Origin of the sequence: Pseudomonas sp. SWRI50, from assembly GCF_014269095.1 — a bacterium.
Taxonomy (GTDB): Bacteria; Pseudomonadota; Gammaproteobacteria; order Pseudomonadales; family Pseudomonadaceae; genus Aquipseudomonas; species Aquipseudomonas kermanshahensis.
On the sequence record NZ_JABWRW010000010.1, the window covers coordinates 113,748 to 171,418 of the forward strand.

At 63.7% G+C, this 57,671-nt stretch carries 49 protein-coding genes (2 of these 49 cut by a window edge); 23 read left to right on the forward strand and 26 right to left on the reverse strand.

What is annotated here, in order from left to right; genetic code table 11:
* The 4 genes in view from HU750_RS13210 to HU750_RS13225 are tightly spaced (at most 42 nt apart) and all read right to left on the reverse strand, a layout consistent with a single transcriptional unit that may run on beyond the window.
* Positions 1–238, reverse strand: the 5' portion of a protein-coding gene (locus tag HU750_RS13210; protein ID WP_186680251.1) for a sugar phosphate isomerase/epimerase family protein. The gene continues 569 nt to the left of window position 1, outside the view; the window shows 238 of its 807 coding nt (coding positions 1–238); it begins with the start codon at positions 236–238; its stop codon lies beyond the left edge, outside the window.
* Entirely contained in the window at positions 235–975 is a 741-nt protein-coding gene (locus HU750_RS13215; protein WP_186680254.1) for an SDR family NAD(P)-dependent oxidoreductase, read from the reverse strand. The genes HU750_RS13210 and HU750_RS13215 overlap by 4 nt, the downstream gene beginning before the upstream one ends.
* Positions 972–2,321 (reverse strand): MFS transporter, encoded by a 1,350-nt coding sequence (locus HU750_RS13220; RefSeq protein ID WP_186680256.1) that lies wholly within the window; start codon positions 2,319–2,321, stop codon positions 972–974. Before HU750_RS13220 ends, HU750_RS13215 begins: the two co-directional genes overlap by 4 nt.
* A gap of 42 nt (positions 2,322–2,363) precedes the next feature.
* A complete protein-coding gene (locus tag HU750_RS13225) occupies positions 2,364–3,191 on the reverse strand; it encodes an amidohydrolase family protein (protein ID WP_027593585.1) in 828 nt (275 codons plus the stop codon).
* A 147-nt stretch (positions 3,192–3,338) separates the two neighbouring features.
* Between HU750_RS13225 and HU750_RS13230 the strand changes: the two genes are divergently transcribed.
* A complete protein-coding gene (locus HU750_RS13230; protein ID WP_186680259.1) occupies positions 3,339–4,037 on the forward strand; it encodes a LysR family transcriptional regulator in 699 nt (232 codons plus the stop codon).
* 126 nt (positions 4,038–4,163) lie between these two features.
* Here HU750_RS13230 and pgm read toward each other — a convergent pair whose 3' ends face one another.
* Positions 4,164–5,801: a phosphoglucomutase (alpha-D-glucose-1,6-bisphosphate-dependent) gene (pgm, locus tag HU750_RS13235; protein ID WP_186680262.1), complete on the reverse strand. Its 1,638-nt coding sequence runs from the start codon at positions 5,799–5,801 to the stop codon at positions 4,164–4,166.
* 148 nt (positions 5,802–5,949) lie between these two features.
* Here pgm and HU750_RS13240 point away from each other — a divergent pair, with 148 nt between their 5' ends.
* Entirely contained in the window at positions 5,950–6,597 is a 648-nt protein-coding gene (locus tag HU750_RS13240) for a DUF1345 domain-containing protein (RefSeq protein ID WP_186680265.1), read from the forward strand.
* A gap of 252 nt (positions 6,598–6,849) precedes the next feature.
* Positions 6,850–7,110 carry a DUF1652 domain-containing protein gene (locus HU750_RS13245; RefSeq protein ID WP_027593589.1) on the forward strand — a complete coding sequence of 87 codons (261 nt, stop codon included), beginning with the start codon at positions 6,850–6,852 and terminating at the stop codon, positions 7,108–7,110.
* Here HU750_RS13245 and HU750_RS13250 read toward each other — a convergent pair.
* The 9 genes from HU750_RS13250 to HU750_RS13290 form a co-directional block, all read right to left on the reverse strand.
* Positions 7,107–9,194 carry a putative bifunctional diguanylate cyclase/phosphodiesterase gene (locus tag HU750_RS13250; RefSeq protein WP_186680268.1) on the reverse strand — a complete coding sequence of 696 codons (2,088 nt, stop codon included), beginning with the start codon at positions 9,192–9,194 and terminating at the stop codon, positions 7,107–7,109. The genes HU750_RS13245 and HU750_RS13250 overlap by 4 nt on opposite strands.
* Before the next feature lie 464 nt (positions 9,195–9,658).
* Positions 9,659–11,146, reverse strand: a complete 1,488-nt coding sequence (locus HU750_RS13255; RefSeq protein ID WP_027593591.1) for an efflux transporter outer membrane subunit — start codon at positions 11,144–11,146, stop codon at positions 9,659–9,661.
* Positions 11,143–14,250, reverse strand: coding sequence for an efflux RND transporter permease subunit (locus HU750_RS13260; protein WP_027593592.1), 3,108 nt, complete (start codon positions 14,248–14,250; stop codon positions 11,143–11,145). The genes HU750_RS13255 and HU750_RS13260 overlap by 4 nt, the downstream gene beginning before the upstream one ends.
* Complete coding sequence (locus HU750_RS13265; RefSeq protein ID WP_027593593.1) at positions 14,247–17,345, reverse strand: MdtB/MuxB family multidrug efflux RND transporter permease subunit; 3,099 nt, start codon at positions 17,343–17,345, stop codon at positions 14,247–14,249. The genes HU750_RS13260 and HU750_RS13265 overlap by 4 nt, the downstream gene beginning before the upstream one ends.
* Positions 17,342–18,613 (reverse strand): MdtA/MuxA family multidrug efflux RND transporter periplasmic adaptor subunit, encoded by a 1,272-nt coding sequence (locus HU750_RS13270; RefSeq protein ID WP_027593594.1) that lies wholly within the window; start codon positions 18,611–18,613, stop codon positions 17,342–17,344. The genes HU750_RS13265 and HU750_RS13270 overlap by 4 nt, the downstream gene beginning before the upstream one ends.
* Before the next feature lie 202 nt (positions 18,614–18,815).
* The gene (gene tpx, locus HU750_RS13275) at positions 18,816–19,316 is read right to left on the reverse strand and encodes a thiol peroxidase (RefSeq protein ID WP_027593595.1); all 501 of its coding nucleotides are present in this window, start codon (positions 19,314–19,316) and stop codon (positions 18,816–18,818) included.
* Positions 19,317–19,484: 168 nt separating this feature from the next.
* Positions 19,485–20,765, reverse strand: coding sequence for a serine/threonine transporter (locus HU750_RS13280; RefSeq protein WP_027593596.1), 1,281 nt, complete (start codon positions 20,763–20,765; stop codon positions 19,485–19,487).
* 240 nt (positions 20,766–21,005) lie between these two features.
* Entirely contained in the window at positions 21,006–22,202 is a 1,197-nt protein-coding gene (locus HU750_RS13285; RefSeq protein ID WP_027593597.1) for an amino acid aminotransferase, read from the reverse strand.
* Between the two features lie 209 nt (positions 22,203–22,411).
* Positions 22,412–23,437 (reverse strand): Ldh family oxidoreductase, encoded by a 1,026-nt coding sequence (locus tag HU750_RS13290; protein WP_186680271.1) that lies wholly within the window; start codon positions 23,435–23,437, stop codon positions 22,412–22,414.
* A 143-nt stretch (positions 23,438–23,580) separates the two neighbouring features.
* Between HU750_RS13290 and HU750_RS13295 the strand changes: the two genes are divergently transcribed.
* The 11 genes from HU750_RS13295 (at position 23,581) to HU750_RS13345 (ending at position 36,242) form a co-directional block, all read left to right on the forward strand.
* Positions 23,581–24,453, forward strand: coding sequence for a MurR/RpiR family transcriptional regulator (locus HU750_RS13295; protein ID WP_027593599.1), 873 nt, complete (start codon positions 23,581–23,583; stop codon positions 24,451–24,453).
* Positions 24,454–24,474: 21 nt separating this feature from the next.
* Positions 24,475–25,227: a transporter substrate-binding domain-containing protein gene (locus HU750_RS13300; RefSeq protein WP_099429094.1), complete on the forward strand. Its 753-nt coding sequence runs from the start codon at positions 24,475–24,477 to the stop codon at positions 25,225–25,227.
* A 171-nt stretch (positions 25,228–25,398) separates the two neighbouring features.
* A complete protein-coding gene (locus HU750_RS13305) occupies positions 25,399–26,118 on the forward strand; it encodes an ABC transporter permease (RefSeq protein WP_027593601.1) in 720 nt (239 codons plus the stop codon).
* Complete coding sequence (locus HU750_RS13310) at positions 26,115–26,825, forward strand: ABC transporter permease (protein WP_085274374.1); 711 nt, start codon at positions 26,115–26,117, stop codon at positions 26,823–26,825. The genes HU750_RS13305 and HU750_RS13310 overlap by 4 nt, the downstream gene beginning before the upstream one ends.
* A gap of 16 nt (positions 26,826–26,841) precedes the next feature.
* Complete coding sequence (locus HU750_RS13315) at positions 26,842–28,086, forward strand: NAD(P)/FAD-dependent oxidoreductase (protein WP_186680274.1); 1,245 nt, start codon at positions 26,842–26,844, stop codon at positions 28,084–28,086.
* A gap of 20 nt (positions 28,087–28,106) precedes the next feature.
* A complete protein-coding gene (locus tag HU750_RS13320) occupies positions 28,107–28,889 on the forward strand; it encodes an amino acid ABC transporter ATP-binding protein (RefSeq protein ID WP_027593604.1) in 783 nt (260 codons plus the stop codon).
* 427 nt (positions 28,890–29,316) lie between these two features.
* Positions 29,317–30,126, forward strand: a complete 810-nt coding sequence (locus tag HU750_RS13325) for a gamma-glutamyl-gamma-aminobutyrate hydrolase family protein (RefSeq protein ID WP_099429091.1) — start codon at positions 29,317–29,319, stop codon at positions 30,124–30,126.
* Positions 30,127–30,574: 448 nt separating this feature from the next.
* Positions 30,575–31,486 (forward strand): 5-dehydro-4-deoxyglucarate dehydratase, encoded by a 912-nt coding sequence (gene kdgD / locus HU750_RS13330; protein ID WP_186680277.1) that lies wholly within the window; start codon positions 30,575–30,577, stop codon positions 31,484–31,486.
* Positions 31,487–31,590: 104 nt separating this feature from the next.
* Entirely contained in the window at positions 31,591–32,952 is a 1,362-nt protein-coding gene (locus HU750_RS13335; RefSeq protein WP_099454424.1) for an MFS transporter, read from the forward strand.
* Between the two features lie 78 nt (positions 32,953–33,030).
* Positions 33,031–34,584, forward strand: a complete 1,554-nt coding sequence (gene garD / locus HU750_RS13340; protein ID WP_186680280.1) for a galactarate dehydratase — start codon at positions 33,031–33,033, stop codon at positions 34,582–34,584.
* A gap of 77 nt (positions 34,585–34,661) precedes the next feature.
* Complete coding sequence (locus HU750_RS13345; RefSeq protein WP_085274371.1) at positions 34,662–36,242, forward strand: aldehyde dehydrogenase (NADP(+)); 1,581 nt, start codon at positions 34,662–34,664, stop codon at positions 36,240–36,242.
* Between the two features lie 368 nt (positions 36,243–36,610).
* Here HU750_RS13345 and HU750_RS13350 read toward each other — a convergent pair whose 3' ends face one another.
* Positions 36,611–37,360: a FadR/GntR family transcriptional regulator gene (locus tag HU750_RS13350; RefSeq protein WP_027593610.1), complete on the reverse strand. Its 750-nt coding sequence runs from the start codon at positions 37,358–37,360 to the stop codon at positions 36,611–36,613.
* Positions 37,361–37,557: 197 nt separating this feature from the next.
* Here HU750_RS13350 and HU750_RS13355 point away from each other — a divergent pair, with 197 nt between their 5' ends.
* On the forward strand, positions 37,558–38,208 hold the full coding sequence (locus tag HU750_RS13355; protein WP_186680282.1) for a DUF998 domain-containing protein: 651 nt from the start codon (positions 37,558–37,560) through the stop codon (positions 38,206–38,208).
* 74 nt (positions 38,209–38,282) lie between these two features.
* Positions 38,283–38,612: a hypothetical protein gene (locus HU750_RS13360; RefSeq protein ID WP_186680285.1), complete on the forward strand. Its 330-nt coding sequence runs from the start codon at positions 38,283–38,285 to the stop codon at positions 38,610–38,612.
* A 122-nt stretch (positions 38,613–38,734) separates the two neighbouring features.
* Here the strand turns inward: HU750_RS13360 and HU750_RS13365 are convergent, their stop codons facing one another.
* Both HU750_RS13365 and HU750_RS13370 read right to left on the reverse strand, forming a co-directional pair.
* Positions 38,735–39,670: a LysR family transcriptional regulator gene (locus HU750_RS13365; protein WP_186680287.1), complete on the reverse strand. Its 936-nt coding sequence runs from the start codon at positions 39,668–39,670 to the stop codon at positions 38,735–38,737.
* A 27-nt stretch (positions 39,671–39,697) separates the two neighbouring features.
* On the reverse strand, positions 39,698–40,672 hold the full coding sequence (locus HU750_RS13370; RefSeq protein ID WP_186680289.1) for a quinone oxidoreductase family protein: 975 nt from the start codon (positions 40,670–40,672) through the stop codon (positions 39,698–39,700).
* Positions 40,673–40,866: 194 nt separating this feature from the next.
* Between HU750_RS13370 and HU750_RS13375 the strand changes: the two genes are divergently transcribed.
* The gene (locus HU750_RS13375) at positions 40,867–41,775 is read left to right on the forward strand and encodes a LysR family transcriptional regulator (RefSeq protein ID WP_186680291.1); all 909 of its coding nucleotides are present in this window, start codon (positions 40,867–40,869) and stop codon (positions 41,773–41,775) included.
* On the opposite strand, the gene HU750_RS13380 is transcribed toward HU750_RS13375, so the two are convergent.
* The 4 genes from HU750_RS13380 to HU750_RS13395 form a co-directional block, all read right to left on the reverse strand.
* Positions 41,776–42,291 carry a DMT family transporter gene (locus HU750_RS13380; RefSeq protein WP_085274367.1) on the reverse strand — a complete coding sequence of 172 codons (516 nt, stop codon included), beginning with the start codon at positions 42,289–42,291 and terminating at the stop codon, positions 41,776–41,778. It lies immediately after the preceding gene.
* A 123-nt stretch (positions 42,292–42,414) separates the two neighbouring features.
* Complete coding sequence (locus tag HU750_RS13385; RefSeq protein ID WP_186680293.1) at positions 42,415–42,993, reverse strand: hypothetical protein; 579 nt, start codon at positions 42,991–42,993, stop codon at positions 42,415–42,417.
* 68 nt (positions 42,994–43,061) lie between these two features.
* Positions 43,062–44,354, reverse strand: a complete 1,293-nt coding sequence (locus HU750_RS13390; RefSeq protein WP_186680296.1) for a PQQ-dependent sugar dehydrogenase — start codon at positions 44,352–44,354, stop codon at positions 43,062–43,064.
* Positions 44,351–44,725, reverse strand: coding sequence for a DUF2231 domain-containing protein (locus tag HU750_RS13395; protein ID WP_186680347.1), 375 nt, complete (start codon positions 44,723–44,725; stop codon positions 44,351–44,353). Before HU750_RS13395 ends, HU750_RS13390 begins: the two co-directional genes overlap by 4 nt.
* 246 nt (positions 44,726–44,971) lie before the next feature.
* Here HU750_RS13395 and HU750_RS13400 point away from each other — a divergent pair, with 246 nt between their 5' ends.
* Positions 44,972–45,271 (forward strand): hypothetical protein, encoded by a 300-nt coding sequence (locus tag HU750_RS13400; protein ID WP_085274366.1) that lies wholly within the window; start codon positions 44,972–44,974, stop codon positions 45,269–45,271.
* 17 nt (positions 45,272–45,288) lie between these two features.
* On the opposite strand, the gene HU750_RS13405 is transcribed toward HU750_RS13400, so the two are convergent.
* Together HU750_RS13405 and HU750_RS13410 are read right to left on the reverse strand one after the other, a co-directional pair.
* The gene (locus HU750_RS13405; protein WP_186680299.1) at positions 45,289–46,101 is read right to left on the reverse strand and encodes a class I SAM-dependent methyltransferase; all 813 of its coding nucleotides are present in this window, start codon (positions 46,099–46,101) and stop codon (positions 45,289–45,291) included.
* Positions 46,102–46,494: 393 nt separating this feature from the next.
* Complete coding sequence (locus HU750_RS13410) at positions 46,495–48,681, reverse strand: OsmC domain/YcaO domain-containing protein (RefSeq protein WP_186680302.1); 2,187 nt, start codon at positions 48,679–48,681, stop codon at positions 46,495–46,497.
* 253 nt (positions 48,682–48,934) lie between these two features.
* Here HU750_RS13410 and HU750_RS13415 point away from each other — a divergent pair, with 253 nt between their 5' ends.
* The 5 genes from HU750_RS13415 to HU750_RS13435 all read left to right on the forward strand — a co-directional run bounded on the left by HU750_RS13415 (position 48,935) and on the right by HU750_RS13435 (position 54,753).
* Positions 48,935–49,393, forward strand: coding sequence for a (2Fe-2S)-binding protein (locus HU750_RS13415; protein ID WP_027593623.1), 459 nt, complete (start codon positions 48,935–48,937; stop codon positions 49,391–49,393).
* Positions 49,393–51,651: a xanthine dehydrogenase family protein molybdopterin-binding subunit gene (locus tag HU750_RS13420; RefSeq protein WP_186680305.1), complete on the forward strand. Its 2,259-nt coding sequence runs from the start codon at positions 49,393–49,395 to the stop codon at positions 51,649–51,651. The genes HU750_RS13415 and HU750_RS13420 overlap by 1 nt, the downstream gene beginning before the upstream one ends.
* A 17-nt stretch (positions 51,652–51,668) precedes the next feature.
* The gene (locus HU750_RS13425; RefSeq protein ID WP_186680308.1) at positions 51,669–53,015 is read left to right on the forward strand and encodes a c-type cytochrome; all 1,347 of its coding nucleotides are present in this window, start codon (positions 51,669–51,671) and stop codon (positions 53,013–53,015) included.
* A 143-nt stretch (positions 53,016–53,158) separates the two neighbouring features.
* Positions 53,159–54,187 (forward strand): XdhC family protein, encoded by a 1,029-nt coding sequence (locus HU750_RS13430; RefSeq protein WP_186680310.1) that lies wholly within the window; start codon positions 53,159–53,161, stop codon positions 54,185–54,187.
* Positions 54,169–54,753: a nucleotidyltransferase family protein gene (locus HU750_RS13435; RefSeq protein ID WP_238348902.1), complete on the forward strand. Its 585-nt coding sequence runs from the start codon at positions 54,169–54,171 to the stop codon at positions 54,751–54,753. The genes HU750_RS13430 and HU750_RS13435 overlap by 19 nt, the downstream gene beginning before the upstream one ends.
* A gap of 3 nt (positions 54,754–54,756) precedes the next feature.
* Here the strand turns inward: HU750_RS13435 and HU750_RS13440 are convergent, their stop codons facing one another.
* The 3 genes from HU750_RS13440 to HU750_RS13450 all read right to left on the reverse strand — a co-directional run.
* Complete coding sequence (locus tag HU750_RS13440; protein ID WP_186680312.1) at positions 54,757–55,575, reverse strand: substrate-binding periplasmic protein; 819 nt, start codon at positions 55,573–55,575, stop codon at positions 54,757–54,759.
* A 139-nt stretch (positions 55,576–55,714) separates the two neighbouring features.
* Positions 55,715–56,677 carry an alpha/beta hydrolase fold domain-containing protein gene (locus HU750_RS13445; RefSeq protein ID WP_186680314.1) on the reverse strand — a complete coding sequence of 321 codons (963 nt, stop codon included), beginning with the start codon at positions 56,675–56,677 and terminating at the stop codon, positions 55,715–55,717.
* Positions 56,678–56,763: 86 nt separating this feature from the next.
* Positions 56,764–57,671, reverse strand: the 3' portion of a protein-coding gene (locus HU750_RS13450; protein WP_186680316.1) for an OprD family porin. 373 nt of this gene lie beyond the right edge of the window; the window shows 908 of its 1,281 coding nt (coding positions 374–1,281); the start codon falls outside the window, past its right edge; it ends in the stop codon at positions 56,764–56,766.

A 57,671-nucleotide genomic window follows, 5' to 3' on the forward strand; every position in this document is an offset into this window, starting at 1 on the left:
CCTCGGGCGTCAATGACACGAACTCGATATCAGCGACCCGTACGCCCTCACCCACCATCACCGCCTTGAGCTCACGCAGCGCCAGGCTGCCCGCCGTTACAGGGTAGGCCAGCGCACCCGGCATCACTGGATGCAGGCGCAGCCCCACCGTGCTGAAGCCGGCACGGCTCGCCTCGCGCACCAGCACGGCTGGCGCCAGGTCCAGTGCCGTCAGGTGAGCGACGCCCAGGCCCCTCAATAGGTCGCCCTCCCGCCACTGAGGTCGAACACGAAGCCGGTGGTGAAACTGCACTCTGGCCCGGCGATCCAGCTCACCATGTTGGCGATTTCCTCGACCTTCAGGAAGCGCCCCATGGGGATCTTGGCCTTGCTCGCTGCGATGTGCTCCGGGGTCATTTCGGCCATCAGCGGCGTTTCTACCATCGCCGGCGCCACGCAGTTGAGCAGCACGCCATCCTGCGCCAGCTCCTTGGCTGCGGCCTTGGTGAAGGCGATCACGCCTGCTTTGGCCGCCGAGTACGCCGAGATGTACTGCACGCCATCCTTGCCCGCCATCGAGGCGACGTTGACGATGCGTCCGTAGCCGCGTTCGCGCATGTGCGGGATGGCGGTGCGGCAGCAATAGAACACTCCGTTCAGGTCAATGGCGATGACCTTGTCCCAGGCCGCTGGCGGGTATTCCCAGGCGGGTACCACTGGGCCATTGATACCGGCGTTGTTGACCAGGATCTCGACCTGCCCGACGTGTGCAAGCACGTCGGCAAATGCCGCTTCCACCGACGCCAGTGATGCAACATCGACAGACTGGCGCAGCACCGGCTCAAAGCCGTTTTCGGCTGTGTCCCAGCCATCGACCGCCAAGTCCCAGATCACCACGTGGGCACCTGCGGCGTGCAGCCGCTGTGCAATCCCCAGGCCGATGCCACGCATGCCGCCGGTGACGATTGCAGTCTGCCCTTGCAGGTATTGGCTCATTGCTTTGCTCCATTTTCGAGGTTAGGTATGTCTGGCAGACGACGCAGGTCGCTCACCATGAACAGGTAACACAGGGCACCGAGGACGGTGATCGACGACACGAAGGCCAAGGCCCAGACGAACGACCCGGTCATCGAAACGATGATGCCGATGGTCAACGAGGTGACGATGCCCGCCGCGTTGGCGAACAGGTTGAACAGGCCACCGCTCAAGCCCAGCAGGCCCTTTGGCGCGATGTCGGAAACGATCATCCAGGCCAGCGCCGACATGCCTTGGGCGAAGTAGGCGATGCAGAGAATGGCGATTACCAGCGCGTCGGACTCGACATAGTTAGCCAGCACGATCACCGACGCGGTGAGCAGGCCGGCAATCACTGGCAGCTTGCGCGCCACGTTCAGGGAGTAGCCGCGGCGCAGCAAGGCATCGGACAACCAGCCACCGACCAGGGTGCCCAGCGAGGCGGCGATGAACGGCAGCACCGCGACCCAGCCAACCTTCAGCCACGGCATGTGCCGCTCGGTGACCAGGTAGGTCGGGAACCAGGTCAGGAAGAACACGTTGGTCGAGTTGCAGGCAAACTGCCCCAGGCAGATGCCCAGCATGTTGCGGTGTTTGAGCAGAGCCGGGATCTGCGACCAGCGGAATACCGTGGCTTTCTGGCCACCGTCGACCACGCCACCGCCAGCTGCGATGTAGTCGAGTTCGGCCTTGTTCGCCGTGGTGGACTGGTGCGGTTCATGGTACTTGCGCCACCAGACCAGGCCATAAAGGATGCCCATCAGCCCGACCGCCATCAGCAGAAAACGCCAGCCGTACGCGTGCAGTACCCAGAACAGCAGCGGCGTGAGAAACGCAAGCCCCGTGTATTCGGCAAATGTGTAGATGCCGGTCGCCCTGGCCCGCTCACTCTGTGGGAACCAGGTCGCCACCACGCGGCTGTTGGTGGGGAAGCACGGCGCTTCGGTCACCCCTACCAGAAAACGCATGCCCAACAGCGACAAAAAGCCCTGGGCCAACCCTTGCAGGCCAGTGAACAGCGACCACAGCGTCAAGGCCAGCCAGTACGTGAACTTGGTGCCCAGCCGGTCGATGAGGATCCCGCCGGGGATCTGGGCCGCCGCGTAGGTCCAGGAAAACGCCGAGAAGATCACGCCCATCATCGCGGCGTTAAGGCCCAGGTCGGCACTGATGCTAGGCGCCGCAATGCCCATCACGCTGCGGTCAAGGTAGTTGATCATCGTGCCGCCGGAGATCAGCGCCAGGATCATGAAGCGGGTGCGGGTGCGTTGTTGCAGGCGTGCAGGCGTGTCGAACGCCCCCACGCCGAGGTTCTGTTCAGTGTTCATGACGGTTGCTCTCTTGTTATTGGAATGGCAAAGGGCGGTGCGCTAGGCAAACCCGAACAGACGTCGCGGTGTGTCCCACATGACGGTGCGGCGCAGTTGCGCATCCGGCATCAGTTGCTCGGCCAGTTTCAGCAGCGGCCCGTAGTCCACCCGCGAGCGCTGACGAATGAACGGCCAATCGGAGCCCCACACGCAGGCCTGTGGGCCAAACGCTTCGAGCAGGGCATGAACGTAGGCACTGCTCTGCGCCTGCAGCGCATCGGCCGAGGCGAACTTCTGCATGCCGGACAGCTTGACGCTGGCCCGGCCGCTTGCGGCCAACCGCAGCAAGGCCTGGAAACCCGGTTGGTGAATACCGGCGCTCACCTCCGGGCGGCCGCAATGGTCGATCAACACGCGCGCCGACGTGCGCTCAAGCAGCCCGCGCAGCGCCAGCAACTGGTCTTCGCACACCTGAATCTGCGCAAACAGGTCGAGCTCGGCGAGCTTGCCGAACAACCCGTCGGCTGCATCCAGGCTCGCCACACCGTACAACGCCGGGTTGAAGGCCACCCCGACCACCCCTTGCGCCTGCAACGTAGCCAGCGCATCCAGGGTGATGTCAGGGCTAACCACTGCCACCCCCTTGAAACGCCCCTGCCCAGTGGCGAGCGCGCTCAGCAGGCAGCTATTGTCGGTGTGGTAGCCGCTGTTCGGCCCCACCAGCAAGGCATGCTGCACGCCATAGGCGTCCATCACCCGGTTGAATTGCTCGAGGGTGGCGACCTCCTGCCCGGACGGGGCGTAAGGCGCGTCGGGGTGATAGGGAAAGCGCGCAGGGTCAAACAAATGGTTATGGCAATCGATCTTGGGTTCATCGAAGATGTTCACGCAACACTCCCGTCAAGCGCCGCTGCGCTTGCCTGCAGATCTTGTTATTGTGCGCCGCGAAGGCGACTCGGCAGGCTTCAAGATACTGCGTGCCCGGCGTCTGCGCTCATACCCAGATGGCGAAGACCATAACCAAAGGTAATGCTCATGCCCCTCGACCATGACGGCCCGGAAGCCCGCAACCTGGTGTTCAAACTGCGGCACATGGAAGTGTTTCGTGCGGTGATGTTGACGGGCTCGATCAGCGCGGCGGCGAAGATGCTCTATGTGTCGCAGCCGGCCGTGAGCAAATTGATCCAGTACATCGAGGGGCGGCTGGCGTACCGCTTGTTCGAGCGTATCAACAACCGCCTGGTGCCGACCCACGAAGCGCAGATTCTGTACCGCGAAGTCGAGCGGGTGTATCAGGCCGCGCTGGAGGTCAATGAATGTGCGTTGTCACTGGGCAGTGGCGGCCACCGTAACCTGCGCATCTCGTGCAGCGCCTCGCTGTCGACCGTGGTCATCCCGATTGCGCTGGCCCAACTCAAGCGTGAGTCACCCTCGCTGAACATCGAGTGGCAGACCTCGTTGATGGGTGAAATGCCGAACCAGATCCTGTCGAAGAAGGTCGACCTGTCGATTGCCGCCTTGCCGGTGATCCACGATCACCTGCATTCACGCGCGTTCATGCGCGGGCGCATGGTGGTGGTCCCCCTGGCCGACGAAATCCACTTCGACATCAGTTTCGTCTATTCGCGCTTCGAGCCACCTTCGCACTCGGCGCTGCACCTGATGCAGGTGCTGCATGCCCAGGCCCTGAAGCTGGGGCGGGGGATCGAGGGGTTCGCGTTGCCAACCCCTTGATGAACCGGGGCCGCCCGGCGGCCCATCGCCGGCTCCCACAGGTAACTGCGCAGGCTCAGACCTTGCGAAAAACCTGTGGGAGCCGGCTTGCCGGCGATGGGCTGCAAGGCAGCCCCTTGAGTACAATCAGGCGATCGCCGCGTCCACCAACACCTGCGCTTCCTGCACCAGGCGCTGCAGGTGCGCCTCGTCGATAAAGCTTTCGGCATAGATCTTGTAGATGTCCTCGGTGCCCGACGGCCGTGCGGCAAACCAGCCATTGGCGGTCATCACTTTCAACCCGCCAATCGCCTGGCCGTTACCCGGTGCATGGCTGAGGATCTGCACGATTGGCTCACCAGCAAGCTCTGTGGATTTAACCTGCTCAGGTGCCAGCTTGCTCAACAACGCCTTCTGCCGGGCATCCGCCTTGGCCTCGACGCGGGTGGCATACGGCTTGCCCAGTGCTGAGGTCAGGTCGGCATAAGCCTGGCTCGGGTTGCGACCGGTGCGTGCGGTCATCTCGGCGGCCAGCAAGGCCGGGATCAAACCGTCCTTGTCAGTGGCCCAGACCGACCCATCGCGCCGCAGGAACGAAGCCCCCGCGCTCTCCTCGCCACCAAAGCCCAATGAACCGTCGAAGAGGCCTTGGGCGAAGAACTTGAAGCCCACCGGCACCTCGAACAGCTCGCGGCCCAGGCGCTCGGTAACGCGGTCGATCAGGCCACTGGACACCACGGTCTTGCCCACGGCTGCGTCGCTGCGCCATTGCGGGCGGTGGCGGAACAGGTAGTCGATGGCCACGGCCAGGTAGTTGTTCGGCTGCAGCAGGCCATCCGGGGTGACGATGCCGTGGCGGTCGTGGTCCGGGTCGCAGGCAAAGGCCACGTCAAAGCGCTCGCGCAGGCCGATGAGGCCCTGCATGGCGTAGGGCGAGGATGGGTCCATGCGGATCTGGCCGTCCCAGTCGACGGTCATGAAGCGGAAGGTCGGGTCGACCTCGCTGTTGACCACTTCCAGGTTCAGCTTGTAATGCTTGGCAATCGCCGACCAGTAGTTAACCCCGGCGCCGCCCAGCGGGTCGACGCCCAGGCGCAGGTTGGCGCTGCGAATCACGTCGAAGTCGATGACATTGCCCAGGTCTGCCACGTAGTGGCTCACGTAGTCGTGGCGGTGCGTGGTGGCAGCCTGCAGTGCCTGGGCATGGTCCATGCGTTTGACGCCAGCCAGGTTCGCAGCCAGCAGCTCGTTGGCCTTGGCCTCGACCCACTTGGTCACGTCGCTGTCGGCTGGGCCGCCATTGGGCGGGTTGTACTTGAAGCCACCGCTTTGCGGCGGGTTGTGCGACGGCGTGATGACGATGCCATCGGCCAGGCCCTGCTCGCGGCCACGGTTGTAGCACAGGATGGCGTGGGACACCGCTGGGGTCGGCGTGTACTCGTCGTCTTTGGACAGCATCACCTGCACGCCATTGGCCGCCAGCACTTCCAGGGCACTGGCCGTGGCCGGTGCCGACAGCGCATGGGTGTCGGCGCCAATGAACAGCGGGCCATCGATGCCCTTCTCCTGGCGGTACAGGCAGATGGCCTGGGTAATGGCCAGTACGTGGTACTCGTTGAAACTCAGCTCAAGCGAGGTGCCTCGGTGCCCCGAGGTGCCGAAGGCCACCCGTTGGGCCACCACGCCAGCGTCGGGGCGGCCGGTGTAGTAAGCGGTGAGCAGTCGGGGGATATCGACCAGCACGCTGGCCGGAGCCGGCTTGCCTGCCAAAGGACTGAGCGTCATGCAGAAACCTCGAGTTCAACGAATGTTGGTGTTGGAACGTGCAGTGTACTGAGAGTTGCAACGCCGCGCGACGGGCGACGCGATGAAAGCCGCCAGCACTTGGCGATGGTCTAGAGTATTAGCCACCACTCCCCGGCAACGAGGCCCCATGGCTTTTCACCGCCTGACACGTACCCACCCTCGCCTCACGTTCGCCACCTTGGTCGGCATCATCGGCGCCTGGCTGATCCCTGCCGGTGACACGGTCCAGCACATTCTGGTCGGCTGGAACCTCGGCGTCTGGCTCTACCTGCTGCTGGTCCTGTGGCTTACCTGGAGCGCCAACCCGGAAAAGGTCCGCAACGTTGCCCAGGTCGAGGATGAGAACGCCGGCCTGGTCCTGCTCACCGTCTGCATCGCTGCCATCGCCAGCCTGGCCGCAATCACCTTGCAACTGGTCTCCAGCCGCGGCCTGCAAGGCAGCGCCCTGGCCCTGCACTACTTGTACACCGGGTTGACCGTGGCCGGCTCCTGGCTGTTGATCGGCTGCATCTTCAGCCTGCACTATGCCCGGCTGTTCTATACCGGCCAGAACCATGAGCCCCCGCTGCGCTTTGCCGATGGCGAGCGCAACCCGGATTACTGGGACTTTCACTACTTCTCGTTCACTATCAGTGTGGCGGTGCAAACGTCCGATGTCGGCGTCGCTGGCCGGGGGTTGCGCCGGGTGGTGCTGGCACATTCAGTGGTAGGGTTCGTGTTCAACACGGCCATTCTGGGGTTCACCATCAACATTGCGGCCGGCCTGCTGGGGTAGCACACACCGCTCGTCCGAAAACCCAGTGCGGTAGAGGCGGCCGTTACCTGCGGCACCCCGCAAGGAAAACGTTTGCTAGGCGAGCTGCCGGTGGATAGCGGCCCTAACAGCACTGTGACCTAGGTCAAACCTCCACGATTCCGGCGTATTCCCACCCTGGGCAATGGCGTGGCAGGTGCTATGGTTACATTCCCGGCGGCCGTGCACGCGGCCTCCCGCTCACCGCGTCCAGGTACGGACAAGGAGGCTGGCATGAACAAAATGACGTTCCCGAACGCCTGCCAGGTGATGCGCTGGCATTTCCACCCGCTCGGCTTCGAAGCCAGCATGGATGCACCGCGCAGCATGATCGCGCGCCTGTTCGACCGCGCCACCGGAGAAACCTTGCTGGCTATTGCCGGCATCCCTTGCGCTGCGATCATGGCCGCTGCGGATGTCGAGCGCATCATTGAAGCGGTCGAGGCTGAGATGGACGCCTTCGTACCCGTCTTCGCCCTGCGCGACGCAGGCTAGACTGCCACCTCAGGCGTCTCCCGCATGGCCTGCAATTTGCCCATGAATTGCTCGGCCGGCACCGGTTGCCCGAGCAGATAACCCTGCAGCGAATCGCAACCCAGGCGGGTGAGGAAGTCTTGCTGCTTGTCCGTCTCTACCCCTTCGGCAACGATGCGCAAGCCCAGCGCCTGGCCTAGTGCGACAATCGCCGAGACGATCGCGGCGTCATCGCTGTCCTGCTCCAGGTCACGCACAAACCCCCGGTCGATCTTCAGCTCGTTGGCCGGCAGTCGCTTCAGGTACATGAGGCTGGAATAGCCCGTGCCGAAGTCATCGATGGACAAGTCCACGCCCATGTCGGACAGGCGCTGCAACACTGTCAGGCTGGCATCGGCATCATGCATGGCGGTGGTCTCGGTAATCTCCAGGGTCAGGCAGTTGGCCGGCAGGCCGTTTTCGCGCAGGGCCCGGGCCACGCTGTCGACCAGCCCCGCATGGCAAAACTGGATGGCCGACAGGTTGACTGCCATACGCCACCCCTGGTGGCCCTGGTTCAGCCACTGGCGCATCTGCCGGCAGGCTTCGTCAAGCACCCACTCGCCAATCGGGATGATCAGGCCGGTTTTTTCCGCCAGGCCGATGAACCGGTCAGGCAGCAGCAGGCCCTGCTGTGGGTGCTCCCAGCGCAGCAACGCTTCGGCACCGATTGGCTGGCAGGCCTGGGCATCGAACTTGGGCTGATAGTGCAGGCGGAACTGGCGCTGCTCCAGGGCCTGGCGCAGGTCCTGCAATAACTGCAATTGCTGCCGGGCGTTGCTGTTCATCGACACGTCGAAGAAGCTGTAGCCGTTTTTACCGGCGCTTTTGGCGTGGTACATCGCGGCATCGGCATTGCGCAGCAACTCGTGCTGATCCTGGCCATTGCCGGGGTACAAGACGATCCCCAGGCTGGCCGTGAGCTGCAAATCATGCTCGGCGACGCGAAACGGCCGCGACACCAGGTTGACCTGCTTGACCGCCACGTCCATGGCATCGTTGGGCTCCTGCAGCTCCACCAGCAGCACGAACTCGTCGCCACCAATGCGCGCCAGCGTGTCCTGGCTGTGTAAATGGCCGCGCAGGCGCGCCGCGACGGCCTTGAGCAGCAAGTCGCCGACATGGTGACCAAAGGCATCGTTGACCGGTTTGAAGCCATCCAGGTCGATGAACATCAGCGCAAAACAACCGCCCTGCTCCGCCACCTTGGCGATGGCTTGCTCGATGCGGTCGGCTAACAAGGTGCGGTTGGGCAGGTCGGTGAGCGTGTCGTGCAGGGCCAGCTGGGTCAGTTCCTGGTTGGCCAGGGTCAGCGAGCGGGCCAGTTCCGCCGTGCGCGCTTCGAGACGTGCGTCCAGTACCGAGGTCAACAAAGCTACCGCCAGCACTGCCAGGGTGGTGATCAACACCAGGTAGACCAGCCCGTCGCCTTGCAGCCCACCGGCCAGCGCACCACAGAAACTGCCCTCGGGGAAATTGGCTGCGGCCATGCCGGTGTAGTGCATGCCGACGATGGCCAAGCCCATGATCACTGCTGCCAGGCCACGAATCTGCCGGACGTAAGGGGTGTGCTTGCGCAAGCGGAACGCGATCCACAACGCCGCTGCCGAGGCGCCCACGGCGATCATCAGCGAGGCGCCGAACAGCGCAGGGTCATAGTCGATGCCCGGCAGCATGCGCAGCGCGGCCATACCGGTGTAGTGCATGCAACTGATGCCCGCGCCCATAATCAACGCGCCAAAGCCCAGTTGCAGCCAGGGCAGGCTCGGCTGGCTTACCAGCCACAAGGCAAAGCCTGACGACAGCACCGCAATCAACAGCGAGAACGCAGTCAGGCCAAGGTCGTAGCCCAGGTCAATGGGCAGGCTGAACGCGAGCATGCCGATGAAGTGCATCGACCACACGCCGACCCCCATGGCCAACGCACCGCCCCCCATCCACAGGTGCACAGCCCTGCCCTTGGCCGTCGCGATACGGCCGGTCAGGTCAAGGGCGGTGTAGGACGCCAGGATCGCCACGCACAGCGAAATCAACACCAGCGAAGAGGAGTAGCTACCGGTCAGCATTGGGAGTTCCAGCGACGGGCCAGGGGGCCCGGAAAAAGCTGACGATTGTACTCAAGCTTTGGCGAAACGCACGGGGTTTTTGCGAATGGGAATGGATCCAAGTGCTGGGATGCCACGGCTGGGCATACGTACCTTGCGCTGCGAAGTGGCCCGTATGCCTGGTAGCGCTGTATTAGCCGTTAGGGCCTCTTCGCAGCACAAGGCTGCTCCTACAAGGAAGGGCTAAACCCTATGTTCAATACGAAGTTCGTCATCCTCAAGGCCCGCACGTAAGACTCAGCGGCTACCAAAGCCCAGTCATGCGCACGTCTTTGTAGGAGCAGCCTTGTGCTGCGAAGAGGCCCGTATGCCTGGCAAAGATGTAGTAGCCGTAAGGGCCTCTTCGCAGCACAAGGCTGCTCCTACAGTGATCGAGGCATGGGTCCACGAAGTGGCACTTATAGCCCAGCATGAATAGCCAGCCATCACTCCTGTTCGGCAAACGCCTGCTCGGCATCCCAGCCGCCGCCCAGCGCGGCAATCAGTTGCACACTGGCCACCAACCGCCCCTGCAGCAGGTTCAGCACACTGCGCTCGTTGCTCAGCGCGGTGGTCTGCACGTTCACCACATCCAGGTAGCCAATCAGCCCTGCACGGTACTGATTTTCAGTCAGGCGCAGCGACTCACGCGCCGCGTCCAGTGCCTCCTGGCGCACCACCGCTTCATCGCCGTACACCTTCAGCTGCACCAGGAAGTTCTCCACCTCCTTGAAGCCATCCAGCACGGTCTGGCGGTACTGCGCCACGGTCTGGTCGTACACCGCGACGGTGCGGTCCACCTCGGCGCTACGCTTGCCCGCATCGAACAAGGTCATGGCCAGCGAAGGCCCCACCGACCAGTAACGGTTCGGCAGTTCGATCCAGTTGCTGAAGCTGCTGCTGGAATACCCGCCACTCATGCTCAGGCTCAGGTCGGGGAAGTAAGCGGCCCGCGATACCCCGATATTGGCATTGGCTGCCATCACATTGCGCTCGGCCGAGGCAATGTCCGGGCGGCGTTCGAGCAACTGCGAGGGCAACGTCACTGGAATTTGCGGCAGCGCTGGGATGGTCTTGCTGTCTGCCAGGGCAAAATTCGCCGGGGCCTTGCCCAGCAACACGGCAATGGCATTTTCGAACTGCGCACGCTGCCAGATCAGGTCGATCAGGTCCGCCTGGGTGCTCTTCAGCTGCGTGCGCGCCTGCGCCACCGCATCCGGGCCAGACACACCGGCACGGTATTGGTTTTCAGTCATGCGCAGCGAGCGTTCGTAGGTGGCCACGGTCGCTTCCAACAGGCGCTTCTGCTCGTCGATCACACGCAACTGCAGGTAGTTCTGCACCAGCTCCGACTGCTGGCTCAGGCGGATCGAGGCAAGGTCGGCGAAGCTGGCTTCGGCACTGGCTTCGTTGGCGTTCAAGGTTTCACGCAGCTTGCCCCACAGGTCGATTTCCCAGCTCACGCCGAGCTGGGTGTTGTAGGTGTTGCGGATGCCGCTGCTGTTGTTCGACAGGCTGGAGCTCGAGCTACCAGTACCCTGGGCTGAACGGTTCTTGCTGGCGCTCAGGTCCAGGCTGGGGAACAGCGCGGCGCGGCTGCTGCGCACCAGGGCCTGGGCCTGACGGTACTGGGCCTCCGACTGCGCAACCGTCTGGTTGCTGCGGTTGAGCTCTTCAACCAGCGCATTGAGCCCGGCATCGCCGTAGACTTCCCACCAGGCGCCACGGGCGATCGCGTCCGAGGGCTTGGCCTGGGTCCAGCCCTCGGCCTGCTTGTACTGCGCCGGGGTGCTCAGCTCGGGGCGGTGGTAGTCCGGGCTCAGGGTACAGGCACTGAGCAGCGCCACGCACAGACTGGCGCCGAGCAGACGCGAGCCACGCCCCAGGGTCAATGACTGCAGGGCACGGTGAAGCGGTGTCTGGGCAAAATTCATAGCGGGGTTTCCAGAGCGGCGTCGGTGCGCACGCCGCGCCAATGGTTGAAACGGTGACGCAGGCGGTCGAGGTACAGGTAGACCACCGGCGTCGTATAAAGGGTGAGGATCTGGCTGAAGACCAGGCCGCCGATGATGGTCAAGCCCAAAGGCTGGCGCATTTCCGCCCCCTCGGCACGGCTCACCAGCAACGGCAAGGCGCCGAGGATGGCCGCCAGGGTGGTCATCAGGATCGGCCGCAGGCGCAGCAGGCAGGCGCGACGGATCGATTCCTCCGGCGACAGGCCTTGTTGGCGCTCCAGCTGCAGGGCCAGGTCGATCATCAGGATCGCATTCTTTTTCACCACGCCGATCAGCAAGAACAGGCCCAGCAGCGAGATCAGGCTGAACTCGCCTCCAGTGACGTAGAGCGCCAGCAAGGCACCGACGCCGGCCGAGGGCAGGGTCGACAGAATGGTCAGCGGGTGAATGTAGCTTTCATACAGAATGCCCAGCACCAGGTACACCAGCACCAGCGCGCCCAGAATCATGAAGGGTTGGCCCTCCTGGGTCTTGGCAAAGGCGTCGGCGGTGCCACCGAGTTTGGCGATGACTTCCTCGGGCAGGCCAAGCTTGGCCACCGCCCGCTCCACTGCAGCCATGGCCTGGTCGGGGCTGTAGCCTTCGGCGACGTCGAAGGCGATGTCTTCGGAAGCGAACTGCCCTTCGTGGCTGACTCGGTCATTGGCCAAGCTGTTTTCGTAGTGGGCGATGGTCGACAACGGCACGCGGGCACCGTCGCTGGTGATCACCTGCACCTGTTCCAGCGTGCTCGGGTCCCAGGCGTATTTCGGGTTGATCTCCAGCACCACCTGGTACTGGTTGAGGCTGTCGTAGATGGTCGAGATCTGCCGCTGGCTGTAGGCGTTGTTGAGCACCGTGGTCACCATGTCCATGTCGATGCCCAGGCGCTTGGCCTGATCACGGTCGACCACCAGGGTAACCTGCGGGGTACCCGCGCCATCACGGGCGTCGATGGCGGTCAGTTCGGGCAATGCGCGCACCGCCGCGACCACTTTCGGGAACCACTCGCGAAGGGCCGCCAGGTCGCCACTCTGCAAGGTATAGAGGTACTGCGACGACGTCTGGTCACGCCCACCGCCACCTAACTGCAGGTCCTGGTCGGCCATCAGGAACAGCCGCCCGCCGGGCACCTTAGGCATCTCTTTGCGCAGGCGCTCGATCACCTTCTGGGCATCCATCTTGCGCTCGCTGATCGGTTTCAGGCGCACAATCACCATCGCATTGTTGGTGCCGCTGTTGCCGCCGATGAAGCCAGCAACGCTCTGTACCGCAGGGTCGGCCAGCAAGGCGCGGCGGTAGGTTTCCATCTTCGGCTGCATCACGCTGAACGACAGGCCATCGTCACCACGGATAAAGCCAATCAATTGGCCGGTGTCCTGCTGCGGCATCAGCGTCTTGGGCACCACCACATACAACGCGATGTTGATACCGATGGTGGCCAGCAGACTCAGCAAGGTCAGGCGCTTGTGCCGTAGCACCCAGCCGAGGCTGCGGTCATAGCCGTTGACCATGCGCTGATGAACCTTGTCGCTCCAGCGCTGCAGGCGGCTCTGTTCGGCCTGGTGCGGTTTCAGCCAACGGGCGCAGAGCATCGGCGTGAGGGTCAGCGAGACCACCAGCGAGACAATGATTGCAGCCGCCAGGGTGATGGAAAACTCCTGGAACAGGCTACGTACGATACCCCCCATGAACAGAATGGAGACGAACACCGCCACCAACGAAACGTTCATCGACAGCAGCGTGAAGCCCACTTCCTTGGCACCGAGGAACGCCGCACGCATCGGCGGCTGGCCGTCCTCGATGTGCCGGGAGATGTTCTCCAGCACCACAATGGCATCGTCAACCACCAGGCCCGTGGCCAGGATCAGCGCCATCAGCGACAGGTTGTTGAGGGAGAAACCGCACAAATACATGACCGCGAACGTGCCTACCAGTGATACCGGCACTGCCAGGCTGGGGATCAACGAGGCACGCAGGCTGCCGAGGAACAGGTAGACAACCAGAATCACCAGCCCCACCGCGATCAGCAGCGTGTGCTCAGCCTCCTTGAGGGTGGCCTTGATCACCAGCGAGCGGTCCATGGCCACGTTCAGCTGCACGCTGGCTGGCAACAACGACTGCAACGCCGGCAACTGCGACTTGATCTGGTCGACCGTCTCGATGATGTTGGCGCCGGTCTGGCGGTTGACCACCAGCAACACCGCGCTCTGGTCGTTGAAGAAGCCGCTGTTGTAGCGGTTTTCAACGCTGTCTGTGAGGGTGGCGACGTCGGACAGGCGCAGGATGGTGCCGTTCTGCTGGCGTATCACTACCGGCTCGTAGTCCTTCGCCGTTTCCAACTGGTCATTCGCCCGCACCTCCCAACTGCGCTCGGCATCCTCGACGAAGCCCATGGGCCGGCGTTGGTTGGCGTTGGACACGGCGGTACGCACCTCGTCCAGCGACAGGCCGTACTGGTTGAGCAACTGCGGCTCCACCGAGATGCGCACGGCGGGCAGCGAACTGCCGCCGATCTGCACCTCCCCTACCCCGGATACCTGGGCCAGGCTCTGGGACAGGATGGTGTCAGCCAAATCGTACAACTGGCCTTTCTTCAGCACGTCAGAGGTCAACGACAGCACCATGATCGGTGCCTGCGAGGGGTTGATCTTCTTGTACGTCGGCATGCTGCGCATGCCACTGGGCAGCAGGTTACGGGTGGCGTTGATCGCCGCCTGCACCTCACGCGCCGCACCGTCGATGTCACGGCCCATTTCGAAGCCGATGACCACCCGCGTCGAGCCCTGGTTAGAGCTACTGGTCAGCGTAGTGACGCCCGCGATACTGCCCAGCTTGCGTTCCAAAGGCGTGGCCACCGTGGCGGCCATCACCTCCGGGCTGGCGCCGGACAGGTTGGCCTGCACCACGATCACCGGGAAGTCCATCTGCGGCAGCGGCGCAACTGGCAACAGGCCGAAGCTGACGCCGCCCAGCAGCATGATCGCCAGGCTCAGCAGCATCGTCGCCACCGGGCGACGAATAAACGGTCCGGACAGGTTCATGCCTCAGCCTGCTTGGCATCAGTGGCCGGGCGCCAGCGACGGGCCAGGCGGTCGAAGTACAGGTAGATGACCGGCGTAGTGAACAGTGTCAGCACCTGGCTGACCAGCAGCCCGCCCACCATCACCAGGCCCAGCGGCTGGCGCAGCTCGGCACCGGACCCGGTCGCCAGCATCAGCGGCACGGCGCCGAACAGCGCGGCCAACGTCGTCATCAGAATCGGCCGGAAACGCAGCAATGCGGCCTGGTAGATGGCGTCCTGCGGGCTCATGCCCTGGTTGCGCTCGGCTTCCAGTGCAAAGTCGATCATCATGATCGCGTTTTTCTTGACGATGCCGATCAGCAGGATGATGCCGATGATGGCGATCATCCCCAGGTCATTGCCACTGATGAGCAGCGCCAGCAAGGCCCCCACCGCCGCCGAGGGCAAGGTCGAGAGAATGGTCACCGGGTGGATGTAGCTCTCGTAGAGCACACCCAGCACGATGTACATGGTCACCACCGCAGCGAGAATCAGCAGCAAGGTGCTCGACAGCGAGGCCTGGAATGCTTCTGCAGCGCCCTGGAAGCGGGTCTGCACGCCGATCGGCATGCCGATGTCCTGCTGCACCTGTTCGATCACCTTGACCGCCTCGCCCAGCGACGCGCCATGGGCCAGGTTGAACGACATCATCACCGCCGGGAACTGGCCGATGTGCGAGATCGCCAACTGCGCCTGGCGCTGCTCGATACGGGCCAACGCCGACAGCCGCACCTGGCCGCCATCGGTGGCCTTGACGTGGATCGACTCCAAGGCCTGCGGGCCGATGCTGGCGGCGGCTTGCGACTGCAGCACCACGCGGTACTGGCTGGCCTGGGTGTAGATGGTCGAGATCTGCCGCTGGCCAAAGGCGTCGTACAAGGCGTTGGTGATCTGCGAAACCGAGATGCCCAAGCGGCTGGCCATGTCGCGGTCGATCACCAGGTACACCTGCAGGCCCTTGTCCTGCAGGTCGCTGGCCACATCGGCAAGCTCTGGGCGCTGTTGCAGCGCCTGCACCAGCTTGCCGCTCCACTGCGCCAGCAGGTCGGCGTCAGGTGACGACAGGCTGAACTGGTACTGGGTGCGGCTGACCCGGTCCTCGATACTCAAGTCCTGCACCGGCTGCATGAACAGCCGGATACCCACCAGCTTGTCGAGCTGCGGCTGCAGGCGGCTGATGACCTCGCCAGCGGTCACATCCCGCTCGCCGTGCGGCTTGAGGTTGATCAGTAGGCGCCCGCTGTTGAGCGTGGCGTTGTCGCCATCCACGCCGATGTAGGACGACAGGCTCTGCACCGCCGGGTCCTGCAGGATCACCTTGCTCAGCGACTGCTGGCGTTCGCTCATGGCGGCGAACGAAGTCGACTGTGGCGCCTCGGAAATACCCTGGATCACGCCGGTGTCCTGCACCGGAAAGAAGCCCTTGGGCACGGCGATGTACAGGACCACGGTGAGCCCCAGGCTGGCCACGGCCACCAGCAGGGTCAGCGGCTGGTGTTTGAGCACCCACTGCAGGCCACGGCCATAATGTTCGATGAGCCAGTCGATCCAGGCGCCGCTGGCGCGGTAGAAACGGCCCTGCTCTTCTTCCTTGGGCTCACGCTTGAGCAACCGCGCGCACATCATCGGCGTAAGGGTCAACGACACGACCAGGGAAATCAGAATCGCCACCGCCAGGGTGATGGCGAACTCGCGGAACAGGCGGCCGACCACGTCGGCCATGAACAGCAGCGGAATCAGGACCGCGATCAGCGAGAAGGTCAGCGATATGAGGGTGAAGCCAATCTGCCGGGCGCCCTTGAGCGCGGCCTGCATCGGCGTTTCGCCTTCTTCGATGTGGCGGGAGATGTTCTCCAGCATGACGATGGCGTCATCCACCACGAAGCCGGTGGCAATAGTCAGAGCCATTAGGGTCAGGTTATTGACCGAGAACCCGGCCAGGTACATCACGCCAAAGGTGCCGATCAACGACAGCGGTACGGCGATCGAGGGGATGATGGTGGCGCTGAAACGGCGCAGGAACACAAAGGTGACCATGACCACCAGGACGATGGCGATCAGCAGCTCGTGCTGCACGTCCTTGACCGCGGCGCGGATGGTCTGGGTGCGGTCGGTCAGTACCGACACGTCCAGGCCGGCAGGCAGGTTGTCGGTGATCGAGGGGAGCAGTTCCTTGATCCGGTCGACCACCTCGATGACGTTGGCGCCCGGCTGGCGCTGGATATTCAGCAACACCGCCTGGTTTTCGTTGGCCCAGGCCGCGAGGCGCTCGTTTTCGGCACCATCGACGATCTCGGCGACATCCTTCAGGCGCAGCGGCGCGCCATTGTTATAGGACAGGATCAGGTTGGCGTATTCCGCAGGGGAGCGCAGTTGATCGTTGGCATCGAGCATCGACACCCGGGTCGGGCCATCGAAGTTGCCCTTGGGCTGGTTGACGTTGGACGCCCCGATCAGCGTCCGCACGTCCTCGAGGTTGAGGCCGTTGGCGGCCAACGCATCGACGTTGACCTTGATACGTACCGCCTGACGCTGGCCGCCAGCGATGCTGACCATACCCACGCCACTGATCTGGGCAAGCTTCTGGGCCACACGGGTGTCGACCAAGTCGTTGAGCTTGGGCAGCGGCATGGTCTTGGAGGAGATGGCCAGGGTCAGCACAGGCGTGTCGGCTGGGTTGACCTTGTTGTAGACCGGTGGCGCCGGCAAGTCGCTGGGCAGCAAGTTGCTGGCAGCGTTGATCGCGGCCTGCACCTGTTGCTCGGCAACGTCCATGTTCATGTCGAGGCTGAAACGCAACGTCAGCACCGACGCCCCGCCGGAGCTGGTCGAGGCCATCTGGGTCAGCCCCGGCATCTGCCCGAACTGGCGTTCCAGCGGCGCGGTGACCGCACTGGTCATGACTTGCGGGCTGGCCCCTGGGTACAGGGTCATGACCCGGATGGTCGGGTAGTCGACCTGCGGCAGCGCCGAGACTGGCAGCAGCTTGTAGGCAATCAGGCCGGCCAGGACGATGGCCAGCATGCTCAGCGTGGTGGCGACCGGGCGCAGGATGAACAGGCGCGAGAGGTTCATGCGCCCGCCTTGCCTGCTTCACCGGCTTGGGCCGAGCCCTTGGCGTCCTGGCCCTGCAGATGCTGGCCTGGGGTGGTTGGCACCTGCGAGCTGTCTTCGACCACCTCTACCTTGGTGCCTTCACGCAGGCGATCGGTGCCTTCCAGCACCAGGCGATCGCCGGCAGCCAGGCCTTCGACAATCACGCTGTTCTCGCCATCGCTGGCGCCGACCTTGAGCTTGCGGATATTGACGGTGTTCTGGGCGTTGACCACATAGGCAAAGGTGCCATCGTTGCCAAACTGGATAGCCGCAGCCGGGGCCAGCACCACCTGTTTGAGGGTGTCGGCCAACAGGCGCACATTGACGAACTGGTTGGGGAACAGCGCCAGGTCCTTGTTCTCGAAGCGGCCCTTGAACTTGAGGGTGCCGGTGGTGGTGTCGATCTGGTTGTCGATACTGCCCAGTACCCCGGTGGACTGCAGCTTGCTGTCGCTGCGGTCCCACGCCTCGACCGGCAGGCTGGCGCCGCTGCGGTAGCGTTCCAGCACGGTGCTCAGTTCGGTTTCTGGCAGGGTGAACGCGACGTTGATCGGCTCGGTCTGGGTGATGACCACCAGCGCGGTAGCGTCGTTGGCAGCCACCAGGTTGCCCAGGTCAAGCTGGCGCAGGCCTACCCGGCCATTGATCGGCGAGCGGATCTGGGTGAAATCGAGGTTCAGGCGCGCATCGCTGACCTGTGCCTGGTTGGTCTTGACCAGGCCTTGGAATTGCGCGACCTGGGCTTCTGCTGTGTCGAGGGTCTGCTTGGCGATGCTGTCCTCGGCATACAGGCCTTTATAGCGCGCCAGGTCGACCTGGGCGTTTTTCAGCTGTGCCTGGTTCTGCGCCAGGGTGCCTTCGGCCTGCTGCAAGGCGATGCGGTAGCTGCGAGGGTCGATCTCGGCCAGCAGTTCACCAGCCTTGACCTGTTGGCCTTCCTTGAAGTGGATCTTGACCAGCTCACCGGCCACACGGCTGCGCACGTTCACGGTGTTGGTCGCGGTGACCGTGCCCAGCGCCTTGTAGTACAGCGGGAAATCGCCCACCCGAACCGGCTCGACACGCACCGGCACCGGGTCGCTGGAGGCCCCGAAACCTGGGCGCCCGCCTTTGCCCATGCGCCCGCTGCTGGCTTCTTTATGTGCAGGCGATGCGGGCCACAGCCACCAGGCCAGCAAGGCCACCAGCAGCAGGATCAGCAGGCCGACGAGCCAGCGACGGGGGGAACGGGAATTGGACGCTTGCATGGGTTGAACGAACCTTGTTCGGAGTGACGACTTGGGAGGGTTGAACGATAAGCACTGGCATCGTTTTAGCAAAGGCCCTTTACCAGAGGTTTACCTTTGCCTGACGTTGCCAAAACACTGAACTTTAAACGAAAACGGCCCGGAAATCGTTCCGGGCCGTTACAGGGTGTTGCTTGGAGCGGTGGGCGGGGCTGGAGTTCCCTTACTTCAGAACAGCCAGCGCAGCCTCGTAGTTCGGCTCGTCAGCGATTTCACCGACCAGCTCGCTGTGCAGCACGTTGTCGTTTTCGTCCAGCACGACCACTGCACGTGCAGCCAGGCCAGCCAGCGGGCCGTCGGCGATGGCCACACCGTAGTTTTCGAGGAACTCGGCGCCACGCAGGGTCGACAGGTTCTTCACGTTCTCCAGGCCTTCGGCACCGCAGAAGCGCGCCTGGGCGAATGGCAGGTCGGCGGAGATGCACAGCACCACGGTGTTGGCTACATCGTTGGCCTGGGCATTGAACTTGCGCACCGACGTGGCACAGGTTGGGGTGTCGACGCTCGGGAAGATGTTCAGCACCTTGCGCTTGCCGGCGTAGTCCTGCAGCGACTTGTCAGCCAGGCCTTCACCCACCAGCGAGAAGGCTGGCGCCTTAGCACCGGCTTGCGGCAGGTTGCCCTTGACCTGAACCGGGTTGCCTTTGAGAGTCACTTGAGCCATGGACGAAATCCTTATGCGGGGTTTGAAAAGGACACCGAGTTAAGCATGAAGGCGGCCGGGTGCCTATGGGTGAAGCAAAAATTGTTTTATTGCCAGACAATTCTTGTGGACAAAAAAATGCCCAGGTCGCAACAGGCGACCTGGGCATTGCGTGTCACCGGCGGTGGATCAGCTCAGCAAGCCGTAAACCACCGACGTCAGCGCAACCACGCCAACCGCGACCACGAACACGTTGGACATCGCCCCACTGTACTTGCGCATCGAAGGCACGCGGCGAATGGCGTACATCGGCATCAGGAACAGCAGCACCGCGATGATCGGGCCGCCCAGCGATTCGATCATGCCCAGAATGCTCGGGTTGAGGGTGGCGACGATCCAGCACACCACCAGCATCAGCGCCGCGACCACGCGGTCCAGGGCTTTGGCGCCCGGGCGCGCGCCGGTTTTGGCAATAATGCCTTTCAGGCCTTCACTGGCACCGATGTAGTGGCCCAGGAACGACTTGGCGATAGCAATGAAGGCAATCAGCGGTGCGGCAAACTCGATGGTCGGGTTGCTGAAGTGATTGGCCAGGTACGACAGGATCGACAGGTTCTGCGCCTTGGCTTCCGCCAGCTGGGCGCTGCTGAGGGTCAGCACGCAGCTGAAGACGAAGAACAGCACCATGGCCACCATCAGCAGGTGGGCGCGGGCGAGGATCTGGCCGCTGCGCTCATCGGCATGCTCGCCGTAACGGCGCTTCTGGTCGACCGCGAACGCCGAGATGATCGGCGAGTGGTTGAACGAGAACACCATCACCGGAATCGCCAGCCACACGGTGTGCAGGAAGGCCGAGCCCGACGGCAGCTGGGTGGCGCTGTCGAGAATACCACCGGTCCAGTGCGGTACCAGGTACAGGCCCAGCAGCGCCAGGGCCACGATGAACGGGTAGACCAGCAGGCTCATGACCTTGACCGTGGCCTGCTCACCGCAGCGCACGATGGCCAGCAGGCCCAGGATCAGCACGAACGACAGGATCGCCCGCGGCGGCGGCGTCATGTGCAGCTGGTGCTCCATGAAGCTGGTGACGGTGTTGGTCAGCGCCACGCTATAGATAAGCAGGATCGGGAAGATGGCGAAGAAGTACAGCACGGTGATCAATGCACCGGCGGTAATGCCGAAATGCTCCTCGACCACTTCAGTGATGTCCCCGCCCTTGCGCCCGGAGAGGACGAAACGGGTCAGGCCACGGTGGGCGAAGTAAGTCATCGGGAAGGCCAGCACGGCCAGGATGATCAGCGGCCAGAAGCCACCGAGGCCAGCATTGATGGGCAGGAATAACGTACCTGCGCCGATGGCGGTGCCGAACAGGCCCAGCATCCAGGTGGTGTCTTGACGTGCCCAGCTGCCCAAGGCTGCCGGGGTCGATTCTTCATAGCGCCGTTCGACGCTTGGGGCCTGCTCATTCATTCCGGGTGTAGCTCCACTCGCAAGACTGCAACAGGGCTGGGAATGGCGAACCAGACGCTTCGCGCTCCCCAACCAAAAAAGAGGGGCGCGATTGTGCACTGAAAGTGGGCGGTTGCGAAGCCCCGTCCGAGGGACGGTTGCACTTGTCATGACAACTGGGTGAAACCGGGGGCCGCTTCGCGCCCCTTTCGCGACGCAAGGCCGCTCCTACAGGTGTTGCGCGAAGCGGCCCCTATCACATCACTTCTGAACGGCGGCGAACGCCTCGGCAACCCGTTGCAGGTTGGCCGGACGCAGGCCGGACATGCATACCCGGCCGCTGTCGATCAGGTAAACGCCGAACTCGTCACGCAGGCGACGCACCTGCTCGACGCTGAAACCGGTGTAGCTGAACATGCCGCGTTGGCGCAGGAAGAACTGGAAGTCCTGGCCTGGCAGCAGCGTGGCCAGCGCATCGACCAACGCCTGACGCATGTCCAGGATGCGTTTACGCATCACTTCGACTTCAGCCGCCCATTGGGCATTGAGCGCGGCATCGCCCAGTACGCCGGCGACCAGTTGGGCACCGAAGTTGGGTGGGCTGGAGTAGTTGCGGCGCACGGTAGCCTTGAGCTGGCCGAGCACGCTCTGCGCGGTGGCGTCATCGTCGCAGACCACCGACAGGCCCCCTACCCGCTCGCCGTACAGCGAGAAGATCTTCGAGAACGAGTTGCTGACCAGGCACGGTACGCCGGCACGGGCCATTTCACGGATGGCGTAGGCGTCTTCCACCAGGCCTTCACCAAAGCCTTGGTAGGCGATGTCGAGGAACGGGATCAGCTGACGTGCCTTGACCACTTCCACCACCTGCTGCCACTGGTTCTGGTCCAGGTCGGCGCCGGTCGGGTTGTGGCAGCACGGGTGCAGCAGCACGACGCTGTTGGCCGGCAGGGTCTGCAGGGTTGCCAACATGCCGTCAAAGTCGACGCCACGGCTGACCTGGTCGAAGTACGGGTAGGTATGCACCTTGAACCCGGCACCTTCGAAGATGGCGCGGTGGTTGTCCCAGGTCGGGTTGCTGACCCAGACTTCGGACTGCGGGAAGTAGCGCTTGAGGAAGTCGGCACCCACTTTCAGTGCGCCAGAACCACCCACGGTCTGCACGGTGGCCACGCGGCCGCCGGTCACGGCCGGGTGATCGGCACCGAACAGCAGTGCCTGGATGGCTTGGCGGTAGCTGGCAAGGCCTTCCATCGGCAGGTACAGCGACGCTTCGTGAGCAACGCCTGCGATGCGTTTTTCGACGGCATCCACCGCCGCCAGTTGTGGCACCACGCCGGCTTCATCGTAGTACAGGCCAATACTCAGGTTGACCTTGTCGGCGCGGGGATCGGCCTTGAAGGTTTCCATCAGCGAAAGGATCGGGTCGCCGGCATAGGCATCGACATGTTTGAACACAGCGTGCAGCTCCTTGGATCAGGACAGTTCGGAATGGCTGCCCTGAGGATACCCGGAGTCGCGGTGGAGGAACATCACCGATTGTGCAGGTTGTCTATGCAAGATTGCACAGCCCTAGATTCGTGCTGCCTGTAACGGCCCTTTCGCGGGTAAACCCGCTCCCACAACGCCAAACCTGTGGGAGCGGGTTTACCCGCGAAGAGGCCGGTTCAGGCAACTAATGCCTTGAGGCCCTGCAGTTCCTGCTCGGTCAATGCCACGCCCTCTTCCTCGGCCACCTCGCGCTCGCGGTAACGCCGCTCCCCGGGCATCCGCGTCAGGCCCACGGCCTGCATCTGCTCCACCAGCTCGCGGCTGCGCTGGGCGAACCGCTCGCCTTCGGCCTTGCTTGGGTCGATGACGATGATCAACTGCCCGGTCCAGGGCGTTTTGGCCCCAGGGTGCGAGGACCAGTCGAACTCCCACGAGAAATGGCCGCCCGTCAGCGCCGCCGCCAGCAGCTCGACCATCATCGACAACGCCGACCCCTTGTGCCCGCCAAACGGCAGCAAGGCGCCGCCTTCGAGAATGGCCTTGGGGTCGGTGGTCGGCTGGCCGTTGGCATCTACGCCCATGCCCTCGGGCAACTGCTGGCCGGCCCGTGCAGCGATCTGCACATCGCCATGGGCCATGGCGCTGGTGGCCATGTCAAAGACGATCGGATCATGTTCGGCACACGGCGCGGCAAAGGCGATGGGGTTGGTGCCAAACAGCGGTTTGCGTGCACCATGCGGCACCACGCAGGTCATGCTGTTGACCACACTCAGGGCCACCAGGCCCTCTTCGGCGAACGGCTCTACATCCGGCCACAGCGCCGCGAAGTGGTGCGAGTTGTGGATCGCCAGCACTGCGATGCCGGCATTGCGTGCCTTGGCCACCAACAGCTCACGGGCCGCCGCCAGCGCCGGCTGGGCAAATCCGCCCGCTGCATCGACACTCACATAGCCAGCCGCCACATCGCTGACCTTCGGCCTGGCCTGGCCATCGACCCAGCCACTGGCCAAGGTCGAGACATAGCCCGGAATACGGAACACGCCATGGCTGTGAGCACCATCGCGCTGGGCGCTGGCGCAGTTGTGGGCCAGCACCTGGGCCACGGTCTCGCTGCAGCCATGACGCTGGAGGATCGCCTGCAACAGGTTCTGCAGCTCGGTATAAGGCACACGCACGGCAGTGCCAGTGGAAGGTGCGGACATCTGAAGCTCCTTGTTGGAATTAGAGTGGCTACAGCGTTGCAACGACAAAAACTTTCCTGCATGTGACAGCTATCTGTCAAATATTGACTTGATGACAGAAAACATTCATTTTCTATCGCAAGCCTCACCCCCGGAGAAACAGCATGAGCCAACCGATCAAGCAACGCCTGGAAAACAGCCTGCAAGGGGCTGCCGCCTCAGGCCGCACGATCGCCAGCTACATGCTTGCCAACCTGCACGAACTGCCCTTTCAGACCTCGGCCAGCATCGCTGCCAAGCTGGGTGTCAGCGAATCCAGTGTTGGCCGTTTCTGCCGCTCGTTAGGTTATGCCCACCTCAAGGCGCTCAAGCAAGACCTGCAGAACGACCTGGGCGATGGCCCGTGGCTGGTCGGTGACCGCCTGCAAGACTACCGCCAGAACCATGATGCCAGCGACAACGCCGGCAGCCTGGAGCTGGAAATCGCCGCCCTGGTGCGTGTGCACGAGTACCGCCAGAGCGAGCCCTGGCATCGCGTGGCACAGCGCCTGGCAAGCAAACCACGGGTGTTCATCGCCGGTTTTCAGACCGAGCGCGGCGTCGCCATGTGCATGAGCCACCTGCTGCAGTACCTGCGCGATGGCGTACAACTGGTCGACCTCAGCGCCGGGCACTTCGGTGAGGTGCTGTTGGGCCGCGCCGAAGACAGCGCACTGGTGGTGTTCGAGGCGCGTCGTTATTCCCGCCACGCCCTGCAGCTGTGCCAGAAGGCGCGCGAGGCTGGCATTGCGGTCACCCTGGTGACCGATACCTTCTGTGACTGGGCCGATGCCAACGCCGACGAGGTGTTCCGCATCCCCACCGAATTCAACCTGTTCTGGGAATCCACCGCGACCATGCTGTCGTGGGTGCACCTGATGGTCAACGAGGTCTGCAAGAAGCTCGGGCCGGATGTTGAAAAACGCTTGGAAGCGACTGCCGCTCTACATAACGAATTCGTCGGCTACACCTCGTGGCCGGCGGGAAAACAACAATAGCAAGAGTGCAAGAGGTGCGAGATGAACAAGACCATGGCTATGGTAGGTGCGTGTGCCCTGCTGCTGGCGGGCGCCGCCAGTGCTGAAACCCTGCGTTTCGCCACCGAAGGTGCCTACCCGCCCTTCAACTATGTCGACGCCGATAACCAGCTGCACGGCTTCGACATCGACATCACCCACGCCCTGTGCGAACAGATGAAAGTCGAATGCACCCTGGTCGCCCAGGATTGGGAAGGCATCATCCCGGCCCTGATGGCGCGCAAGTACGACGCAGTGGTCGCGTCCATGATCGATACCGAAGAGCGCCGCAAGAAAATCGCCTTCACCGATCATTACTACCGTACCCCGCTGACTGTGGCTGTAGCCAAGGACAGCAAGATCACAGACGCCCAGAACAACTTCGTCGGCTACACCGTGGGCGCCCAATCCTCGTCTACCCAAGCCATCTATGCCGAAGACGTCTACGGCAAGGCCGGTGCCGACGTGAAGCTCTACCCGACCATGGATGAAGCCAACGCCGACCTGGCCGCAGGCCGCCTGGATGGCGTGATCGCCGACAAGTTCCCCCTGCACGAGTGGATGACCAAGAACGGCCAGGACTGCTGCAAGATCCTCGGCGACGTGGCCGACACCAAGGCCGACGCGGCCATTGCCGTGCGCAAGGATGACGAGGCGCTGCGCCAACGCCTGAATACCGCACTGCAACAGATCGTTGCCAACGGTACCTACCAGAAGATCGCCAGCAAGTATTTCGCCTTCGATATCTACAACTGATCTTCAGGAAACGACGCAATCCTGTAGGAGCAGCCTTGTGCTGAGAAAGGGCCACAAAGTGGCCCCCTGCAATCTGTGCCGCGGCATACACCCTGGGGCTGCTCCGCAGCCCTTTCGCGACACAAGGCCGCTCCTACCAAGAGAACGCGTTGCCCACCTTAGGGGTTTGTCATGCTCGATCAATTGTCCTTGCTGTCCTTCGCCAGCGGAGGCTGGGGCCAGGCGTTGCTGGCCGGCGCCTTGGTCACCGTTTCGCTGGCCCTCGCCTGCCTGCCCATCGGCCTGCCGTTGGGCCTGGCCGTAGCGTTTGCCGCACGTTCGCGCAAACGCCTGCCACGGGCCTGGGCCACGACCTTTTCTACCGTGTTCCGCGGCCTGCCCGAACTGCTGACGCTGCTGATCATCTATTACGGCTGCCAGATCGCCGCGCAAAAAGTGTTGGCCGCCCTCGGCTATCAAGGCGAATTCCTGATCAACACGTTCCTGGCCGCCATGATCGCCTTCAGCCTGGTGTTTGCCGCATTCTCCAGCGAAATCTGGCTGGCGGCCTTCAAGACCCTGCCCAAAGGGCAACTTGAAGCGTGCTCGGCACTGGGCCTGAGCAAGCGCACAGGCTTCTTCAAGGTGGTGCTGCCACAACTGACGCGCATCGCCCTGCCCGGCCTGTCCAACAACTGGTTGTCGCTGCTCAAGGACACCTCGCTGGTGTCGACCATCTCGCTGGTCGACCTGATGCGCCAGACCAACTTGGCCGTCAGCGTGACCAAAGAGCCGATGTTCTTCTATGGCGTTGCCTGCCTGGGTTACCTGCTGTTCTCGGCGGTCTCGGGACGGGTCTTTGCCTTCATCGAGCGGCGCAGCAGCCGTCACCTGCAAGGAGCCCGGGCATGAATATCGAACAATGGCTGGCAGTCGTCCTCGACCCGGACCTGCTGGAACGCTACGGCCCGCGCTTCGTCGATGGGCTGCTGGTGACAGCCAAGCTGGTGGCGATTTCATTCACCCTGGGCGCCGTACTCGGCCTGCTGCTGGCACTGGCACGCTTGTCGCGCAGCCAGGTGCTGCAGCGCATGTCGGCCGGTTATGTGTACTTCTTCCGCGGCTCGCCGCTGCTGGCGCAGTTGTTCCTCCTTTATTACGGCCTCGGCTCGTTGAAAGGTTTCTGGCAGGACGTCGGCCTCTGGTGGTTCTTCCGCGAAGCGTGGTTCTGCACGTTGCTGGCATTCACCCTGAACACCGCCGCCTACCAGGCCGAGATCTTCCGCGGCAGCCTGATGGCCGTCGCGCCTGGGCAGCATGAGGCGGCGCGGGCACTGAACCTGAGCCGCTCGACCACCTTCTTCAAGGTGATTCTGCCGCAGTCGCTGCTGGTGGCCATCGGCCCACTGGGCAATGAACTGATCCTGATGATCAAGGCCAGCGCGATTGCTTCGCTGGTGACCATCTACGACCTGATGGGCGTGACCAAACTGGCGTTCTCGCGCAGTTTCGACTTCCAGATCTACCTGTGGGCCGCCGTGCTCTACCTGGTGATCGTCGAGCTGGTACGGCGCCTCCTGAAACACCTGGAAGCCCGCCTGGGCCGCCACCTGAACTGACCGAAGGATACGTTCCATGCATTGCCAGACTCTCGTCCTCGGCGCCGGCATTGTCGGCGTCAGCACCGCGCTGCACCTGCAGGCGCGCGGGCGCCAGGTGATTCTGATCGACCGCGACGAACCCGGCAGCGGTACCAGCCATGGCAACGCCGGGCTGATCGAGCGCTCCAGCGTGATTCCGTATGCCTTCCCCCGGCAAGCGGGCGCGCTGCTGCGCTACGGCCTGAACCGCCAGCCCGACGTACGCTACAGCTTGCTGCACTTGCCCAAGGCCGCACCGTGGCTGTGGCGCTACTGGCGCCAGTCGGCACCGGGGCGCCTGGCGGGTGCCGCCGCCGACATGCTGCCGCTGGTACAGCGCTGCGTCGAAGAGCATGACGCGCTGATCGATGCCGCCGGCCTGGAAGGGCTAATTCAGGCCAAAGGCTGGATCGAGGTGTTCCGCGACCCGGCCCTGTTCAAGCAGGCCAAGGAGGACCTCAAAGGCTTGAGCCGTTACGGCCTGCAGTACGAGATTCTCGAATGCGGGCAGCTTCAGGCACGCGAACACCAACTGGACAGCACCGTGGTGGGTGGCATTCATTGGCTCGACCCGAAGACCGTGAACAACCCCGGCGCCCTCACCCGCGGCTATGCGGCGCTGTTCGTCCAACGTGGCGGGCAGTTCCTGCATGGCGATGCGCGCAGCCTGCGCCAGGTCGAAGGGCAATGGCAGGTCGACAGCCGTCGCGGCCCGGTCACCGCCGACGAAGTGGTGGCCTGCCTCGGTCCACAGTCGGCAGACCTCTATGAAGGCCTTGGCTACCAGATTCCGCTGGCAATCAAGCGCGGCTACCACATGCACTACGCCACCCGTGACGGTGCGCAACTCGAGCATTCGATCTGCGATACCCAAGGTGGCTATGTACTGGCGCCCATGGCCCGGGGCGTGCGCCTGACCACCGGTATCGAGTTTGCTGCCAGCGACGCGCCAGGCAACGAAATCCAGCTGCGCCGCTGTGAAGCCTTGGCCCGGCGGTTGTTCCCGGCACTCGGCGAACGCCTCGATGACGCGCCGTGGCTGGGCCGGCGCCCGTGCCTGCCAGACATGCGCCCAGTGATTGGCCCAGCGCCGCGGCACAAAGGCCTGTGGTTCAACTTCGGGCATGCACACCATGGCCTCACCCTGGGCCCGGTCAGTGGCCGGCTGCTGGCAGAACTGCTGACCGGCGAGCGCCCGTTTACCGACCCTGCGCCCTACAGCGCGACACGTTTCGACTGAACCCTGCGGAGAACAACAATATGACCGCCCCTTTGAGCCTTGCCAGCCTTGCTCCAGCACCCGACCCGCGCCCGGTACTGATCCGTATCGAGGGTTTGAACAAGCACTATGGCGCGTTTCATGTCTTGCGCGACATCGACCTGCAGGTCCGCGAAGGCGAACGCATCGTCCTGTGCGGCCCGTCCGGTTCGGGCAAGTCGACGCTGATCCGCTGCATCAATCGCCTGGAAGTGGCCGAAAAAGGCAGCGTCCAGGTGGATGGCACCGACCTGGCCGCCACCACGCGCCAGGCGGCGCAGATCCGCAGCGAGATCGGCATGGTGTTCCAGCACTTCAACCTGTTCCCGCACATGAGCGTGCTCGACAACTGCCTGCTGGCACCCACTAGCGTGCGTGGGCTGTCGCGCAAGGACGCCGAGGAACGCGCGCGCATGTACCTGGCCAAGGTCGGCATCGAAAGCCAGGCGCACAAATACCCCAGCCAGCTGTCCGGCGGCCAGCAACAACGCGTGGCCATCGCCCGCGCCTTGTGCATGAAACCCCGCATCATGCTGTTTGACGAGCCGACCTCGGCACTGGACCCAGAGATGGTCGCCGAGGTGCTGGATGTGCTGGTGAAACTGGCCGACACGGGCATGACGATGCTCTGCGTCACCCATGAAATGGGCTTTGCCCGGCAGGTGGCCGAGCGGGTGCTGTTCCTTGAAGGTGGGCAGATCATCGAGGACAGCCCGCCGCAGGTGTTCTTCAACCAACCGAAGACCGAGCGGGCCAAAGGGTTCCTGGCGCAGATACTGCACTGAATCCGTGTAGGAGCAGCCTTGCGCTGCGAAGAGGCCAGTGCAGACACGAAGATTTACGCTACTGCCACTGGCCTCTTCGCAGCGCAAGGCTGCTCCTACACGGTGGCGTGCCAATGCATACGCCGCCTTCATTGCACCGCTGCAATGAACCAACTGCGTCGTTAAATATAATTGACCTCACCTCCTGCCAAACCCTTGCCGCCACAGGCCTGCAACGGTTTAACCCCCCTGAAATCGGCGTATAGCCCCCTCTAAAGCCTCTACCAGTCGTTTGACATATCGAACGGCTCTGGCAAGCTAGTAACAAGTCCCGACCGGAATCGTCGCCTCTGACGAGCCGGCAGTGCTCGGGGCTTCAGGTCGCACTCAAGGCCCCGGCTGTGCGCCTGCACAACAACGACAGGTCGAACCTGTCCCAAGGTGACATATGTCCAACAGCAACATTGGCAACAAGCAACCTTCCCTGCGCAAACCCGTCGTTCTGATGACCATGGGCAGCCAAGAGCGCAAAGGCCATGACTATCAGGTCATGACCCACAAATACATTACTCCGCTGGTCGACTTCGCCGGTTGCGTCCCGGTCCTGGTGCCCACCTGCTGTGGCACTGAAGACCTCGAGACCTACTTGGACATGGCCGACGGCGTCTACCTGACCGGTGCCGGCAGCAACATCGACCCGGCGCTGTACGGCCAGGAAAACGAAACCCCCGGCAAAGGCCAGGATAAGGCACGCGACCTGTTCGACATCCCGCTGGTCAAGGCAGCCCTCAAGCGTGGCCTGCCGATCTTCGGCATCTGCCGTGGCATGCAGGAAATCAACGTGGCGCTGGGTGGCGACATCTACCAGAAGGTGTACGCCGAGCCAGGCTTCAACGACCACCGCGAAAACCCCGAAGACCCGGTCGACGTGCAGTACGCTCAAGTGCATGCCGTGAAGGTCAAGCCAGGCAGCTGGCTGCGCGACACCCTGGGTTGCGACGAGATCCGCGTAAACTCGCTGCATGGCCAAGGTCTGCGCAACCTGGGTAAAGGCATTGAGCCAATCGCCCTCGCCGAAGACGGCCTGGTCGAGGCTATTCATGCCCCGAGCATTTCGCCCTTCCTGTTCGCGGTGCAGTGGCACCCCGAGTGGCAAGCCGCGAAAAACCCTGATTCGATCAAGATCTTCCAAGCCTTCGGCGACGCTTGCCGCGCCCAGGTTCGCAAGTCCCAGGTCAAGCACCATCAGGCTGCCTGACACAAAGCTTCGTTAGCTTTGATCGCGGGGCGGCGCAAGGCCGCCCCCGCTTCCCCGGTCACCCTCTGCTGGTCCCAGAACTCTTCCCGTGGATGCGGGCGGCGGGCTTGCGCCTGTCTCCGCGATCGTTTTTTCCTTCCCCCTCAAGAGATACGATGACTGTTTGCCATGAACCTGGGGGCCAGGCTTCATGCATGATCGGTTTTCGCCTACTACGCCCCATTCGCGGACAAGCCCGCTCCCACAGGGTTTTCTGGGTGCTGAATGTTTGCGCTTTCCCTGTGGGAGCGGGTTTACCCGCGAAAGGGACGCCTGCAGAAACACGCCTTCCTCAGCCCATCAGGGAAAAAAAATGCATCGAGGGACTAGTCATCGTACAAGTTGTACGATAACTTACCTCCATCGCTTCTACACACCCTCACCCAAGCGCCACAGGATGCCTATAACAATGAATCCACAAGAACTGAAATCCATCCTCTCCCACGGCCTGCTGTCTTTCCCGGTCACCGACTTCAATGCCCAGGGCGACTTCAACCAGGCGGGTTACATCAAACGCCTGGAATGGCTGGCCCCTTATGGTGCCAGCGCCCTGTTCGCAGCCGGCGGTACCGGTGAGTTCTTCTCCCTGGCGGCCAGCGAATACAGCCAGGTGATCAAGACTGCCGTCGACACCTGCGCCACTTCGGTGCCGATCCTCGCCGGCGTCGGTGGCTCGACCCGCCAGGCCATCGAATACGCGCAAGAAGCCGAGCGCCTGGGTGCCAAGGGCCTGCTGCTGCTGCCGCACTACCTGACCGAAGCCAGCCAGGACGGCGTCGCCGCCCACGTCGAAGCCGTGTGCAAATCGGTGAAGATCGGTGTAGTGGTCTACAACCGTAACGTCTGCCGCTTGAACGCCGACCTGCTGGAAAAACTCGCCGAGCGTTGCCCGAACCTGATCGGCTACAAAGATGGCCTGGGTGATATCGAGCTGATGGTGTCGATCCGCCGCCGCCTGGGCGATCGTTTCAGCTACCTGGGTGGCCTGCCGACCGCCGAAGTGTATGCGGCTGCCTACAAGGCCTTGGGTGTACCGGTCTACTCGTCGGCCGTGTTCAACTTCGTGCCAAAGACCGCGATGGACTTCTACCACGCCATCGCCCGCGAAGACCACGCCACCGTTGGCAAGCTGATCGACGACTTCTTCCTGCCGTACCTGGACATCCGTAACCGCAAGGCCGGCTACGCAGTCAGCATCGTCAAGGCGGGCGCCAAGATCGCCGGTTACGACGCAGGCCCGGTGCGCACGCCGCTGACCGACCTGACTGCTGAAGAATACGGAATGCTCGCAGCCCTGATGGACAAGATGGGTCCGCAATAAGCGAACCCCCGCGGCCTGTCTCAGCCGCACCCGGAGTGGGAAGCCCCCACTCCGGTTACACCTCGTGAGCCCGCACAAAAATAACTAGTGGGAGTACTACCAGCATGCAAGCGACTAAGAAGACGCATGTGCGCTACCTGATCCTGTTCATGCTGTTTCTGGTGACCACGATCAACTATGCCGACCGCGCTACCATTGCAATCGCAGGCTCCAGCCTGCAGAAAGACCTCGGCATTGACGCCGTCACCCTCGGTTATATCTTCTCTGCCTTTGGATGGGCTTACGTGGCTGGCCAGATCCCTGGTGGCTGGCTGCTCGACCGTTTCGGCTCCAAGAACGTCTACGCCTTCAGCATCTTCACCTGGTCGCTGTTCACCCTGTTGCAAGGGTTTGTCGGTGGCCTGCCGGTGGCATGGGCAATCGTGACGCTGTTCACCCTGCGTTTTCTGGTCGGTTTTGCCGAAGCCCCGTCGTTCCCGGGCAACGCCCGCATCGTCGCGGCCTGGTTTCCCACCGCAGAACGCGGCACGGCCTCGGCCATCTTCAACTCGGCCCAGTACTTCGCCACCGCACTGTTTGCCCCGATCATGGGCTGGATTGTCTTCAGCTTCGGTTGGGAACACGTGTTCGTGGTCATGGGCGGCCTCGGCATCCTGTTCTCGTTCGTCTGGATGAAGACCATCTACAACCCCAAGCAACACCCGCGCATCAGCCAAAGCGAGCTCGAGCACATCGAGCAGAACGGCGGCCTGGTGGACATGGACCAGAAACGCGGCAACGACGGCCCGAAATGGGGCTACATCAAGCAGTTGCTCACCAGCCGCATGCTGCTGGGCGTGTACCTGGGCCAGTATTGCATCAACGCCATCACCTACTTCTTCCTGACGTGGTTCCCGGTGTACCTGGTGCAAGAGCGTGGGATGACCATCCTCAAGGCGGGCATCATTGCCTCGCTGCCGGCCATTTGCGGCTTCATCGGTGGCGTGCTGGGCGGGGTGCTGTCGGACTGGCTGCTGCGCCGCGGCAATTCGCTGACCTTCTCGCGCAAGCTGCCGATCGTCTGCGGCCTGTTGCTGTCGACCACCATGGTCTTCTGCAACTACGTCGACGCTGAATGGATGGTGGTCGGTTTCATGACCTTGGCCTTCTTCGGCAAAGGCATTGGTGCACTGGGCTGGGCTGTGGTCGCCGACACCTCGCCCAAGCAGATCGCCGGCCTTTCGGGCGGCCTGTTCAACACCTTCGGCAACATCGCCTCGATCACCACGCCCATCGTCATCGGCTACATCATCAGCGCCACCGGTTCGTTCAAGTGGGCCCTGGTGTATGTAGGCGCCAACGCCCTGGTCGCGGTGTTCAGCTACCTGGTGATCGTCGGCCCGATCAAGCGCATCGAGCTGCATGAAACCCCAAAGGCTGAAGCCGACGTCACCGCCAATGGTGACCTGGCAAGCGCCCGACACTGAGTGAACACGCCCGCGCCCGGCACCTGCCGGCCGCGGGCGGATGTATAAAGCCTGAGCAATCACAAGAAGGGCCCGAACATGCAGTTGATCGAACATTCCGACTCGCCCCGCTACGTCCGCCTGCACGATGACGACAATGTCGTGGTAGTGGTCAACGACGGTGGCCTGGGCGAAGGCGCCCGCTTTCCCGACGGCCTGACCTTGGTCGAAGGCGTGCCGCAGAGCCACAAGGTCGCCACCGTACTGATCGCCAAAGGCGAGCCGGTGCGCCGCTATGGGCAGATCATCGGTTACGCCCTTGAAGACTTGCCCCAAGGCAGCTGGGTTCAGGAAAGCCAGCTGGCCATGCCAGAAGCCCCAGCGCTGGACAGCCTACCGCGCTGCGACGCCGTCCCCGACGCCTTGCCGCCGCTCGAGGGGTTTACCTTCGAGGGCTACCGCAATGCCGACGGCACCGTCGGCACCCGCAACATCCTCGGCATCACCACCACCGTGCAATGCGTGACCGGCGTGCTGGAGCATGCGGTCAAGCGCATTCGTCAAGAGTTGCTGCCGCTGTACCCCAACGTCGATGACGTGGTCGCCATCACCCACAGCTACGGCTGCGGCGTGGCGATCAACGCCCGCGATGCCTACATCCCGATCCGCACCGTGCGCAATCTGGCGCGTAACCCTAACCTTGGCGGCGAAGCGCTGGTCATCAGCCTGGGCTGTGAAAAGCTGCAGGCCGGCCAGGTCATGCACGACAACGACCCCTCGGTAGACCTCAGCGACCCGTGGCTGTATCGCCTGCAGGACGCCAGCCTGGGCTTCGGCGAAATGATCGAACAGATCATGGCGCTGGCTGAAACCCGCCTGAAGAAGCTCGACCAGCGCCGTCGCGAAACGGTGCCCGCCAGCGAGCTGATCCTGGGCATGCAGTGCGGCGGCAGCGATGCCTTCTCCGGCATCACTGCCAACCCCGCGCTGGGTTATGCCTCGGACCTGCTGGTACGCGCCGGCGCGACCGTGCTGTTCTCGGAAGTGACCGAAGTGCGTGACGCCATCTACATGCTGACCTCCCGCGCCGAGAACCAGGACGTGGCTGAGGCGCTGGTGCGCGAGATGGACTGGTACGACCGCTACCTGCAGCAAGGTGCGGCCGACCGCAGCGCCAACACCACGCCGGGCAATAAGAAAGGCGGCCTGTCGAATATCGTCGAAAAGTCCTTGGGCTCGATCGTGAAGTCCGGCAGCGGCGCTATTCAGGGCGTGCTCGGCCCTGGCGAGCGAGTCGCCCGCAAAGGCCTGATCTTCTGCGCGACCCCGGCCAGCGACTTTGTCTGCGGCACCTTGCAGCTCGCAGCTGGCATGAACCTGCATGTCTTCACCACCGGCCGCGGCACGCCGTACGGCCTGGCCATGGCACCCGTGGTCAAGGTGTGCACCCGCACCGAGCTGGCCGAGCGCTGGCCTGACCTGATCGACATCGACGCCGGGCGCATCGCCACAGGCCGCTCGAGCATCGAGGAACTGGGTTGGGAGCTGTTCCACTACTACCTGGACGTGGCCAGCGGCCGCAAGCAGACCTGGGCCGAACAACACCGGCTGCACAACGACATCACCCTGTTCAACCCGGCGCCGATTACCTGATGTAGCAGTTTGGCATGGCCCCTGTGGGAGCGGGCCATGCCGTCCTTCAGCCTTTTATTTCATCAAAGGAGCACCCCATGCCTGAGATCCTCGGCCACAACTTCATCGCCGGCCAGCGCAGCGCCGCTGGCGCGCAACGCCTGCAGAGCCTGGACGCCACCACTGGCGAGGCCCTGCCCTACAGCTTTGCCCAGGCCACCGAGGCTGAAGTGGACCAAGCCGCTCAAGCCGCCGCTGCCGCCTTCGCCGAATTCCGCCAACTGGCCCCGGCGCGCCGCGCCGAATTCCTCGATGCCATCGCCGCCGAACTGGATGAGCTGGACGACGCCTTCGTCGCCATCGTCTGCCGCGAAACCGCCCTGCCTGCAGGGCGTATCCAGGGCGAGCGCGGGCGTACCAGTGGCCAGATGCGCCTGTTCGCGCAAGTCCTGCGCCGCGGTGATTACCTGGGGGCACGCATCGACCTGGCCCTGCCGGATCGCCAACCGCTGCCTCGTGTCGACCTGCGCCAGATGCGCATTGGCGTAGGCCCGGTTGCCGTGTTCGGTGCCAGCAACTTCCCGCTGGCCTTCTCGACTGCCGGTGGCGACACCGCCGCCGCCCTCGCCGCAGGCTGCCCGGTAGTGTTCAAGGCGCACAGCGGCCACATGGCCACAGCCGACCTGGTCGGTTGTGCCATCCAGCGCGCCGCTGAGCGCACCGGCATGCCCAAGGGCGTGTTCAACATGGTCTTCGGCGGCGGGGTCGGCGAATGGCTGGTCAAGCACCCGGCGATCCAGGCCGTCGGCTTTACTGGCTCGCTCAAGGGTGGCGATGCGCTGTGCCGCATGGCCGCCGAACGCCCACAGCCGATCCCGGTGTTTGCCGAGATGTCGAGCATCAACCCGGTGATCATCCTGCCCGGCGCCCTGGCCAAACGCGGCGAAGCCATCGCCCGCGAACTGGCAGGCTCGGTGTGCCTGGGTGCCGGCCAGTTCTGCACCAACCCTGGCCTGGTGATCGGCCTGCAATCGCCGCAATTCAGCCAGTTGCTGGCCGACCTCGGCCAGCACCTCGACCAACAGGCTGGCCAGACCCTGCTCAACGCCGGCGGCCTGCGCAGCTACGTTGGCGGCCTGGAGCACCTGCACGCCCACGCTGGCATCGAGCACCTGGCCGGCCAGGCACAGGAAGGCAACCAGGCCCGCGCCCAGCTGTTCAAGGCTGACGCCCGCCTGCTGGTCGACGCCGACCCGTTGCTGCAAGAAGAAGTGTTTGGCCCGACCACTGTGGCCGTCGAAGCCCAGGACAACGAACAACTGCGCGCCGCACTGCTCGGCCTGCGCGGCCAACTGACCGCGACCCTGATCGGCGAGCCGGAGGATTTCGAAGCGTTCGCCTGGCTGGTGCCGCTGCTGGAAGAAAAGGTCGGCCGGATTCTGGTCAATGGCTACCCGACGGGTGTCGAAGTGTGCGACGCCATGGTGCATGGTGGGCCGTACCCGGCAACCTCGGATGCACGCGGCACGTCGGTCGGCACCTTGGCCATCGACCGCTTCCTGCGCCCAGTGTGCTACCAGAACTACCCGCAGGCGCTGCTGCCTGAGGCGCTGCGCGATGGCAACCCGCTGGGGCTGCGTCGCCTGGTGAATGGGCAGTGGAGCGAAGAGGCGATCTGATCGTCTTAGAATGGAAAAAGCCCCGCACATGTCGTAATGCTGTTCACTTAAGTTATCCATCGCCTGTATTGGGGCCGCTTTGCGGCCCATCGCGGCACAAGGCCGCTCCCACAATGTTCGCGCATGCCCTGTAAATAGGGGCACAACGCGGTCGGTGTGGGAGCGGCCTTGTGCCGCGATGGGCCGCAGAGCGGCCCCGGCATTCTTAACTGAACAGCATTACGCACATGTCGGGGCTTTTTCTTTTGTCTGTACCGGCCCCTTCTCGGGTGAACCCGCTCGCACAGGGGTGGCACAGATTTCAGGCCTGCAGTGATCCTGTGGGAGCGGGTTTACCCGCGAAGAGGCCAGCCTGGGCGACAGAGGGCTCAGACCCCCTGCGCCTCCGCCTCTTCATGCGCCTGACGCAACCGCTCGCGGCTGTTGCTCAAGTGCATGCGCATGGCCATCTTCGCCCCTTCGCTGTCTTGCCGGGCAATCGCTTCGTAGATCGCCTCGTGCTCATGCATCAACCGGCTCATGTAGTGCGCCTGGTCATCGTGGGCCAGGCGTGCCGAATTGAGCCGGGTACGTGGAATGATGCTGGTACCCAGGTGGTTGATGATGTCGGCAAAGTAGTGGTTGCCGCTGGCCTGGGCGATGCGCAAGTGGAACTGGAAGTCCGCGGACACGGCATCTGTCGCATGGGCCGCGCCTTCGTTGAGCTCGTCCAGGGCTGCGCGCATGCCAACCAGCTGTTCATCGCTGCGCCGCTGCGCCGCCAACCCTGCCGACTCGATCTCCAGGGCAATACGCAACTCCAGCACTGCCAGCACCTCGCGCAGGGTCACCACGGTCGCCGGGTCGATGCGGAAACCGCCCGTGGCCGGTGCGTCCAGCACAAAGGTGCCGATGCCATGGCGGGTCTCCACCTGGCCTGCGGCCTGCAGCCGCGAGATGGCCTCGCGCACCACGGTGCGGCTGACGCCCTCTTCCGCCATGATCTGCGATTCGGTCGGCAGCTTGTCGCCGCGCTTGAGCTGGCCGCTGCGAATTCGCTCGGTCAGCACCGTGACCAGTTCCTGGGCCAGACTGCGCGGCTTGCGCCGGGTCCTTGCCTGTACCTGCTGCTCTGTCATGCCCTGTATTTCACCTTGAAAGACAGCGCCTATGATAGCGCAAGCAGTTGTACGATCACATACACCCAATGCGGTATTTCACACAGCGTCTGCGACACGCGTGATGCGAAAAATCAGCGCCACACGCTGGCCCAAAGCCAGCGAAAGGCTGTACCGTGCGGCTTCGCGCTCACTTATCCATGGAAGGAAACGACAGCATGAAACCGCTCGACCGCATTCTGCTCGCCACTGGCCTGCTGATCCCCCTGTGGCTGCTGGCCGGCGTGTGGCTGACCGCCCAGGCGTACCCCGGCTATGACCACCTGCAACAGGCCATGAGCCAACTCGGCGCCGTGGGTGCAGCTACCCAGCACTGGTCACCGCGGGTCAACAACTTCCCACTGGCCGTGTTGTTCGCACTGTTTGCCTGGGGCCTGGCCCGTCGCTGGCAGGGATCGACCCTGGCGCGGGTCAGCGCGGCCCTGGTGCTGCTGCATGGCCTGGGCAGCCTGGGCACCGGCTGGTTCCCCTGCGACCAAGGGTGTGCACCGGCACAGCCTTCGCTGTCGCAGCAGTTGCACAACCTCTCGGGCTTGCTGATGTTCCTTTCGTTGACCCTGGCCAGTGCGCTGTGGGCCTGGCTCGGCAACCGGATGGCCGGCTCACGGGCGTTGAGTCTGTTCTCCCTGGCGACCGTGGTGCTGGCGATCGTGACCGTCGCGCTGATGGGCCAGGCTGTTGAAAGTGGCCATCTGTTCGGCTTGTACCAGCGCTTGAACTACGGCGTATCGGTCATCTGGGTGGCAGGCCTTGCCTGGGCCAGCCTGCGTGCCCCCGCCTCAGGGCGGTTGCGAATGGCCACTGCCTGACGGCAAATTGCTGGCCCCCAGGCGTTTGAAGGAAAGGCAAACTCCCTTCTCCTTCAGATGCTTAGGACAGCAACATGCGAGTACTTCTAGCAACGATGGCCGGCTGCCTGCTGGCCACGGCCGCCTTAGGCGTGCAGGCCAGGACGCTGAGCCAGAACGATCGCCAGACCTGTGGCTGGGGCGCACAGATCGCCGCAGAAGCCCAGCAGGCCAAGCTATCAGGGGTAACCCTGTATGCCACGCGCAAGAAGTTACAGGCACGCAAGTTCGCCAAGCCGTGGATGCGCATGACCGCGTTCGGCATTACCGAGCAGACTTACAACAGCCGTTCGCGATTGAAACCTGCGGCGATCAAGCAGACCTATTACGAGCAATGCGTGCAGCATGCCGTCGCAAGGCGATAAATCCATATTTCTCAATAGGTTAGCCTGATTATTTTCAGCAAAATCTTAACAACAGGCAAAACAGCTAAAATAGTTTTTATCGTTTATTTTCAATTAGTTAAGTAATAAAATTAAGGCGAAATCTAAAGATGATCGCCCTGGTGCCGCCAGGGCGCTCCCGCACTGAACTGCTCAGTCACCCACGCCTTGAAAACCCCGAGTGCAGCGGTGTTCAGCCGTGCCGTAGGCCGCACCAGGTAGATCCCTGCCGCCACATCGAGCTGCCACTGCGGTAGCACCCGCACCAAGCGCCCACTGGTCAAGTCCTCACCCATCAACCAGTCGCCGCCAGCCAATATGCCCACCCCCCGGCGGGCAGCTTCGAGCAAGGCTTCATTGTCATTACTGCGCAACGAACCACTGACCTTGACACTGACTTGCTGCGCTTGCCGGGTGAGGCGCCATTCGGGAAACGAACGCAAGCCGCTGAAGCCGAGGCAGTTATGCCCGGCTAGCTGCTCAGGCTGCTGCGGCGTGCCATGGCGGGCCAAGTAACCCGGCGAGGCGCAGAGGATGCGGCGGTGATCGCACAGTTGTTGCGCCACCAGGCGGTTATCGGCCAACTCGCCGATACGGATGGCAGCGTCAAAGCCCTCGCCGATCAGGTCAACGAAGCGATCAGCGTACTCGGCCTCCACTGTGACCTGCGGATAGGCCAGCACAAAATCCGCCAACATCCCGCTCAACCAGCGCCGCCCCATGGCCGCCGGCAAGGCGAGGCGCAAACGCCCCCGCACCGTTACCGCCCCTTGCGTGGCTTCCTGTTCAGCTTCGGCGATCAGCCGGCTGGCCTCACGCACCCGCGCCACCAACCGCTCACCTTCGTCGGTGAAGCGCAGTTGCCGCGTGCTGCGCTCAACCAGGCGGATGCCAAGGCGTGCTTCGAGTGCGCTCAGGCGCTTGGACAGCACCGTGGGGTGGCGCGCCAGTTGCTGTCCAGCAGCCGCGAACGACCCCTGCTCGTGCAAGGCCAGCAAGGTGGCAAGTTCATCGGCGCGGCGGCTGTCGAAGGCATCCATGGCAAGGCTCGGCAGAAGGTAGGAAAGTCAGGCGGTGAGAATCAGCGCCCCTTCCGACAGCCCTTGCTCCAGGTCCGCGTGGGCCCTGGCCGCTTCGGCCAGCGGGTAGCGACGCCAGACCCGAGGCTGGATGATACCTGCGTCGACCGCCCCCAGCACATCGGCGGCGCGCTGCTGGTATTCCTCGACGGTACGCGTATGGGCTGCCAGTGACGGGCGCGTCAGGTAGAGGGAGCCCTTGGCATTGAGCGTGGCCACTTCAATGGCCGCCGGCGCGCCGGAGGTGCCGCCAAACGACACCAGCAACCCGCGCGGGCGCAGGCTGTCCAGCGAGGCCTCCAGCGACACCTTGCCGACACTGTCATACACGACGTCCACGCCCTCGCCCTGCGTCAACTCACGCACCTCCTTGGCCAACGTGGCCGCCTCGAACACCATCACGTGATGGCAGCCCGCCGCCCGCGCCCGTTCGACGCTCTGTGGTCGTGACACTACGCCAATCACGGTCGCCCCCAGGTGCCTGGCCCAAGACGCCATGAGCTGCCCCAATGCCCCGCCCGCGCCATACAGCAGCACCTGGGTACGCGGCCCCACGCGGTAGGTGCTCTTCAGCAGGTACTGCGCGGTGATGCCCTTGAACAATACGGCTGCGGCGGCTTCGGCATCCAGTGAGTCCGGCAGCTTTACCAGGCGCTCGGCAGGGAACAGCCGCCCGCTGGCATAAGCGCCTACCGGGCCCATCGCATACGCCACCCGGTCCCCCACGCGCACATTGCCCACCCCTTCACCCACCGCGCTCACCCGCCCGGCGCCCTCAAGCCCCAGGCCAGACGGCAATGCCAGGGGCACCCCGCCCTTGCGCTGCAGTACGTCCAGTGGGTTGACGCCCATGGCGGTCTGCTCCAGCCACACCTCGCCTGGCCCTGGCACTTGCGGTTGGACGTGCTGCACCTGCATGACATCAGCAGTGCCGGTGGCGTTGAGTGTTATACGGCTGGCCATGATCGATTCCTGTGAGGATGACGGTTTCGATACAGGCTAATTAGGCATGGCAAGTTGAACAATACGGCGCAGTGCAGATGATTTCTGCAACCCGTGCAGCAATAGCCGACCGCCATGCGCACCGCCGCCCACCCAAACCAGGACATCTGTTAGGCTGATCAAAGCCCGCCAAACCAGCCTCGACTATTCGCCCCATGGATGAACTGCGCAAGATCGACCTCAACCTGCTGCTGGCCTTGCATGCACTGCTGACAGAGAAGCACGTGACCCGCGCCGCCCTGCGCCTGCACCGCAGCCAGCCGGCGGTGAGCCACGCGCTGGCACAACTGCGCAGGCACTTCGACGACCCTTTGCTGATACGCCAGAACGGCCGCATGGCCCTGACCGCACGTGCGCAGGCACTGGCCAAGCCGCTGCAAGATGCCTTGGGCAACCTCAACGCGCTGCTGGCCGCTCCACTGTTCGACCCTGCCAAGGCGCAGCGTCGGTTCCGTTTGTCATTGTCCGACTATGCTTCGCGCATCATCCTTCCGCCCCTGGTCCGCCACGTGCGCCAGGTAGCACCCGGTGTGGACCTGGCAATCAGCCAGGCCAGCCGTGAAACCATGCTGGCCCAGCTGCTCGACGGGGAGCTCGACCTGGCCTTGGGCCTATTCCCCGAGCTGCCGCAGAGCATCACCGCCCAGCCCCTGTTCGAGGAACACTTCATCAGTGTTGCCGACCGCCAGGTGCTGCCTGCCAGTGGGGGCCTAGCGTTGGCCGACTGGCTGGCTCGCCCCCATGTGTTGATGGCCATGCACCCCGATGCCCATGATGAAATAGAACGGGCATTGGCCGCCCACGGCCTGCAGCGGCGGATAGCCCTGGCACTGCCGCACTGGAGCGCAGCGGTCGAGGTGCTTGCGGGCACCGATCTGATTCTCACAGTGGCCAGCCGCGCGGTAGGTTCATTGCGCCAGCATCAGGCGTTGCGCCGGTTTGAGCCGCCACTGGCCATTCCTTCGTTTGCCTATCAGCAGGCCTGGCACAGCCGCAAAGACAGCGACGCCGGGCATCGCTGGCTGCGCGAGGCCGTGTGGGCCTGCAGCCAGCCAGGCACTTGATCAGCGCTGTGACTGCTCGAGCACCACAGGCTTGGCCGCAGCGCTGCTCCCCCAGTTCCCCTGGACCAGAAACACCCCACACAGGATCAGTACCACGCCGGCCACCCGAGCCAGGCTGACCGGTTTGCCCCCCAGCCCCATTACCCCGAAATGGTCAGCGATGACCGCCGTCAAGATCTGTCCTGCCACCACCAGCACCAGAAAGCCTGCAGCGCCCAGTTTCGGTGTCAGTGCTGCCGCGCCGGCCACGTAGAGCGCGCCCAGCACGCCGCCAATCCACAGCCACCACGGCCCTTGGAGGGCCTTGCCCAGGTCTGGCGTTGGCACCCGCAGTATCAGCAGCGCCGCAATTACCACCACTGAACTGACCGTCAGCGAGGTGAACGCCCCCCATAACCAGTGGCCCAACGCCCGGCCAACAGCGGCGTTGCCAGCTGCCTGAAACGGCAGCACGGCACCCGCCAGCAACGCCATCGCCACGGGGATACCCAACAGAACCATCGACTTGCTCAACATGACTTCCCTCACCTTGTAGTGTGATGGAGGCCATGATCGATGGATCTGCACCGCTTATGGAAATCAAACACATGCACCCCGACTATTCGCCGCGTGAATAGCCGGGAACCTCACACGCCGAACCTAGTGTGAGGTCTCCACGCGCAGCACTTCGGTGTAGATGGCATCGACCGTCTGGCCGACCTTGAGGTTCTTCATGCGCGCCTGCAGGTCAGGGTTCTCGACCTTTACCACCTGCAGCTTGCCTTCCGGCGGCAGCAGGCTCACCTCATGCTTCTTGAGGTCGATCTTCTTGATCTGCGACGTGACCTTGACCTGGCGGAACGCCTCACCGCCCGGGTTGGGGTTGTCCTTGGTGGCGCGAATGCTGCCGGACTCATCACTCACTTTAGGCGCGCCGCCCACGTCGGTATTGAGCACATAAGCCACAGCGCGGGTCACGTAGATGTCGACCGTGTCGCCGACCTTGAGGTTGGGCAGCGCCTTGGCCTTCTCGGTCAATTGAAAGGTCACAGGCTTGCCGTTGGCGCCCTCCACCGTGACCTGGCGGCTGGCCAGGTCGATAGCCTGCACCTTGGTGGTGACATGGCTTTCCAGCGCTTCGCTACCAATCGGCACATCAGCGGCCTGGGCCGTGAAGCTGCCAGCGAAGACCAGCGAGGCGAGTGCGACAGCGCGAGCGAGTGAGCTAATGGGTTTCATAGGCCTGCTTCCCTGTATTCGTTTCCGGGTTGGCGCGTGAAAGGTTCACGCGCCAACAAGCATAGTCATTACTGGCTGCGCGTCACCCGCCAGACCGTATTGGCCAGGTCGTCGGCAATGATCAAGGCACCGCGCGGGTCGACGGTGACCCCTACCGGCCGCCCACGCGTCTTGCCGTCCTCGCCCCGGAAGCCCGTGGCGAAGTCGATCGGTTCACCTGCCGGCTTGCCATTGCTGAACGGCACGAAGATCACCTTGTAGCCCACGGGGTTTGGCCGGTTCCAGCTACCGTGTTCACCCACGAACACCCCATCGGCGAAGCGCTCGCCCATGGCCGGTACCGAGAAGTCGACCCCCAATGCAGCCACATGCGAGCCAAGGCTGTAGTCCGGCTTGATTGCCGCCGCCACCTTGTCCGGGTTCTGTGGCCTGACTCGGTCATCGACGTTCTGGCCCCAATAACTGTAGGGCCACCCATAAAACCCGCCTTCACGCACCGACGTCAGGTAGTCCGGGACCAGATCAGGGCCGAGCTCATCACGCTCGTTGACCACCGCCCACACCTGCCCGCTCTGCGGCTGAACAGCCAAGGCCGTCGGGTTGCGCAAGCCGGTCGCATAGGGCCGGTGAGCACCGGTCTGGGCATCGACCTGCCAGACCATGGCCCGATCGATCTCCACTTCCAGGCCGCGCTCGGTGATGTTGCTGTTCGAGCCGATACCCACATAAAGGAAGCGCCCATCAGCGCTGACGGCCAGCGACTTGGTCCAGTGGTGGTTGATTTCAGCAGGCAGGTCGGTGACCTTGACCGGCGCACCGCTGGCCTTGGTCTGGCCCTGTTGGTAGTCGAAACGCACCAATGCATCCTGGTTGGCCACGTACAGCTTGCCGTTGGCAAACGCCAGGCCGTAAGGGGCGTTGAGGTTTTCAGCAAACACCGTCTGCACCTCGTAGGTGCCATCGCCGTCGGCGTCGCGCAGCAAGGTCAGGCGATTGCCGCCTTTGACCTGGGTATTGCCCTTGGCCTTGATCTGGCTGGCGATCACATCCTTGGGTTTGAGTTTTGCGGCGCTGCCGCCGCGGCCTTCGGCTACGAGAATATCGCCATTAGGCAGCACCAGGCTCTGGCGCGGGATGTTCAGGCCGGTGGCGATTGCCGTGACGCTGAAGCCCTCAGGCACAGTCGGCTTCTGCTCACCCCAGGCCACTGGCTCAGCGATCTTCATGCTCGGCAGCAAACCACGCTGTGGCTCAGGCAGCTTGGGGTCCGGGCCATGGGCTTGAGTGGGCGTGCCTTCCCCACCACAGGCACTTATCAGTAACGCCATGCTCAACAGGCTCAAGGTATGCAAAGGCTTCATGCCACACCTCCCGAACGCAGGTTGCTAAGGCCAGTCCACGCTGCGACAGCTGCGAGCCCGGTCACAATGACCGACAGCACCAACCCCGACGGCATCACTGCCCAGGCGTCCTTGGCATGCTCGAAGGCATTGACCAACCCCAACACCCAGGTCGCCAGCAACAGCACGAAATACAGGGTCGCACGCCCGCCCTTGCGCTCGGCGCGGATCAGGTTGACCAACGCGAACAGCAGCGCCAGCCCACAGAACACCAGGCCACCGGCGATCAGCCAGGCCGCGAAGTTGCTCCATTGGATCTGGTAGCTATTGAAGTAGGCGATATCGCTCAGCAGCGCGCCAAGAAACAGCGGAACACTGCCGGCCAGCAGCATGGCGTGCAGTGGGCCTGGCGTGCAGCGGTAAAGGGTTTGCTCAGATGCGGTCACGGCGCCTCCTTATCGTTCAGTGACCCGAGCCTGATGACAAAGACATCATCAGGCGTGCGCGGGGTGCGCTAAAGAAAGGAGCGTCTCTACGACGGGATAGTTCACCGTTTCGCTTGAATGGTATCCTGCAAGCACCCGCGCTGTACTTTTCCACCTTCAGCGCTTTGGCATCATTCGAGCAAGGAGAACAGCATGAGCGACTACCGGGAGCGCACGTGGGCGTTCTGGGCACTGAACACGCTGCTCATCCTCGGCCTGGGGCTGAGCGCGGGCTGCTCCAGCAAAAAAAACCAAGCCCGCTATGCGGCCTCCACCGTTGGCTCCAACTGCTTCGCCAAGGCCGTACCGACTACGGGCGAAGGTGGCCTGGCCTGGGGCAATACCCTGAGCATTGCCCGGCAGAAGTCGCTGAACAACTGTGTGCGCTATGCAGGCAGGTCTGGGGGGACGCCGAAGACCTGCCAGGTGGTGATGGCCAAGTGCAAGAACTAGGCAGCAGTCGCTGACGCTCAACGCCGCGTGATCACCACCTCCAGATACTCGCTGGGGACCACCAGCGAGGCCCCGCCCCCCACGTTGTTTTCATTCAACAGCGCAGTCAGGTCGCTCTCCAGCGCATTGGCGGCTTCAGGCGCCAATGCCGCAAACGCCTTGTGCACCGGCCCATACCAAGTGCGGAACACATCGATGAAGTGCGCTGCAGAGCGATAGCGGAAGTTGAAGTGTTGACGGGCGACCTGCATCTGGCCCAGCGCCCTGTCGAACAGTACCCGCAACTGCTCCTCGTCACCCCAGCGCGAAGGTGGCAATGCCCCGGCTGGCGGCGGAACGTGGCGCCCGAGCGTCTTGAACATCTGGCCAACGAAACCCTGCGGCGTCCAGTTCGCCAGGCCAATCCGGCCGCCGGACCGACAGACGCGGCTCAATTCCCGCGCGGCCTGGGCCTGATCGGGGGTGAACATCACACCGAAGGTCGACAGAACGGCATCGAATGCACCCTCGGCGAACGGCAGCGCTTCGGCATCGGCCACTTGAAACATCACGTTCAGGTGCTCGGCCTGAGCGCGTGCCTCACCGCGCTTGAGCAACTCGGCCACGTAGTCGGTGGAGGTGACGCGGCAACCGCGCCGCGCGGCGGCCAGGGTGGCATTGCCGTTGCCGGCCGCCACGTCCAGCACCTGCTCGTCCCAGCGCAAATCACAGGCTTCGGCCAGGCGTTCACCCACCAGCTGCAGGGTGGTGCCGATCACGGCGTAGTCACCGCTGGCCCATGCAGCTTGCTGGCGGGATTTCAAGGCATTGGTATCCAAAGGGGTGCTCATGGTCTGCGCCTTCGTGTTGTGCGCGGCCGAGGTCCTTCTGGCAGTCATCGCGCCATGGATAGGTTGAGGGGTCGAGCCCGTGGGGGCAGCAAAAAATTATGCGCCTGATGGGTGAAGCGGCAAGCGGTAGTGGGTAAGAGGCAAGACGGATTTGAGATAGCGGAAAGTATTAACCGCTATATGGGGATGGTTGCGAGGTGTACGGTTTGGGGGGGTTGGCGCTTGCGGGATCGAGCGCCGCTTGCGCGACGCTTCGCAGCACAAGGCTGCTCCTACAATTGTTTCGGGCCAATTAATCCTGCGGCAGGGGCGCGCGACCTTCTTGGCGCCGAATCGGGCCTGTGTAGGAGCAGCCTTGTGCTGCGAAGCGCCGCGCTTGCGGCGCTCGGTCTATCAGGCAAACTTAGCCCGAGCCGCATGCAGCTTGTTGTAGCTCTCGATCAAACGCAAATGACGATCCAGCCCTTCCAGCTTCATGCTGGTCGGCGTCAGGCCGTGGAAGCGCACGCTGCCGTCCACCGAGCCCAGCACCGCGTCCATCCGCGGGTTGCCGAACATGCGGCGGAAGTTGGTTTCGTAGTCTTCCATCTCCAGTTCATCATCCAACACCACCTCCAGCACCACGTTCAACGCCTGGTAGAACAGGCCACGCTCGACGGTGTTGTCGTTGAACTGAAGGAACGCCTCAACCAGCTCCTTGGCATCTTCGAAGCGCTGCACGGCCAGGCAGATCAGTAGCTTCAGCTCAAGAATGGTCAACTGGCCCCACACCGTATTGTCGTCGAACTCAACGCCGATCAACGTGGTGATGGTGGTGTAATCGTCCACATCGCAGTTGTCCAGGCGCTTGAGCAGCAACTTCAGCGAACGGTTGTCCAGGCTGTGCAGGTTGAGGATGTCGGCGCGGAACGACAAGGCCCGGTTGGTGTTGTCCCAGATCAGGTCCTCGACCGGGTAGATCTCCGAGTAACCCGGCACCAGGATGCGGCACGCGGTGGCACCGAGGTTGTCGTACACCGCCATGTACACTTCTTTGCCCAGGTCGTCGAGGATGCCGAACAGGGTCGCAGCTTCCTGCACGTTGGAATCTTCGCCATGGCCAGAGAAGTCCCACTCGACAAATTCGAAATCGGCCTTGGCGCTGAAGAAGCGCCACGACACCACGCCGCTGGAGTCGATGAAGTGCTCGACGAAGTTGTTCGGCTCGGTCAGCGCGTGGCTTTCGAAGGTGGGCTGCGGCAGGTCGTTCAGGCCTTCGAAGCTGCGGCCCTGCAACAACTCGGTGAGGCTGCGCTCCAACGCCACTTCCAGGCTCGGGTGCGCGCCGAATGAGGCGAACACGCCACCGGTGCGCGGGTTCATCAAGGTCACGCACATGACCGGGAACTCACCGCCCAGCGATGCGTCCTTGACCAGCACCGGGAAGCCCTGCTCTTCCAGCCCCTGAATACCCGCAACGATGCCGGGGTACTTGGCCAGCACTTCCTGTGGTACATCCGGCAGGCACAGCTCGCCTTCGAGGATCTCGCGCTTCACCGCACGCTCGAAGATTTCCGACAGGCACTGCACTTGCGCCTCAGCGAGGGTGTTGCCCGCGCTCATGCCGTTGCTGAGGAACAGGTTCTCGATCAGGTTGGACGGGAAGTACACCACCTCCTGGTCCGACTGGCGCACGAATGGCAGCGAGCAGATGCCCCGCGCGGTGTTGCCCGAGTTGGTGTCGTACAGGTGCGAGCCGCGCAGTTCACCGTCGGGGTTGTAGATTTCCAGGCAGTTCGCGTCGAGGATCTCGCTGGGCAGCGCGTCCTTGGGGCCCGGCTTGAACCACTGCTCGTTCGGGTAATGCACGAACGGCGCGTTAGCGATGTCCTCGCCCCAGAACTGGTCGTTGTAGAAGAAGTTGCAGTTCAGGCGCTCGATGAACTCACCCAGCGCCGAGGCCAGCGCGGCCTCCTTGGTCGAACCCTTGCCATTGGTGAAGCACATCGGCGACTGTGCATCGCGCACATGCAGCGACCACACGTTGGGCACGATATTGCGCCACGAGGCGATCTCGATCTTCATCCCAAGGCCCGCGAGAATCGCCGACATGTTGGCGATGGTCTGCTCCAGCGGCAGGTCCTTGCCCGGGATGTAGGTACTGGTGTCCGACACCGGCATCAGTAACCCCTGGGCATCGGCGTCGAGGTTGTCCACCACCTCGATGACGAATTCAGGCCCGGTCTGCACGACCTTCTTTACCGTGCAACGGTCGATGGAACGCAGGATGCCCTGGCGGTCCTTCTCGGAGATGTCTTCAGGCAGCTCGACCTGGATCTTGAAGATCTGGTTGTAGCGGTTTTCCGGATCGACGATGTTGTTCTGCGACAGCCGAATGTTTTCGGTGGGGATGTCGCGGGTCTGGCAGTACAGCTTCACGAAGTAAGCCGCGCACAGGGCCGAAGACGCCAGGAAATAGTCGAACGGCCCCGGGGCCGAACCGTCGCCTTTGTAACGGATCGGTTGGTCGGCGATCACCGTGAAGTCGTCGAACTTGGCTTCGAGACGGAGATTGTCGAGAAAATTGACCTTGATTTCCATGCGGGATTACCGTGAGTTAAGCGTGCAAAACGAAATTGGCCGGCATTATCCGGGTTTTTCGCCTGGAAGTCCTGTTTGCCTGCCGCCAACGCCCGCCTTGCGCATTCCGCCGAATTCCTTGCCTGATCCTCCTGACCTGTCGGCAGCGCCTGCTCGCCGGTCGTAGCGCTGTGCTAGCGTTTCTGGATTGGGGGCAACGTATCCCCACTCACGACGACAACGCGACAGCAAACCGATGATGAGCAGGTGAACCATGGAACTACGCATCAACCAGAAGACCTATCAGGTCGAGGCCGACGCTGACACGCCCCTGTTGTGGGTGATCCGTGACGACCTGGGGCTGACCGGCACCAAGTATGGCTGCGGCCTGGCGCAATGCGGCGCTTGCTCGGTGCTGGTGGACGGCAGCGTGGTGCGCGCCTGCGTGACCCCGGTGGCAGGCGTGGTCGGGCGCGAAGTGACCACCATCGAGGCGATCGAGGACGACGCCGTTGGCAAGCGTGTGGTCGCGGCCTGGGTCGAGCACCAGGTGGCGCAGTGTGGCTACTGCCAGTCAGGCCAGGTGATGGCCGCCACGGCGCTGCTCAAGCACACGCCCCAGCCCAGCGACGCGCAGATCGATGCCGCGATGGTCAACCTGTGCCGCTGCGGCACTTACAACGCCATCCATGCCGCCGTCCACGACCTTGCGGCCCAGCGGGAGGAGGCGTGATGAACACGCGTATCGATACCCCTGCCGAGCTGTCGGCGCTGCCGCTGGGTGAGCCGGTTAACCTGTCACGCCGCCGCTTCCTGCTAGCCTCGGCGGGCGCCGCCGCGGGCGCGCTGGTACTCGGGTTTGGGTTGCCGCTGGGCTCGGCACGGGTCCAGGCCGCCACCACCGCGGTCCAGGAGCGCGGCACACAAGTACCGGCCTTCCTGGAAATTCGCCCGGACAGCACCGTGCGCCTGCTCTGCCCGTTCATGGAGGGTGGCCAAGGCACCTACACCGCCATGGCACAGATCGTCGGCGAAGAACTGGACGCCGACCCGGCCACGTTCCTGGTCGACAGCGCGCCGCCTGGCGAAGCTTACGTGGTGATGGAAAACGGCATGCGCATCACCGGCGGCAGCATGTCGGTACGCATGAGTTACCCGACCATGCGCCGCCTCGGCGCCCTGGCCCGGGCCATGTTGCTGCAGGCAGGTGCCGAGCAGTTGGGGGTGCCGGTCGACGAACTTTCCACCGAACCCGGCAAGGTCATCCATGCAGCCTCAGGCCGCTCGGTGCCCTACGGCGAACTGGCCGAGCGCGCCCTCGACCTGCCGGTGCCAGACCCGGCCAGCGTGAAGCTGCGCGACCCCAGCCAGTTCCGCTGGATCGGCAAACCGGTGCGCCGGGTCGATGCCTATGACAAATCCACCGGCAAGGCCGTGTACACCATCGACATCAAGCTCGACGGCATGCTCCACGCCGCCGTCCAGCACGCACCGCGCCTGGGCATGACGGTTGGCAGCCTGCGCAACGAAGCACAGGTCAAGGCCATGAAAGGCGTGCATTCGGTGCATCAACTACCCGGCGCGGTGGCGGTGGTCGCCGAACGCTGGTGGCATGCCAAGCGCGCAGTCGAGGCCCTCCAGGTGGACTGGCAGGAGCCCGGCAGCGATTCGCCGGTAAGGCCGATGCCAGCAGACTTTTCCAGCGACGCCTATCGTGACCGCCTGGCCACCGAGCAAGGCCCGGCCCGCGACGAGGAAAACCAAGGCGATGTGGCCGGGGTGCTGGCCAAAGCCAAGACCAAGATCGAGGCAACCTACCATAACCAGTACCTCAACCACGCCCAGCTCGAGCCGCCCTCAGCGCTCGCCCGCTTCAACCCCGACGGTTCGCTGGAGGTGTGGTTGCCCAACCAGGCGCCGGACATGTTCCGCGACGACATCGCCAAACGCACCGGCCTCGACCCTGCGCGCATCACCCTGCACTCACCCCTGCTGGGCGGCTTTTTTGGCCGGCATTTTCTGTATGACTCGGCCAACCCCTACCCGCAGGCCATCGCCCTGGCCAAAGCGGTGGGCCGCCCGGTCAAACTGATCTGGAGCCGCGAAGAAGAGTTTCTGCGGGATGTATTGCGGCCGCTGGCGGTGGTCAAATTCCGTGGGGCACTGGATGACGATGGCCTGCCAGTCGCGATAGAAGCCGTGAGTGCCACCGAAGGCCCGACCGAGGCACTGGCCGGCAAGCAAGGTGACAAGATCGACCCCACCGCCCTTGAAGGGCTGTCGGGCAAGTCGTACGCCATCGCCAACAAACGCATTGCCCAAATCTACGTCAAAGGCCCGGTCATGCTCGGCTACTGGCGCTCGGTGGGCAACTCGCTGAATGACTTCTTCTACGAAGCCTTCCTCGACGAGCTGGCCGACAAAGGCGGCAAGGACCCTTATGAATTGCGCCTGCATCTGTTGCGCGACAACCCGCGCCTGACCACCCTGCTACAGGCGGTCGGCGAGTTGTCCGGCGGCTGGAAGCGTGGGCCATTCACGGCCGAGGACGGCAGCAAACGGGCACGCGGTGTGGCCATGGCCTCGCCGTTTGGCTCGGAGGCGGCGGTTATCGCCGAAGTGTCGATCGAAAACGGTCAGGTCAAAGTGCACGACATCTGGCAGGCCATCGACCCAGGCAGCATCGTCAACCCGGCGATCATCGAAGCCCAGGTCAACGGCGCCGTGGCCCTGGGCCTGTCGCAGACCCTGTTGGAAGAAGCGGTGTACATCGACGGCAAGCCCCGGGCGCGCAACTACGACCTGTACCCGATCCTGCCGCCTTCGCGCATGGCCCGGGTGCATGTGCGCATCGTCGAAAGCGGCGCGAAGATGGGCGGCATCGGCGAACCGCCGCTGCCCGCGGTTGCACCGGCGGTGGCCAACGCGGTAGCGCGGCTGACCGGCCAGCGCATCCGCAGCATCCCATTGAGCCGCTACACCTTCACCTGACAGGACAAGGAACGCCCATGACCCACAGCCGATTCGCAAGAACCGCCGGCTGGCTGGCGCTGCCGTGCCTGGTCGCGGCAGGCCTGCTGGCCTGGTATGTCACCCGGGAGCCCGCGTCGCCTTTCGTGGCCGAGCAAAATGCCAACATCGACCCGGCGCTGATCAGCCGCGGCGAGTACGTGGCCCGGCTCAGCGACTGCGTAGCCTGCCACAGCCTGCCCGACAACAAGCCGTTCGCCGGGGGCCTGGAGATGGCCACGCCGCTAGGCGCGATCCATGCCACCAACATCACCCCAGACCGGGATACCGGCATCGGCGGCTACAGCCTCGCCGACTTCGACCGCGCCGTGCGCCATGGCGTCGCCCCCGGTGGCCGGCGGCTCTACCCGGCCATGCCCTACCCCTCCTACGCCAAGCTCAGCGATGACGATGTGCGTGCGTTGTACGCGTTTTTCATGCAGGGCGTGCAACCTGCCAACCAGCCGAATATCCCCAGCGATATCCCGTGGCCGCTGAACCTGCGCTGGCCCATCGCGTTGTGGAACGGGCTGTTTGCGCCCACTACGCCCTACGTGACCAAGGCTGGCCAGGACCCTCTGTGGAACCGCGGCGCTTATATTGTCCAAGGCCCCGGGCACTGCGGCAGCTGCCATACCCCGCGCGGCCTGGCTTTCAACGAAAAGGCTCTGGATGAAGACGGCAAGCCGTTTCTGGCCGGCGCGCTGCTCGATGGCTGGTACGCGCCAAGCCTGCGCGCCGATCACAACACCGGCCTTGGGCGCTGGAGCGAAGCCGAGATTGTCCAGTTTCTCAAGACTGGGCGTAACCGGCATGCCGTGGTCTATGGCTCGATGACCGAGGCGTTCAACAACTCCACGCAGTTCATGGCCGACGAGGACCTGGCGGCAATCGCCCACTACCTGAAATCGCTGCCAGGCGATCCGCAACGCGACGGCACGCCCTGGCAATACCAAGCGGCATCGGCGGCGGCGACACTGGAGCGCCCGGGCGCGCACACCTACGTCACACGCTGCGCCTCTTGCCATGGGCTGGACGGCAAGGGCCAGGCCGAATGGATGCCGCCGTTAGCGGGCGCAACCTCGGCCTTGGCCAGCGAGAACGCCTCGGCGATCAACATCACCCTCAATGGCTCGCAACGCATCGTTGCCGCTGGCCTGCCCGATGCCTACCGCATGCCGGCCTTCCGCGAGCAATTGTCGGACCAGGAGGTTGCCGAAGTACTGAGCTTTGTGCGCAGCAGTTGGGGCAACCACGGCAGCGCGGTGGATGCACAGGCAGTGAGCACGTTGCGCGGGCACACCGACCCGGCCAGCAGCAGCCCAATCATCTTGCATATGCGATGAAGTTTCATCGAGAACGGCACGGTCTCTATAGGCGTTCACCTTGGGTTGCCGGCTCCCACAGAAGGGTGGATGAGTGATTTCCCCACACAACCCTGCTGAATCAGTAAAGGGTCGGCACAGGTATTACGCTTTGGAGAATGAGAATGGAAAGCATCGACCTGCTGGTATTGCGCACCGCCCGCGACTGGCTTGCCAGCGGTGAACGCGTCCTGCTGGCCACCGTGGCCCGCACCTGGGGCTCCTCCCCTCGCCCGGTCGGTTCGATGATGGCCCTGCGCAGCGACGGTCGCGTGGTCGGCAGCGTGTCCGGTGGCTGCATCGAGGACGATCTCATCCACCGTTACACCACCGCCTATGGCGGCCCCGGCATGCAGACCGGGCTGCCGGAGGTGGTTCGCTACGGCGTCAGCGCCGAGGACGCCCACCGTTTCGGCTTGCCCTGCGGCGGCACCCTGCAACTGATCCTCGAGTTCGAGCCATCGGCAGCACACCTGGCGCAACTGCTGGCCGGCCTGGACAGCGGTAGCCTGATACGCCGCGAGCTGGATGTGCGCAGCGGCGCAGCCACGCTTACGGCCAGCGCCACACCGGATCAGTTCAGCTTCGACGGCCAGCGCATGCTCAGCACCCTCGGCCCTGGCTACCGCGTGCTGCTGATCGGCGCCGGCGCGCTGGCCGAATACCTGGCGACCATGGCCCTGTTCAACGGCTTCACGGTGTCGGTGTGCGACCCTCGGCCCGAGTACATGGGCGGCTGGAGCGTCGACGGCGTGGTGAAGCTGGCCGGGATGCCGGACGACGTGGTTCGCGCCTTCGCCCCCGACCTGCGCAGCGCCGTCGTCGCCCTCAGCCACGACCCCAAGCTCGACGACCTGGCATTGCTCGAAGCCCTGCACAGCCCGGCGTTCTATATCGGCGCCATCGGCTCGCGGCGCAACAGCCAGCTGCGCCGCGAGCGCCTGATGGAACACTTCGGCGAGACCGAAGCCAGCCTCCAGCGCCTGCACGGCCCTATCGGCATCTACATCGGCAGCAAGACCCCGGCCGAAATCGCCGTCAGCGTCATGGCCGAGATCCTTGCTGCCAAAAACGACGTGAGCCTGCCTGGCGCGGTCAACGTGACCAAGGCCAAGCTTGCCCGGGAGGCCGAGGCATGCCTGCACACCCCATGACCTGCGCCGCGCTGGTGCTGGCGGCTGGGCGATCGCAGCGTTTTGGCAGCGACAAACGCCTGGCACGGTTGCCTTCGGGGCAGACGCTGCTGGCAGCGACGCTGGCGCGTGCATTCGAGCAGTTCGCCGTGGTGCACATCGTGCTGCGCCCGGACGACGACGCGCAACAACTGGGCATCGACCCGCGTGCCCGGATCGTATGGGCCGACCAGGCCGAGCACGGCATGGGCGCCAGCCTGGCAGCGGGGGTCACCGCCCTGTTGCAGACCCCCGCCCAGGCGGTGGCGGTGCTGTTGGCGGATATGCCGTGGATCGCACCTCGTACCTTGCACACGTTGTGCGAGCAGGCCAGCGCTACACGTATCGTGCTGCCGCTGTACCAGGGCCAGCGCGGGCACCCGGTGCTCTTCGGCCGTGCGTTCTGGCCGGCACTGGCGCAGTTGCACGGCGACCAAGGCGGCAGGCAGGTCATCCTGGACAATCCGCGGGCGTGTGCCAGCGTAGCCGTCGACGATGCTGGGGTGGTGCTGGACGTTGACGTGCCTCAAGCCCTGACGTCGATGTGAGGGTCAGTGAGCGAGCGCTTGCGACTGCTGTTGCTGCCAACGTGCCAGGTTCTGCCGCATTAATTGCTCCGGCAACGTGCTGGACACAACCTGGTTCATCTCCCGCGTCAGCGCTTCGCGCAACTGTGGCTGATTGCAGGGCGATTTATGTGACACCGCCAGGTACAAGCCTTCGCTGGACACGGGCGGGTCCAGCACCTGCAGCTTGTCCTGCATGCCCAGCGTCTGCGCCAACGCCATGCCGGGGTACTGCTCGAAAACCACATAGTCGCTGCGTTTGAGCAACAGTTTCTCGAAGGCCTGCTTGGCGCTGGGCACCGCTTCGAGCGTGAGGCTGACCCTGGCATAGTCATCGAACTGCTGGCCATGGCTGTTATTGACCAGTGTCCCGCCTTTACGACCTTGCAGGTCCGACCATTGCTGATAGGCAAAGGCCCCTTGCTGGCGCACCCAGACCACGCTGGGCGTGTGCAGGAATGCGGGGCTTATGAAGTCCATCAGCTGGGTGCGCGCTTGGGTCAGAAAATACCCGGCCAGCAGGTCGATACGGCCCGTGCGCACTTCCTCCTGGGCACGCGACCAAGGCCCGCCATAGACCACCTCCACCTCCAGCCCGAGTTGCTTGCCCAAGTGCTTGAGTAAGTCGGCATTGGCACCGATCAACTGCTGAGGGTTGTGCGGGTCACGCCACAGGTACGGGGGGTATTCAGGGTTGCCAGTGGCCGTCAGGTGCTGGCATGCCGCCTGCGCACCCGCGCCCATCGGTAGCAGGGACCCGCACAGCAACAACAGCAAGGCGTGGCGAACCCAACGCTCGATCATCTACAACCCTCGGCACAAGTGGCACCCGGCGACCCGGCGTGGTCGCCAAAGGCTGCCACATCCCGTGGAAGACTGCAGCATCTGGCTTCGCGTGGTGTAGACGGTCTGGCCCCATAATGGCGGGCAGGCTGGTTTTTCGTCAGTGCGCAGATGCCCCGCCGTCGGCGGAATCGAGGGTGCCCTGCGCCCACTGTAGCAACTGTGCGGCCATTAGGTCCCAAGCCTGCTCGACCTCAGCCACCCCGAAGGCGCGCAGGCTGGAATGCACCATCCCCTCGCCTACCCAGGCATCGGCCTGCACCCCATGCGCCGCAAGCGCGTCACAGTAGGCGATGCCGTGATCGCGCAGTGGGTCGACACTGGCCACCAGCACCCAGGCCGGGGCCAGCCCGGCGAAGTCATCCGCCTCCAACGGCATCGCGCAGGGGTCATCACGGTCGGCCTTGACCGGCAGAAACCCTTCTAGGGACTTCATCAGCCCCGCCACCGTCATCATCGGTGCCTCTGCATGCTGCTGCATCGACGGCAACTGCCGCCGGGCAGTCAGTACCGGGTACACCAGCAATTGCCCCACTGGCTGCGGCTGGCCGTCACGGCGCAGTGCCCTGCACAAGCCGGCCGCCAGGGTGCCGCCTGCGCTGTCGCCGGCGACCATCAAGCGGGCCTGGCTGAGGCGCGCATCGACCTGGCCACTGCGCAACGCCGACCACACCTTCAGGCAGTCCTCCAGCGGTGCAGGGTAGGCATGCTCTGGCGCCAGCCGATACTCGACCGCGACGATGGCGATCGGTGCCCGGCGCGCCAGGGCGTAAGCGAACCAGTCGTGGGTATCGAGGTTACCCAGGTCCCAGCCACCGCCGTGCAGGTACAGCAGCGTTGGCCAGCCACCTTCCGGTGCCGGGCCGGCGGGTTGATAGCAGCGCAGGCGCAGGCCCTGCAGGTCGATGTCCTCGATACCCCAGCCTTCAGGCGGTGGCGGTGTGCAATTGCGGCAGGCTTGCAGGAATGCCGAGCGCCGGGCGGCCAGGCTGTTGTCGGTCGCGGTGAAACGCTTGCTGTTGTCGATGTAGGCCTGCATGGCGGGGTCCAAGGGCTGGGGCACTGGTGTCTTCCTGGGGGGATGTGAATCGGTTCGGGATTGTTGGGAGCGCGTCGCGAGGGGCTGCAAAGCAGCCCCAGGCCAAAGGCTCAAAACAGCGGCAAGGTATAGGCAATGATCACGCGGTTCTCGTCGCGCCGCCCGGTCGCATCTCCGCGCAGTTCGACGTTGCGCCAGCGCAACGCCAGGTTCTTCAGCGGCCCGCTCTGGATCACGTAGGTAACATCCAGGTTGCGCTCCCACTCACTGCCATCCTCCCCCGCCACCTTGAAGTTGTCCCCGCGCACATAACGGGCGAACGCCGTCAGCCCCGGTACGCCGAGGGCGGCGAAATCGAGGTCGTAGCGGGCCTGCCACGAGCGCTCCTGGGCACGGTCGAAGCGCAGCACCTGTACGGCGTTGGCAACCCCCGGCAGGTCAGTGTCATGAATGAACGGCAAGGCGCTGTCGCCTGCGTTGTATTGGTAGCCAAGGCGGAACGTCTGGGCCTTGAGGTTGGCGCTGAGCATCGCCGAAGTCATGCGGCTATCGAGATTGCCAGCCTTCTCAGTGCCCGACTCGCCAGTATCGAGGTAGTTGAAAGTGCCGGAAAGGTTCCAGTCGCCGGCTTTGAACGCCTGGGTACCGGTATACAAGGTTTGCTGGTAGACGTCGGCAAGGCGACCGGTCCACAGCCCCAGCGACGTCTGCGGGGTGGCGCGCCAGGTGCCGCCCAAGTAGTCGAAGCGGTCACTGAACACGCTGTAGTAGTTGCCCACCTGGATGTCGCGAGCGCCGGCGAACTCGCGCTGGTTGACCTTGCGCATCTGGCCCAGGCCAATATCGAGGTTGTCCAGTTCGCGTATATCGAGCATCGCGCCTTCGAAAAACTGCGGCAGCAAGCGCGCATCGCCGGCGCTGACCAGGGGGATTTTGGGGAACAGCCCGCCCACCTTCAACTCGGTTTTCGAATACTTGAATTTGACCGCTGCCGTGGCCTCGGAAAACTCGTCAGCCG

Bases quoted from the DNA above. Each gene is read 5' to 3' on its own strand.
- HU750_RS13215 (WP_186680254.1), bottom strand. From the start codon at position 975: ATGAGCCAATACCTGCAAGGGCAGACTGCAATCGTCACCGGCGGCATG.
- HU750_RS13220 (WP_186680256.1), bottom strand. From the start codon at position 2,321: ATGAACACTGAACAGAACCTCGGCGTGGGGGCGTTCGACACGCCTGCA.
- HU750_RS13230 (WP_186680259.1), top strand. From the start codon at position 3,339: ATGCCCCTCGACCATGACGGCCCGGAAGCCCGCAACCTGGTGTTCAAA.
- pgm (WP_186680262.1), bottom strand. From the start codon at position 5,801: ATGACGCTCAGTCCTTTGGCAGGCAAGCCGGCTCCGGCCAGCGTGCTG.
- HU750_RS13240 (WP_186680265.1), top strand. From the start codon at position 5,950: ATGGCTTTTCACCGCCTGACACGTACCCACCCTCGCCTCACGTTCGCC.
- HU750_RS13245 (WP_027593589.1), top strand. From the start codon at position 6,850: ATGAACAAAATGACGTTCCCGAACGCCTGCCAGGTGATGCGCTGGCAT.
- HU750_RS13250 (WP_186680268.1), bottom strand. From the start codon at position 9,194: ATGCTGACCGGTAGCTACTCCTCTTCGCTGGTGTTGATTTCGCTGTGC.
- HU750_RS13255 (WP_027593591.1), bottom strand. From the start codon at position 11,146: ATGAATTTTGCCCAGACACCGCTTCACCGTGCCCTGCAGTCATTGACC.
- HU750_RS13260 (WP_027593592.1), bottom strand. From the start codon at position 14,250: ATGAACCTGTCCGGACCGTTTATTCGTCGCCCGGTGGCGACGATGCTG.
- HU750_RS13265 (WP_027593593.1), bottom strand. From the start codon at position 17,345: ATGAACCTCTCGCGCCTGTTCATCCTGCGCCCGGTCGCCACCACGCTG.
- HU750_RS13270 (WP_027593594.1), bottom strand. From the start codon at position 18,613: ATGCAAGCGTCCAATTCCCGTTCCCCCCGTCGCTGGCTCGTCGGCCTG.
- tpx (WP_027593595.1), bottom strand. From the start codon at position 19,316: ATGGCTCAAGTGACTCTCAAAGGCAACCCGGTTCAGGTCAAGGGCAAC.
- HU750_RS13280 (WP_027593596.1), bottom strand. From the start codon at position 20,765: ATGAATGAGCAGGCCCCAAGCGTCGAACGGCGCTATGAAGAATCGACC.
- HU750_RS13290 (WP_186680271.1), bottom strand. From the start codon at position 23,437: ATGTCCGCACCTTCCACTGGCACTGCCGTGCGTGTGCCTTATACCGAG.
- HU750_RS13295 (WP_027593599.1), top strand. From the start codon at position 23,581: ATGAGCCAACCGATCAAGCAACGCCTGGAAAACAGCCTGCAAGGGGCT.
- HU750_RS13300 (WP_099429094.1), top strand. From the start codon at position 24,475: ATGAACAAGACCATGGCTATGGTAGGTGCGTGTGCCCTGCTGCTGGCG.
- HU750_RS13305 (WP_027593601.1), top strand. From the start codon at position 25,399: ATGCTCGATCAATTGTCCTTGCTGTCCTTCGCCAGCGGAGGCTGGGGC.
- HU750_RS13310 (WP_085274374.1), top strand. From the start codon at position 26,115: ATGAATATCGAACAATGGCTGGCAGTCGTCCTCGACCCGGACCTGCTG.
- HU750_RS13315 (WP_186680274.1), top strand. From the start codon at position 26,842: ATGCATTGCCAGACTCTCGTCCTCGGCGCCGGCATTGTCGGCGTCAGC.
- HU750_RS13320 (WP_027593604.1), top strand. From the start codon at position 28,107: ATGACCGCCCCTTTGAGCCTTGCCAGCCTTGCTCCAGCACCCGACCCG.
- HU750_RS13325 (WP_099429091.1), top strand. From the start codon at position 29,317: ATGTCCAACAGCAACATTGGCAACAAGCAACCTTCCCTGCGCAAACCC.
- kdgD (WP_186680277.1), top strand. From the start codon at position 30,575: ATGAATCCACAAGAACTGAAATCCATCCTCTCCCACGGCCTGCTGTCT.
- HU750_RS13335 (WP_099454424.1), top strand. From the start codon at position 31,591: ATGCAAGCGACTAAGAAGACGCATGTGCGCTACCTGATCCTGTTCATG.
- garD (WP_186680280.1), top strand. From the start codon at position 33,031: ATGCAGTTGATCGAACATTCCGACTCGCCCCGCTACGTCCGCCTGCAC.
- HU750_RS13345 (WP_085274371.1), top strand. From the start codon at position 34,662: ATGCCTGAGATCCTCGGCCACAACTTCATCGCCGGCCAGCGCAGCGCC.
- HU750_RS13350 (WP_027593610.1), bottom strand. From the start codon at position 37,360: ATGACAGAGCAGCAGGTACAGGCAAGGACCCGGCGCAAGCCGCGCAGT.
- HU750_RS13355 (WP_186680282.1), top strand. From the start codon at position 37,558: ATGAAACCGCTCGACCGCATTCTGCTCGCCACTGGCCTGCTGATCCCC.
- HU750_RS13360 (WP_186680285.1), top strand. From the start codon at position 38,283: ATGCGAGTACTTCTAGCAACGATGGCCGGCTGCCTGCTGGCCACGGCC.
- HU750_RS13365 (WP_186680287.1), bottom strand. From the start codon at position 39,670: ATGGATGCCTTCGACAGCCGCCGCGCCGATGAACTTGCCACCTTGCTG.
- HU750_RS13370 (WP_186680289.1), bottom strand. From the start codon at position 40,672: ATGGCCAGCCGTATAACACTCAACGCCACCGGCACTGCTGATGTCATG.
- HU750_RS13375 (WP_186680291.1), top strand. From the start codon at position 40,867: ATGGATGAACTGCGCAAGATCGACCTCAACCTGCTGCTGGCCTTGCAT.
- HU750_RS13380 (WP_085274367.1), bottom strand. From the start codon at position 42,291: ATGTTGAGCAAGTCGATGGTTCTGTTGGGTATCCCCGTGGCGATGGCG.
- HU750_RS13385 (WP_186680293.1), bottom strand. From the start codon at position 42,993: ATGAAACCCATTAGCTCACTCGCTCGCGCTGTCGCACTCGCCTCGCTG.
- HU750_RS13390 (WP_186680296.1), bottom strand. From the start codon at position 44,354: ATGAAGCCTTTGCATACCTTGAGCCTGTTGAGCATGGCGTTACTGATA.
- HU750_RS13395 (WP_186680347.1), bottom strand. From the start codon at position 44,725: ATGCTGCTGGCCGGCAGTGTTCCGCTGTTTCTTGGCGCGCTGCTGAGC.
- HU750_RS13400 (WP_085274366.1), top strand. From the start codon at position 44,972: ATGAGCGACTACCGGGAGCGCACGTGGGCGTTCTGGGCACTGAACACG.
- HU750_RS13405 (WP_186680299.1), bottom strand. From the start codon at position 46,101: ATGAGCACCCCTTTGGATACCAATGCCTTGAAATCCCGCCAGCAAGCT.
- HU750_RS13410 (WP_186680302.1), bottom strand. From the start codon at position 48,681: ATGGAAATCAAGGTCAATTTTCTCGACAATCTCCGTCTCGAAGCCAAG.
- HU750_RS13415 (WP_027593623.1), top strand. From the start codon at position 48,935: ATGGAACTACGCATCAACCAGAAGACCTATCAGGTCGAGGCCGACGCT.
- HU750_RS13420 (WP_186680305.1), top strand. From the start codon at position 49,393: ATGAACACGCGTATCGATACCCCTGCCGAGCTGTCGGCGCTGCCGCTG.
- HU750_RS13425 (WP_186680308.1), top strand. From the start codon at position 51,669: ATGACCCACAGCCGATTCGCAAGAACCGCCGGCTGGCTGGCGCTGCCG.
- HU750_RS13430 (WP_186680310.1), top strand. From the start codon at position 53,159: ATGGAAAGCATCGACCTGCTGGTATTGCGCACCGCCCGCGACTGGCTT.
- HU750_RS13435 (WP_238348902.1), top strand. From the start codon at position 54,169: ATGCCTGCACACCCCATGACCTGCGCCGCGCTGGTGCTGGCGGCTGGG.
- HU750_RS13440 (WP_186680312.1), bottom strand. From the start codon at position 55,575: ATGATCGAGCGTTGGGTTCGCCACGCCTTGCTGTTGTTGCTGTGCGGG.